Here is a 57,671-nt window from a genome sequence, read left to right as displayed (position 1 = left end):
ATATTCGCGTGCGTGAGCCCACCGAGCGCCTGCTTGAGCTCGCGCTTGTTCATGGTGCAGACGCTGTCGATGGCGAATGCGCGTCCGGGGAATCCGGTCTGAGGTTCGGCCGCGACGAAGAGATGGCTGTTCGGTGCGATCTGGCATACGTCGAATCGCATCGACAGCTGCGCGAAACAGCCCGCCTTCATAATCGAGGCGTTCGGCTCGTACAGATACCGCCACGAAGCGGGATCCGTGAGGTCGGGAAGCTCACGTTCGTGTGATGCGAAGCGTTGCCGCGCGCCGGCATCCTCAACGCTCGGCAGGTCGGATATGGGCGGCAGAGGTTCGAACACCTCGTCATCGTTGACGCAGACCATACGTGGAGTGGCGTGGCGCTCGCGCGAAAGCACCAGCAACAGTTCCTTGCATTCGTTGGCGGTGGAAACGATATGCGTTTCGGCCACAAGTCCCTCGAAATCCTCGACCGTTTTATGCCAATCCAACATGGGGGAGAGTTTGACCATCACATGCGGCGCCTTGCCGAGCAGAGCGTCGCATAGGCCGAGCACGTCCGGCGTGCAATCCTGGATCGCATAGGTGCGCGCGCCATGCGCGTCGCGGCGTGCGGGGTCAAGGAAGATGAAATCGACCTGCGGCATCTCGCGCAGGAAATCCTCGGCATCGGCGTTGACGACGCGCACATGGTCCAAGCCGAGCGCGGCCATATTGTGTTCGGCCAACGCGCACAGATTCGCCTGGCGTTCGACATACACGGCATCGTCGAATTCGCGCGCCAGATACGAGCCGTCCACGCCGAAACCGCCGGTCAGATCCACCATGGAAGTGCGATGCGACCCGTCGACGGCGACAAGCCGGCGCGCCACCCGCCGCTTGTATTCGGCGGTGGCCTGCGACGAGCATTGCTCCATCGACAGATGCGGCGGATACAGCACCCCATCGCATGCCGCCCATGCGGGAAGCTTGGCGCGCGCGGTCTGCCATCCGGCGATCTGGTCGAGCGCGAACGGCAGGTCGAGCCGGTCGTCGCGTTTGGCCCGCAACGCCAGATCACGCACGTTCTCGGTGCGGTATTGGCGGATGAACGTCAACGTCTCGTCGGAAATATTCACCCCATCATTGTAGGGGAGTCGGCATACGCGGCGGACGGGCCGACTGCGCGACGGGCACGGGTGTGGGATGCGGATGAGGGCCGTGTGCGGGACGTGGATGTGGGGCGTGAGCGTGAGTATTGGGCGGCGACAGGAGGGAACGCCCATCGCCGAGGTGATATTCCGTTCGCGTTACAGTGGAAGGCATGGGCACCATACTTGACTACGCGCGCGTGGAATTCCGCACTTTCGCCGAACTGCCGTTCAGCGCTGTGGATTCGCTGATTCTGTCCGAACTCGCCTACATCCGCATGCCCCATGTGGTGCCGAGGTTCGCCGTGCAAGCCCCGCAGACGCCCGTCGCGTCGAACGTGCCGGTCACGGCGCTGCTGCGCGCCGAAGACTATCCGGACATGTTCGTGACCGGTTCCAAAGACGTGAACGACTATCGCCGCCAACTGCTGGTCGCGGTGGCGGAAAGCCCGCGATGGCGGGACCTGCGTGTAGGCGGCTACGTCGAACGCACGGACGCGGACAGTGAGACCCAGTTCGCGGCCATGACCTTCGACCTGTCCGCATGTGTGGGATTTCGCGACTCGGACGCTCCTATGTTGTACGTCGCCTTCCGTGGCACCGACGGCACGCTGGTCGGCTGGAAAGAGGACTTCAATATGGCCGTGCGCTGCCCGGTGCCTTCGCAGATCGCGGCGGCGGACTACCTCGCCGCGCTCGCAGGTGGAGCGGATGCGAGATCACGACTGATGGTCGGAGGCCATTCCAAAGGCGGCAATCTGGCCGTCTACTCCGCGCTGATGCTGGCGCACGACTCGCCGGACGCCTTCGGCCGCATCGAACGTGTGTTCACCCATGACGGGCCGGGCCTGCCCGCACAACTCATGCAAGACGAGACCTTCGCCGCGGTGAGGCGGCTGATCGACAGCACCGTGCCCGAATCCTCGGTGATCGGCATGCTGCTCGAAACCACGGACGACTACACGGTGGTCGCGGCCGACGCCGTAGGCATCATGCAGCACATGGGACGCAGCTGGAGAGTCGCGGATGACGGCGGATTCGACACCGTGCCCGAACTCAACGCGAGCGCGCGCTTCCTCGACCAGACCATCGACACCTGGCTGGACCGCTTCAGCAAAGAGCAGCGCGAGCGCGCCATCGACCAGATCTACGGCATCTTCGCCGCCGCGGGCTATGAGACCTTCGCGGAACTCGCCGCGCATTGGAGCGAATCCCTGCCGAAAATCGCGAGAGCCGCCAAACGCACCGACCCATCCACGCGCGCCCTGCTCGCCGACGTCGTCAAAGCGTTCCCCGCCACCGCGGTGCGTTCGCTGGGCGAGCGGGTCGGCGACAATGTGAAGCCGCAGCGATCCGACGGGCCTTTGGTGAACGGAAACTGAATTTCCGCGTGGGGCGGCGGCAAAGTCGGCACGCAGGGGCTATTCTTAAGGATGGCCTATGCGACAAGACGGCGCGGCCGCGGCGGGACAGGCCGCAAGGCGGACGCCGCCAGCAAAGGCGGCATCGAAGAGACTTTAAGGAACGGTACGCGTATCGGAAGGCGGTGAGAGACGATGTTGAGGATGTTCAGCACCATGAATGGCCAGGTGGAACAGATCGAGAAACCGGAGAATGGTGCCTGGTTATGTTTGAGCGACCCCACCGACGTGGAGCTCGCCACCGTCGCCTCCCAGACCGGTATCGACCTGGCCGACCTGCGCGCCCCCCTGGATGACGAGGAACGCTCGCGCGTCGACGTGGAGGACGACTACACGATGATCATCGTGGACATCCCCACCGTCGAGGAGCGCAACGGACGCGACTGGTACGAGACCATCCCGTTGTCGATCATCATCACGCAAAAGCTCATCATCACCGTCTGCATGCAGGACACCCCGGTGCTGCACCCCTTTATGGAAGGCACGATCCGCGGCTTCAACACGTATATGCGCTCGCGGTTCATCCTGCAGATCCTCTACCGCAACGCGACCATGTACCTGCGCTATCTGCGCATCATCGACCGCGAAAGCGACAAGCTGGAACTGAAGCTGCGCCATTCGATGCAGAACCGTGAGATCCTCATGCTGCTCGAACTGAGCAAAACCTTGGTCTACTTCACCACCTCGCTCAAATCGAACGAAATCGTGATGGAGAAGCTGACCACGCTTTCGCGCATCAAGCAGTATCCGGAGGACGAGGACCTACTCGAGGATGTCATCACCGAAAACAAGCAGGCCATCGAGATGGCGAACATCTACAGCGGCGTTCTTGCGAACATGACCGACGCGTTCGCCTCCGTGGTGTCGAACAATCTGAACAACGTGATGCGCATCTTCACCATCATCTCGATCACCCTGTCGATTCCGACCCTGATCTTCTCGATGTACGGCATGAATTTCGACGGCAATATGATGGGCATGCCCTTCACCGACAAGCCGTGGGGATTCGCGCTCGTCATCGTGCTGTCGATGGCGATCTCCGCCGTGGTGACGTGGTTCCTCACCCGTTCGCGCCTGTTTAAGTGACCGCCTCGGGCCGATTCGTCTCGGATGACGGTTGGCCGGGCGTCGCGTGTCCAGTTGCGCGGCTAGTTTGCTGAGTTATGAGTGAGAACGCAACCGACGAACCGATGTACCGTTACAACGCGCGTCTGGCGCAGGACATCGAGACCAAATGGCAGAAGATCTGGGATGACGAGGGCACCTTCTGGGCCGCGAATGTGAGCGGCGACCTGAAGGACGGCAAGGGCCGCAACGCCGAGGGCCGTCCCTCGTATTTCGCGATGGACATGTTCCCGTACCCCTCCGGCAAGGGCCTGCACGTCGGCCATCCGCTGGGCTATCTGGCCTCCGATGTGGTGAGCCGCTATCACCGTATGAAGGGCGAGAACGTGCTGCACGCCATGGGCTACGACGCCTTTGGCCTGCCTGCTGAACAGTACGCCGTGCAGACCGGCCAGCATCCGCGCGTGACCACCGAGGCGAACATCGCCAATATGAGCCGTCAGCTGCACCGTATGGGCCTGAGCTTCGACAACCGCCGCAGCTTCGCCACCATCGACCCCGGTTATGTGCGTTGGACGCAGTGGATCTTCTCGCGCATCTACGATTCCTGGTACGACGAGACCGCCGACAACCGCGACGGCGGCAAGGGTGCGGCACGCCCGATCGCCGAACTCGTCGAGCAGTTCGAGAACGGTTCGCGTGCGATCCCCGGTTTCGAGGGCAAGGCGTGGGGTGATTTGAGCCAAGCCGAACAGGCCGATGTGCTCAACGACTTCCGCATCGCCTATATCTCCAAGTCGCCGGTCAACTGGTGCCCGGGCCTGGGCACCGTGCTCGCCAACGAGGAGGTCACCGCCGAAGGTAAGTCCGAACGCGGCAACTTCCCCGTGTTCCAGCGCGAGCTGCGCCAGTGGTCCATGCGCATCACCGCCTACGGCCACCGCCTGATCGCCGACCTCGACGGCATCGACTGGCCAGAGAAAGTCAAGCTCATGCAGCGCAACTGGATCGGCGAATCCCACGGCGCCTCCGTGCATTTCGACGTGGCCACCCCGGCCGGCGTCAAGGACATGGAGATCTACACCACCCGTCCCGACACCCTGTTCGGCACCACCTTCGCCGTCGTCTCCCCGGAGCATCGTCTGCTGGCCGACGTGCCCGCCGAATGGCCGGCCGAAACGCCCGAGATGTGGAAGGGCGGCTATGCCACGCCGGTTGAGGCCGTCGCCGCCTACCGCAAGGCCGCCGAAGCGAAAACCGCGAAGGACCGCGTGGACGCGGCCGGCGAGAAGACGGGCCTGTTCACCGGCCTGTACGCCGTCAATCCCATCACCGGCGCGCAACTGCCGCTGTTCACCGCCGACTACGTGCTTATGGATTACGGCACCGGCGCGATCATGGCCGTGCCGGGCGGCGACCAGCGCGACTACGATTTCGCCGTCAAGTTCGGCCTGCCGGTGATCTACACCGTCCAGCCGCTGCCCGAATCCGGCGACGATCTGGCCAACTATGAGGGCAAGGCCCCGTTCGTGAGCCACGACGGCATCGTGATCGACTCAGCCGTCGAAGCCACCAAGGCCAACGGCGAGCCGCTGAGCATCAACGGACTGCGCGTCGACGACGCCATCGACAAGGTGAACGCGTGGCTGGAGTCCGCGGGCGTCGGCAAGGGCACCGTGTCCTACCGTCTGCGCGACTGGCTGTTCTCCCGCCAGCGCTACTGGGGCGAGCCCTTCCCGATCGTCTACGGCGAGGACGGCACCCCGCATCTGCTGCCCGACGACCAGCTGCCCATCAACCTGCCGGACGTGCCGGACTATTCGCCGCGCACCTTCGATCCGATGGACGCCGAATCCAATCCCGAAGCGCCGCTGAGCCGCAACGAGGACTGGGTGAAGGTCGAACTCGATCTGGGCGACGGCGTGAAGACCTACTACCGCGACACCAACACCATGCCGAACTGGGCCGGCTCTTGCTGGTACTACATGCGCTACATCGACCCGACCGATGCCGAGCATATGGTGGAAGGCGCGGAATACGACTACTGGATGGGCGCGAACCACAACCGGTATTCGGGTGCCGAAGGCGGCGTGGACCTGTATATCGGCGGCGTCGAGCACGCCGTGCTCCACCTGCTGTACTCGCGCTTCTGGCACAAGGTGCTCTACGATCTGGGCTATGTGAATTCGGCCGAACCGTTCCACAAGCTGTTCAACCAGGGCATGATCCAGGCCTACGCCTACACCGATGACCGCGGACAGTACGTGCCCGCCGCCGAAGTGGTGGAGGGGCCGGCCGACGAGAACGGCGAGCCGACGTTCACTTGGAACGGCGAGCGTGCGAACCGCGAATTCGGCAAGATGGGCAAGAGCCTGAAGAACATCATCACGCCGGACGACATGTACGACAACTACGGCGCCGACACCTTCCGTCTGTACGAGATGAGCATGGGTCCGCTCGACGAGTCCCGCCCGTGGAACACGCGCAACGTGGTCGGCGGCATGCGTTTCCTGCAGCGTCTGTGGCGCAACGTGATCGACGAGACCACCGGCGAGGTGCGCGTGAGCGACGGCGAGCCGGACATGAAGACGCTTAAGCTGCTCAACAACACGATCGCCGACGTGACCGTGGAGATGGAGGCCATGCGTCCGAACACGGCCATCGCCAAGCTCATCGTGCTCAACAACCATCTGACCTCACTGGATGCCGTGCCTCGCGCCGCCGTCGAGCCGCTGATCCTCATGCTCGCGCCGATCGCGCCGCATATCTGCGAGGAGATGTGGAACAAGCTCGGCCACGCGGAATCCCTGTCCGCCGAGCCGTGGCCCGTCGCCGACGAGCGCTACGTGGGCCAGGACACCGTCACCGCGGTGGTGCAGATCAAGGGCAAGGTGCGCGCCAAGCTCGAGGTCGCGCCCGACATCGACCCGGCCGAACTGGAACGACTCGCGCTTGAGGCCGTCGCCGACCGTCTGGGAGGCAAGGCTCCGCGCAAGGTGATCGTCAAGGCACCGAAGATCGTTTCGATCGTGCCCGCCGAATAAGCCGGTGCTCCTGCGATTCGCAGTGGTGAACATGCTGATGTGGATAACCGCATAGGCTGGAACCACATCACCCTGTTCGACTGGACAACGCGCCCATGACTCCCTCACAGTGGGGAGCATGGGCGCTTCGCATATCCAACGGGACGCGCATACGCGGCTGCGCGACCTGACGCAACAGCGGAGAGGCGGTGACGTTCCCCCTCCGCCGCCTCCGCCTGCCTCGGCGAAACGATCCGACGGCCGTGCCCGTCTGGATGAACTGGTCGGCGTGCGGCCGGACGAGGGGCATGAGGAACGCTCGCGCCGCATACGCACCCAGCCGCGGACGCGCTTCACGTTGCGTCACATGCTGACGGCCATCCTCATACTGATGGCCGCGCTATGCGCCAGCCTGACGCTGCTCGTCCTGCAGGGCGTGAACATGGCCGCCCTGCAGGACTCCATGACCGCGGATTCGCCATCGCAATCCGCAGATGCCTCCGCAGAGCCGGAAGGGAACCGTACGGGCGGTTCCTCCAACGGCGATGAGACCGAACCGTCCGATTCCACCGCTGGTGACGACGATTCGGCCCAGAGCAGCGAGAGTGAGACAACGGACGGTGCCGAACCATCGACCACCGTCGTGCCGGACGATGGCCTGATCGACCTCAACACCGCCGACGCGCAGGAACTGGACACCCTGCCCGGCGTGGGGCCGGCGATCGCGCAGCGCATCCTCGACCACCGCGCCAGCATCGGGCGGTTCACCAGCGTGGACCAGCTGCTCGACGTCAAAGGCATCGGCATGAAAACACTGGACAAGATGCGGGCGCAGGTGACGGTGCGATGAACAGGGCAACACGCGTGAGACAAGACGAAACGGCAGCGTTCCGGAAAGAACAAGGCAGCCGTGATTGGCGGATGCTGCCTGTCGCCGCCGTCGTGTGGGCGGCAAGCCTCGGCGCACACTCGGCGTTCGAATGGGCCGTCACACAACCGACGATTGCGGCCGGTATTGCGGGCTTCGTATTGGCGGGTATCGTGGCGGGAACGGCAGCGAGTCTTGCTATTCCACGGAAACCCCATCTGCGTGCGCTGACGACGATGCTGATATGCGCCGCGATAGCCGCATGCGTCGCCACACTCGCCTTCGACCTGCGTGCATGGCATGACCCGGTCTCCATCCAAGCGCGTGAAACCCCGACAACCGTCACGCTGCAGGCCCATATCAGCGAACCCGTCACCGCTTCCAACCGCCGCGACTACGACTGCCAAGCCACGGCCCAAACCCGCATCCTCGACGACGGCATCGTGCGCCGAGCGACCGCCGCAACGGTACGCATATACGCCAGCGGCCAAGACTGCGTGAGTCTGACCCGCGGCGCCGACATCGCATTCACCGGCATCATCACCCCAGCCGACTGGGGAGCCGTGAACCTCTGGTTCGATGTGCAAGGAGAAGACCCCGTACACCATATCCGAGATCCAAGCATGCCCGATACACTGGTCACCGCCATGCAGGAGGCCTTTTTCACCGTCACCGAACGACTGGACGACCAAGGACGCGTGCTCGTGCCCGGCCTGACCATGGGGATGCTCGGCCAGGACCACATCAACGACGGCACAGGACCCGCCATCGACGGCACCTACGCCGCCACACTGGAGGACCAGTTCCGCCGCGCCGGCATCATGCACCTCATGGCCGTATCCGGCGGACATTTCGCCCTCATCGCCGAACTCGTACGCCGACTGGGCTCATGGCTGCTGCTCGACCGCCGCATACGGGCGATGCTGCTCGCCGCCACCTATATCGCGCTCGCCGCCCTGGTGTTCCCTTCGGCCTCGGTCACACGCGCCCTCATCATGGGATTGATCGCCTCAGCCGGTGTGGCGTTGGGCAGGCGCTCGCAATCCATCAGCGCATTGAGTTGGACGGTGATCATCGTATTGGCGGCAGACCCCGCCATGTCCCGCAGCTACGGATTCGCGCTATCCAGCGCGGCCGTGCTGGGTATCGTCGTCTGCTCGCCGATGCTGATGAAAGCTCTGCGCAAGGCCATGCCGGAACCTCTTGCATTGATGGTCGCGACAACCGTCTGCGCCCAAGCCTTCACCATGCCGATTCAAATCCTTATGGAACCCGAACTGCCCATACTGTCGGTGGCGGCGAACCTGTTGGTCGCACCCGTCGTGGGATGGTCGACCATCACGGGATTGGCCGCCCTGCTGACGGCATGGGCGAGTCCGGAACTCGCCTACGGATGCGCATGGCTGTCCTCATGCGGCACCTTGGTGATGGAACGCGCAGCGGTCTGGCTCGGCGGCACCGACACGGCGACGCTGCCATGGAGCTCCGGCATCGCCGGCGCAATCTCCATGATCATCGTGGAAACCGCGGCCGCATCGGGCATGGTCGTCTGCGCCCGTTGGTGGAAACACCGGCGGATCGCGCAGCCCGGATTGCCCGGCGAACGCATCGGCTCCACATGGCGCAATCGGCTGGCGATCTGGTTCGATGAGACGGAGCGCGTGCTTGTCCAGCGATACGGCGAGATTGGAGACTATGGCCAAAACAGCAGCGGCGAACGCCCCGGTGCGCATCGTATCGGGAGGCGACGCCTATCTCAACGAGCAGACCGTGCGGGACCTGTGCCAACGGGCTCTGAACGCGCGTCCAGACAGCGAACTCATCGAACTGGACGCCACGCACGCCGACCGGTACGCCTTCGACGAGGCGGTAAGCCCTTCGCTGCTGTCCGACGTGGCCGTGGTGAAACTGCTCAACGTGCAGAACGCCGATGAGAAGCTCGCCGACGCGCTGGTCGACTACTGCAAGCAGGCCTGCGCCGATCCGGCCGGGTCCAGCGTGGTCATCTGCCAGCATGAGGGCGGGGTCAAAGGCAAACGTCTGCTCGACCAACTGGTGAGGGCCGGTGCCGGCAAAGAGGATGTTCCCGACCTCAAACGTGCCGACGCGCAGCTGAACTTCGTGCTGCAGCGATTCGAACGCAACGGCCGGCGCGTCGACCCGATGGCCGCCCAACAGCTGGTTTCCGTGCTGGCGGGCAAAACCGGCGAACTGGCCGCCATGTGCGACCAATTGTGCTTCGACTTCGACGACAATCCGATGGGATTGAACCGCGTCAACCAGTATCTGACCGCCAATCCGCAGGTCACCGGTTTCAACGTGGCCGATAAGGCCATGGAAGGGCGCACCGCGGACGCGATCGTGATGATGCGTTCGGCGGTGGAGCAGGGCGTGGATCCCATCGCGTTGATCGGCGCGCTGGCCATGAAACTGCGCACTGTGGCCAAAGCCTCGGCCGTGAAGGCGGGCACGATCTCGCAGGCGGAAGCCAAAACGAATCCATGGGTGTTGAAAAACACGATGCGTCAGCTGTCCGGATGGACCTCTGAAGGGCTCGGCCGCTGCATCCAGTCGTTGGCGTGGGCCGACGAGCAGAGCAAAACCAACGGCGGCGATCCTGTCTACGCTCTGGAACAGTCCATCATGCTGATCGCCAGAAAAGGACGGGCGGCCTGATGAGCGAATTCTCCCACCCCATTCCCACCGACGAGGAGATGCGCGGATTCGGCGCACGGATTGCGCGGATGGTGCGTGGCGGCGACGTGCTGCTGCTATCCGGCCCTCTGGGCGCGGGCAAAACCACCTTCGCGCAAGGATTCGGCGCGGGATTAGGCATCGACGGGCCTATCGTGTCGCCGACCTTCACCATTGCCCGCGAACTGGACGGCCGTTTCGCGGACGGCTCCGCCGCCCATCTGGTGCATGTGGACGCGTACCGTCTCGGCGGCAACGCCTACGCGCCCGGGCAGAACAGCGCCGAGCGTCTGCTCGACGAACTCGAATCTCTAGGTCTCGACGAAGAGCTTGAGGACCCCAGCGACGACACTGTGGTGTTGATGGAATGGGGTGAGCAGATGGCCGCGGCCCTAGCGCCTGAACGTCTTGAAATCCACATTGAACGTCCGTTGGATATGGCGCAGGCGGCGGGCGACGCGCCGACCAGCGAGGGTACTAGAATCGTGACGTTGGTTCCGGTCGGCAGCGACTGGCAATCGCGTATCGCATCATTCGACGACATCGGCAAGGAGCGGCAATGACCGAACGGGGAGAGCAGGCCAATACCAATACGTTGGTCATCGACACCTCCTATGGCTCCACCGTCGGCATCGTGGGGCGCGAACCGATTACGGAAACCGATTCGCGCACGCATGTGGAACGACTGCAGGCCAATATCGCCCGAGTCGTTGCCGAAGCGGGGCTGAAACCCTCCGACCTGGACGAGATCATCGTGGGCACCGGTCCCGCGCCGTTCACCGGATTGCGGGCGGGTATCGTGGCGGCCAAGGCGCTGGCTTTCGCCACGGGCGCGAAACTGATCGGCCATGATGTACTCTCGGCCCAAGCGCAATGGAACCTGATTCGCCGCTCCAAAGCCGGCACGTTGGGCGACGCCGTTGACGGCGGCCGTTATGTGCTGACTTTGGCCGTGAACGATGCGCGGCGCAAACAACTGTATTTCCAATTGGAACAGGCTTCGCTGACTTCGAAGCAGCCCGTCCGGGCGCTGATCGCCATGGATATCGACTATCCGGAGAACATCGTGGAACGGGTGAACGTCGCCGTGCGAGCGTTCGCCAAGGAACATCCCGGCGCGCAGGTCGTAGTGGATGTGATCGGACATGGCGCGGCGAAATACGCCTCCGTGTTCGAGAGGATGGAGCATCTAGGCGATATCAGCGACGAATCCGTGCTCGATCAGGGCGCTCAGGGACTGTCGATCTTCTGGCAGGATGCCGTGCTCTCGCATGATCTCCAGCCCGACGCCCCTGTCGAACCGCTGTATCTGCGTCGGCCGGACGCGGAGGTGCCGAATCCGCTCAAGCATGTGCTTGGCCATGCCGGCGCGAACAAGGGCTGATGGGATTTATATGATTGTCGACTTGGAAACGATCGACCGCGATACGGCGGTGTGCGCCATCGCCGCAATGGAGGCCGAACTGTTCGGGCGCGGCGCGTGGGGCGAACGCATGGTGCGTGAGGAACTGGATGCGCCAGCCCGTACCTATGTCGTGGATATCGAGCCCGATAGTCCGGTTGAATCGACTGGGGTCATCAGAGGCTACGCCGGATTCTGGTACGACGGTGAGGACGCCGAACTCATGACCATCGGCGTCGGCAAGGCCCACCAGCGTCAGGGTATCGCCGCCGCGTTGCTGCGATGCTTGCTGGATGAGGCCGCGCAACAGGGGGCGCGGCGCATGCTGCTTGAGGTACGCGTGGACAACGAGCCCGCTCTGGCTCTGTACAGCCGATTCGGATTCGAACGCATGGGCGTGCGCAAGCGCTACTACCAGCCCGAAGGCATCGACGCGTACACCATGAGTCTGGACTTGGGCGAACGTGTGGTGGGATTCTCGCGCAAGCAGCGCGATAACGAAGGAGAGGCATGATGAACGAACCGGTGGTGTTGGGCATCGAATCGACTTGCGACGAAACGGCGGCGGCAGTCGTGCGTGGGCGCGAGCTCGTCTCGAACGTTGTGGCCTCATCCATGGAGGAACACGCGCGTTACGGCGGAGTGATCCCCGAAATCGCCTCGCGCGCGCATGCCGAAGCCTTCGTTCCCTGCGTGTCCCAAGCGTTGACCGACGCGAACATGACCTTGGCCGACGTGGATGCGATCGCGGTCTCCGCAGGGCCGGGGTTGGCCGGATGCCTCGCCGTGGGAGTCTCCGGCGCGAAGGCGCTGGCATGGGCGGCGAACAAACCGTTGTACGGCGTGAACCACGTCATCGGGCATATCGCCGTCACCCAGTTGCAGTTCGGCGCGTTCCCACCCGACACGATGGCGCTGATCGTCTCCGGCGGGCACACCTCCTTGCTGCATGTGGAGGACGTCGCGCGCAAAGTCGACGTGGTCGGCACCACCTTGGACGACGCGGCGGGGGAGTGCTTCGACAAAGTGGCGCGCCTGCTCGGCTTCCCCTATCCGGGAGGCCCGCATATCGACCGCCATGCGCAGGCCGGCGACCCGCACGCCATCCGTGTGCCGCAGGGCCTGACGCAAGGCAAGGCGGGCGCGGCGCACCCGTATGATTTCAGCTTCTCCGGTGTGAAAACCGCGGTGGCGCGTTGGATCGAGGAACAGCAGGCCGCGGGGCACGAGATTCCCGTGGATGACGTATGCGCCTCGCTGGCCAATTCCGTGGCCGAAGTGCTGGCGAAAAAAGCCATGCGCGGATGCGAACAGTACGGGTCGAACACGTTGGTGGTCGGCGGCGGATTCTCCGCCAACTCGCAGCTGCGCGCCAAACTGTTGGAATATGGCGAGAAGCATGGCGTCGAAGTGCGGATTCCGCAACTCAAACTCTGCACCGACAACGGCGCGATGGTTGCCATGCTCGGCGTGAACCTAGTGGAGGCGGGCATCGCCCCCAGCGGACCGGATTTCTCCATCGACTCATCCATGCCGCTGACCACGGTTTCGCTGTAGCGATGCGATCCGAACAGTGAACCGTCCGATTCACAGTTCGGATTCGATGACGATCCGACCGTCGATTCCTTCTACGGTCGCATCTTCTTTCTCATGATTTTCAGGTAATTCGTCTTGAATGATCGCCAGTCGCCAAACATCTTCCGATCGGTGTTTGTCTGCTCGTTGGCTTTGTACTTCAACGCTGTCAGTTCGATGGTGCACAACAAATCGGCCACCTGTTCCAAGCGGTAGTTACGGGGCGAGGCGTCACGATAGATGACCGCCTCCTTGGACAGCGCGTATCCGATGGCACCGTGCAAGGCGTCCGCCACCACCTGCTGACCGTTGTCGTAATAGACCTTTACCGCGTCATAACGCTGAAACTCTTCCAAGTGGGACAGCAGATAATCGACAAGATCACGTTTGAGGCGAGCTTCGAAACGAACCTTATCGCCGCTGAACTCACTTTTGCGATGGCTGAAGGTCACATAGGTGAATGGCAGGTTTCTCGCCAGAGTGAAGAATGAGAGGAACATTCTTTTACGCTCGGACATCGGCAGTCCCTCGTAATCGTTATGACCGTTCATCAGTGGACCTGCGTGGAACGTGACATCAGGTATGCCCGAGGTCTTCAGATGGTTCTCATAGCGTGCGATATGCTCATGCACCGGCTTGGACTGATCATGGAATACCAGCGTGATGAGGTAATACTCGGAAAGTTTGCCCCATTCGCCTGATTCATCGACCATGATGCTCAGCTCGGGCATGTCCGTCTCCCCATGCGGAAAAAGAAGTGCCGGGGGAATACCCCCGGCGTCTTGGAGCCTTCCTTGTCACCAAGAGAAAGCCTTATCATTATCGCTCGAGAACCGGCAGGAGTCAATCCCGGTAGATACGTCACCAACAAGCGTTGACAAGTAGACTATGCAAGACGTAGACTGGGGTTGCCAAATATACTTGTCGCATCCAACGGAGGATGTCATGAATAAGCAACAACTCCACCATCATGACGCAGACAGACTCGGACGAAACGAGATTCTCGCACGCAGCCGCCGCGAAACAACCGATGAAGGCGAGGTCCACATCGCTAACCGCAGCAACTACTACGGCGTCTTGTTCGTGGCGGTTGAAACTCTCGTGGTCACACTGTTCCTCGTAATCCGATACTGCCTTGGCTCCCATGACTATATTGACTTTCTCGCAACTATGTCGCCATTTGTCGCATTGCTGCTGGCCGTAATCTCCGGGCGAAGCTGGGCAATGTATCAAGAGCACGGCAGGCAAAGCACGTGGCTGGTCCGCGCAGTAGGAGCATTGTTGGTTTCCGTCGCAGGCCTCGTTTTCTTCATGATTCACATGGTGATCGGATGAGACCAAGTGGAGAGGACGAACTCGTCCTGCACAACAACCTCAAACAGCTTCGGACAGAACGAGGCCTGTCCCAAGCTGCACTGGCGGAGCTAATAGGTGTCTCCCGTAACACAATCAGCTCGATCGAAACAGGCCAATACACGCCCACGGCAAAATTGGCGCTTGTTCTGTGTACGGCGCTCGATCAACGCTTCGAAGATGTGTTCTACTTCTAGACTGAAGCTCGCCCCAATCGCATCCAGCTCTAAACACTAAAAGGCTTCCGCCGAAACGAAAGCCTTCCGGCAGGCTTCTGCGACTGGGATTGAACCAGTGACCGTACGATAGATGGTTCGCGACGTCGAGGAGTGAATGGGGGTTCTGATGATGCGACATGCCGAGGCGTGTTGATTTGCATTTGAGAGCAAATCATGTAAGCTATGTGACTTGTGCGCGAGAGAAATCAACCGCACGGGAACATATTCCTGCGTAGCTCAGTTGGCAGAGCATCCGACTGTTAATCGGACGGTCACTGGTTCAAGCCCAGTCGCAGGAGCTCGAGATCGGAGATTTCGATTTTCGGTCGAGAAAATTGAATATTCCTGCGTAGCTCAGTTGGCAGAGCATCCGACTGTTAATCGGACGGTCACTGGTTCAAGCCCAGTCGCAGGAGCTTATAAACCCCTGAATTTCAGGGGTTTTCTTGTTTTTAGGCCAATGTTGGTCGGTGGGGATGCGGCATGCGCGGCGCGACTGTGAAGCGGCATTGTGGATAACTCGGAAGGCTGGAACCACATAACCCGTTTCGAGTGGACAACGGAGTATCGCATTGCTCACAGTGGAACCACGACATCACGACGAACGCGTGAGTCCACTGCGAGATTCCAAGGAGCGATGATGATGAACCGATATATCGGGCGCTGCGACCAAAGCCGCGTCAGAAAGACACGATTCGAATACGAACGCCGGCGAGCCCAAGAGGAGCGACGCCGCGCCTTGACGTCGGCCATGGCGATATTCGCCGCGATGGTGCTGCTGTTGGCCTGCATGCTCGCCGCCGGCACGGGGCAAGGGCGGCATGTGCTCGCCGAAGAACGGAACGATTGCGTTGCGGCGACCCCCATCGCCTTCACGGCATCGGTGGTCGATGCGAAGGCCTTCGCTTCCTCCGACGAGTCGCGCTGCCAAGCCATGTTTGATTGGCCGGTGGACCAAGTCAGCCTCGAACAGGAATTCCGCAGACCCCTCACGACATGGTCCGCGGGCCATCGTGGCGTGGACCTGCTCGCCGAAGAGGGAACGACGCTGCTCGCTCCGGCGGATGGCATAGTGAGTTTCGCCGGCGTGGTGGCGGGCAAGGACGTGGTCAGCGTGCGCCACGGCACGATTATCTCGAGCTTCGAGCCAGCCACCACCGACCTGCAGGTCGGCGCGAGCGTGCGTCGAGGCGAGGATTTCGCCGTCGTCGGAGGAGGGTCCGATCATTGCGGGAACCGATGCGTGCATTGGGGCCTGCGACGCGGCGGGGACGACTATCTGGATCCAAACACGTATACGGCACGCACCATCATCGCCCTCAAGCCCACCGCCTGACGGTGATTCCGCCGTCTTCAGCAGCGGGTCGGTATACAATGCGAAGCGGAACGCAATGTAAGAGAACAGGAGCAGCATGCTCAAGGAATACACACGCCCGTTGGCGGCCCCCATCGACTACGACCAGAACATCTTCTCGGTGCTGGAACACCGCGTGGAACGCACGCCCGAGGATTCGCTGGTGGAATACAAGGGCGCGAACGGCGACTGGATGTCGTTCTCCGCCGTGGAATTCCGCGACAAGGTGATCGCCATCGCCAAGGGACTGATCGCCCGCGGCATCATGCCCGGAGACGCCGTGTCCGTGATTTCCAAGACGCGCTGGGAATGGACTGCGCTCGATATGGCGATCATGTCGATCGGCGCGCTCACCGTGCCCGTGTACGAGACGAATTCGGCCGCGCAGGTCGCCATGATCTTCAACGACTCCCGCGTCAAAATGGCATTCGCCGAGAACGACGCGCAGCGCGACAAAATCGAATCCGTGCGCGGCGAGTGCCCAAGCCTCGATGATGTGTATGTGATCGACTACGGCGCAATCGACACCATTGAGGAATACGGTCGCAGTGTGACCACCGAGGAGTTCTACGAGCGCGAGCGCGCGGTCCAGGGAAGCGATTTGGCGACCATCGTGTACACCTCCGGTTCCACGGGCACGCCGAAGGGCATCGAGTTGAGCCATGGCAGCTTCGTGTTCATCACCTACTCCGGCATCAACTCCATGCCCGACATCGCGATGAAACCGAATCGCCGACTGCTGCTGTTCCTGCCGCTCGCGCATGTGTTCGCACGCTACATGCAGTTCTTCTGCTTCGCCGGCAACGTCTCGCTCGGCCTGTCCAGCAATCTGAAAACCATCCTGGCCGACTTCGCCAGCTTCCAGCCCACCTTCATTCTCGCCGTGCCGCGTATCTTCGAGAAGATCTACAACGCGGCCTCCCAGAAGGCCGGTTCGGGTCTTAAGGGACGCATCTTCGCGAACGCCACCGTCGTGGCCAAGGAATGGTCCGCGGTACAGCAGTCCGGCGAGAAGATGCCGCTGCTGCTGAACCTGCAGCACGCGGTGTACGACAAGCTGGTCTATTCCACCATCATGAGCGTGTTCGGCGGCCATGTGGAATACGCCGTGTCCGGCGGCGCTCCGCTCGACTCGTCCATCGCGCATTTCTTCAACGGCGTGGGACTGCCGTTGCTGGAAGGCTATGGCATGACCGAAACCTGCGCGCCGACCAGCGTGAATCCCACCGAAGGCTACAAGATCGGCACCATCGGCCTGCCTTTGCAAGGCGTGACCGTGGGCATCGCCGAGGACGGCGAACTGTGCATCAAGAGCCCGCAGGTGTGCGCCGGCTACCACAATCAGCCCGAGGTCACCGCGCAGCAGATCGTCGACGGATGGCTGCATACCGGCGATCTGGGTGAGCTGGACGATGAGGGCTTCGTGACGGTCACCGGCCGTAAGAAAGATCTGATCATCACCGCCGGCGGCAAAAACGTCTCACCCGGTATGCTGGAGGCTTCCGTGATGACCTCGCCGGTGGTGAACCAGTGCGTGGTGATCGGTGACCGCAAGCCGTTCATCGCCGCGATCGTGGCTTTGGATCTGGCGGAAACCAACACGTGGCTCAAGGCGCAGGGCGCCGCCGAAGTGGCGGATCTGGCACAGGCGGCGAAGAACCCGATCGTCTACGCCGAGGTGGAACGCGCCGTGAACGCCGCCAACGAACTGGTTTCCCGGGCCGAATCCATCCGCAAGTTCGAGCTCGTGCCCGATGAGTTCACCGAAGACAACGGCATGGTGACGCCGAGCCTGAAGGCCCGCCGCGCCGCGATCACCGAACACTACCGCGAGCTCATCGACACGGTGATCTACGCGGGTAAGAAGTAGGTTACAGGCCGGCTTCGGCCATGGTGATATAGCCGGGCGTGATGAGCTCGGCTTTGAGATTGGATGCGCTGACCGCCAGCAGGGTTTCGCTGATGGTCGGCGTTTCCTTATCCGCGATGGTCGTGGTGCTCACCGATTCCATCTCGTCCAAGGTTTTTCCGGTGTTCAGCAGCACGCAGGCCTGTGCGGTGTCTTCGGCCAACGCCTTGCGGTTCTCCAGACCGGTCATCCACTGCTTGCCGCTGACCAGATCGGGCATGCTGTCCACATACGCGCCATATCCGGTGACCAGCGGCCACTGCGCGTCGCGTTCCGACTCATCCTGCGCGTCGGCGTCGGAGTCATCTGCGTCGGGGGCTTTGATGGGGTCGGGCACGGCGCTGCGGGAAAGATCCTTTTTGCCGGTGATGTTGTCAACGATGCCGGAGATGGTGATCGACGGATTGATGTCGGCGGCGGAGCCGGTGTACCCCAGCGTTTCCAGCTCGTCGATCACGTCGGAGGCCACATAGTCGTTCATGGCGATCACGCCGTCGATGCGGGTGTATCCGGAATCGCTGTGCTCCACATCCAAACGGTTGGCGAGCTCATCGCCGGTCGCGTTGTCTTCGGAAGCGTCGTAGGAGACCAGACGCCAGTCGTCGGCGGTGGTCGAGGCGGTGAGAATCCCCGACGGGCTGCGCAACACGCCGGACTCGAAATAGGGCCCCAAAACGCTCCAGATGCCGGCGAAGGCCTCCTGGGCGAAGGTAGCGGATGATTCGGTACCGGACTCGTTGTCTTCGGACGAAGAGTCCGGCGGATCGTAGGGGAGCATCACTTCGACGTATTTGGGATTGTCTTTGCTGACCTTGTCGAGTTCGAGTTTGGCCGCAAGCTTTTGCGCTTGCAGCTGCCCGATGGACCGCGCGTCGCTGAACGAGACGAAAGCGTCGGGGGAGTAGCCCTCGATGGTATTGGCCATCAGCACCACATGCATGCCCGACTCCTGTGCGAGCCGCAATGCGGACACCAATCGGTCGGCGGCCTGACGGTTCTCCTCGGCGATGCGCTCGGCTTCGGATTCCTCGCTGTTCTCGTCGGAATCCGCGTCGTCGGTTTCGAGAGTTTCATCGGATGTGTCGGAGTCTCCCGACGAATCGGCGTCAGTTCCATCGGCTGTGCCATCGGCGTCTTCGCTGCCGTGTTCCAGTTCCTGGCGGATGTAGTCGCCGTATTGCCTAGTGGAATCGTCGGTCTGCACCACGGGTGCCACCAACAGTGTGGTGTGCTGCGCCTCGACATCGTCGTCCTCATCCGCGGAGAGATGATCGACCACGTAATCCTGCACGGCTCGGCTTTGCCTGCCCAACGAATCGGAGGTGAAGGTTTCGATATGGTCTCCGCTCATGCCCTCGGATTCCAAGGCTTCGGTGATCTCCGGCACGAGTTTCGCCCACTTGTTCAGCGGGGTATGTTGGGAGATGGTGATGCCATCCGAGGGAGTGAAGATGGCGACGGCGCCGTCTTCGGCTCCGGTGGAGACCGTGGCGTTCGAAGGATCAGATGCCTCGGATTGTCCGTCGTCCGTCGACGAGCACGCCCCCAATCCGATAAGCAGGCCGGCCGCCGCCATAAGCGCGGTAAGACGTGCTGCGAACGAGAAGTGGCGCGTGGTCATGCGAGGAAGGTCCTTTCCGAAGCGGCTTGTCGGCTTGTTGCTCTGCTGTTTGCCGATTGTAGTCGCTGGAGTATGCAAAAGGCCTGAATATCCGGGTGTCCTTACGGGGATATTCAGGCCTGAATACGGGGCGCCTCAGGGAGTGACCGCGCGGAAGGCTACTCGGCGAGCGCCTTCGCCAGCTCTTCGTCCAGCGCGTTCATGAATCCGTCGGTGTCGAGCCATGCCTGGTCGGGGCCGATCAGCGTGGCCAGATCCTTGGTCATGCGGCCGGATTCGACGGTGCTGACGATCACCTTCTCCAAGGTGTCGGCGAAATGCGCGACTTCGGGGGTGCCGTCGAGCTTGGCGCGGTGGCGCAGTCCGCCGGTCCAAGCGAAAATCGAGGCGATCGGGTTGGTGGAGGTCTTCTCTCCGGCCTGCCACCGGCGGTAATGGCGGGTCACGGTGCCGTGCGCGGCCTCGGCCTCGACGGTCTGTCCGTCCGGGGTCATGAGCACGGAGGTCATCAGGCCGAGCGAACCGAAGCCTTGGGCCACCGTGTCGGACTGCACGTCGCCGTCGTAGTTCTTGCAGGCCCACACGTAGCCGCCGCTCCACTTGAGCGAGCTGGCGACCATGTCGTCGATGAGGCGGTGCTCGTAGGTCAGGCCTTCGGCGGCGAAACGCTCCTGGTATTCGGTTTCGAACACTTCAGCGAAGATGTCCTTGAACTGGCCGTCGTAGGCCTTGAGGATCGTGTTCTTCGTGGAGAGATACACCGGGTAGTGACGCAGTAGGCCGTAGTTGAAGCAGGCGCGGGCGAATCCGCGGATGGATTCGTTCACGTTATACTGCACCTGGGCCACGCCGCCTTCGGCCGGATAGTCGTAGACCACATGCTCGATCGGCTCGGAGCCGTCCTCGGGGGTGAAGGTGACGGTGAGACGTCCGGCGCCCGGCACCTTGAAATCGGTGGCCTTGTACTGGTCGCCGAAGGCGTGGCGGGCCACGACGATCGGCTTGGTCCAACCCGGCACCAGACGCGGCACGTTGCTCATCACGATCGGCTCGCGGAAGATCGTGCCGCCGAGGATGTTTCGGATGGTGCCGTTGGGGGACTTCCACATCTTCTTGAGACCGAATTCCTGGACGCGAGCCTCGTCGGGTGTGATGGTGGCGCATTTGACGCCCACATGATGCTTCTTGATGGCCTCGGCCGAATCGATCGTCACCTGGTCGTCGGTGGCGTCGCGGTTCTCGATGCCCAGATCGTAGTATTCCAGATCCACATCGAGATAGGGCAGGATCAGACGATCCTTGATGTCCTTCCAGATGACGCGGGTCATTTCGTCGCCGTCGAGTTCGACGACCGTGCCTTCGACCTTGATTTTGGCCATGCTTCCTCCTCTATGGGTGCGTGGGGTCTTAGGGCTATTCATAGCGCATGTTTGTAAACGGAACGTACCCGCGTTCGGCTATGTGGACACCTTGGGCGCGGGGCCCGTTCCCGTCTGCGCCGCGCATTAGCCTAGAAGCCATGTCTCAGGAAATTGAAATCGGTTTGGGCAAAAAAGCCCGTCTCGCGTATTCGTTGGACGATGTGGCCATCGTTCCCTCCCGTCGCACGCGCGACAGTGAGGATGTGTCGACCTCTTGGCAGATCGACGCCTATGAGTTCGACGTGCCGGTGATCGGCGCGCCTATGGATTCGGTGACGAGTCCCGCGACCGCCATCGCCATGGGCCGGCTCGGCGCGCTCGGCGTGCTCGACCTCGAAGGCCTGTGGACCCGCTACGACGATCCGACCCCGCTGCTGGACGAGATCGCGAATCTGCCGGCGGAACGCGCCACCGCGCGCATCCAGGAGATCTACGCGGAGCCGATCAAGGCGGAGCTCATCACCCGGCGTCTGCATGAGATCCGCGACGCCGGCGTCACGGTGGCCGGTGCGCTCTCCCCGCAGCGCACCCAGCAGTTCTATTCGACCGTCGTCGAGGCGGGCGTCGACCTGTTCGTGATCCGCGGCACCGTGGTGTCCGCCGAACACGTGTCGGTCGGCCATGAGCCGCTCAACCTGAAGAAGTTCATCTACGATCTCGACGTGCCGGTGATTGTGGGCGGCGCCGCCAACTACACCGCCGCGCTGCATCTGATGCGCACCGGCGCGGCCGGCGTGCTCGTCGGATTCGGCGGCGGCGCCGTGTCGGCCACCCGCCAGACCATCGGCGTGCAGGCGCCGATGGCCACCGCGATCGCCGACGTCGCCGAGGCCCGACGCGACTATATGGACGAGTCCGGCGGCCGTTACGTGCAGGTCATCGCTGACGGCGGCATGGGAGACTCCGGCAGCTTCGTCAAGGCGCTGGCACTGGGCGCGGACGCCGTGATGCTGGGCGCGCCGCTCGCCCGCGCGGCCGAAGCGCCTGGCCAAGGCACGCATTGGGGTGCGGAGGCCCGTCATCAGACCCTGCCGCGCGGTTACCGCACCACGGTGGGCACGGTTGGTTCGCTGGAGCAGATCCTGTTCGGTCCCAGCCATGTGGCGGACGGCACCACCAACTTCGTCGGCGCGCTGCGTCGCGCGATGGCTTCGACTGGATACGTCGACGTGAAGAACTTCCAGCGTTGCGGCATGGTGGTGAACCCCAACTCCATTCGCTGAGGTTGTCCACAGTTATCCACTTATGCACAGGAGCGTCCGGTCGGCTTGACTGGACGCTCCTGTTGTGTTGTGCTGATGCATAGCCGCCGACGGTGACGGCGTTGAGTAGAGAAGGGAAAGAACCCGTGCATCAGTACAACTATGACTCCAGCCAGAACGATAACGACATCAGCGCGATCCTGCCCGCTCGCGAACGCCGTCCCATCCCTGCAAGCGACGGATTCATCGTCACCGAACTTTGCGAACGACCGGTGAAGTACCATATCGCCCGCACCTTCCACGGAGGGCCGAACGATGCCGAATGCCATTCGCTGGCGATGTCGTCGTGCCGTGTCGCCTGCTATGCGACGGACGCGGTGCGCGGCAAAATCGACGTCGAGCATCTGCACCGGGCCATGACGACGCAATGCATGGACCGTCTGCAGACCATGGCGTATCTGGTCGACACCCATATGCTCACCCATCCCGAATTGAAGGCGCGTTTCTGCTATCTTCCCGCCATTCCGCACTGGATCACCGGCATGCTGATCAGCGACGACACCCTGGAGACGGCCGTGCAGCTGACCATAGGCCGCGACTCGTATCTGGCGAACATGAAATTCAAGATAATCGGCTCGCGGTGGATGTGCACCTACGCCGACATCGGCTGAGACGGGTCGCCCGCCTCAAGCACGGACGTACGGTCGGCGGCGCGGCAGCGTGCCGCCGACCCCGATACGGCCTATAGTGGTGCGTATGTTGCGTGAATATATCTCTGATCCCCGGTACGTCACCACCGAGGAAGACACGATTTTCGCTTTGCTGGCCAATCGGGCCGAAGCGAATCCGAGCGACCTCATCGCCCAATGGCAGGATGACGAGACCCGCCAGTGGCGGGACGTGACCGCGGGACAGATGCTCGAGCGTGTGCGCGCCGTCGCCAAAGGCCTGATGGGACTGGGTGCCAAGCCCGGCAGCATGGTGGCCATCTATTCGGCCACCTGCTATGAGTGGGGTGTGGTCGACTTCGCATGCGCTGCCATCGGCGCGGTGAGCGTGCCGATCTACGAGACCGATTCCGCGAAGCAGGCGGCCTCCATCATCGACGATGTCGAGCCGCTGATCGCTTTCGCCGGCGATTCCGAGCATGCCCAGACCCTCGAACAGATCCGGGCCGACCGCGAGCATCTCACATATGTGTTCAATTTCAAAGCGGACGGACTCGACGCGGTGGCCGACTTCGGCGAACGGGTGGACGACGGCGAACTCGACCGCGCCATCGCGCGCGTCAAAGCGGACGACATGTCCACCATCGTCTACACCTCCGGATCCACGGGCAAACCGAAGGGCGCGATGCTCTCGCACCGCAACTTCACCCACATCGTCCACAACGGCTATGAGATCCTCAACGGCGTGCTCTACCAGCCGAACCGTCTGCTGCTGTTCCTGCCGCTGGCGCACTGCTTCGCGCGCTATATCCAATATGTGGCCATCGGCGGGCACGGTGTGGTGGGCTACGTGCCCAGCGCCAAGCATCTGCTCGCCGACCTGCGCTCGTTCAAGCCGACCTATCTGCTCGGCGTGCCGCGCGTGTTCGAGAAGGTCTACAACGCCGCCTCCCAGAAGGCGGGTGCCGGCATCAGGGGCCGCATCTTTGCCCAGGCGTTCGCGCATTTCGTCCAATGGTCGAAGGACGAGCAGGCAGGCAGGGGGCATTCCCCCATCGCGGGCCTCAAGCACATGTTCTACATGCAGACCGTCGGCACGTCGGTGCGCTCCGCACTGGGGCCGAACCTCAAGTACCTGGCCTGCGGCGGCGCCCCGCTCAACGCCGACCTGGCACATTTCTTCAACGGCATGGACGACATCACGTTCATCCAGGGCTATGGCATGACCGAAACGGCCGCTCCGATGCTCGTCAACTGGGAGGACGACAACGTGGTCGGTTCCGTCGGCAAGCCGGGACCAGGCATGGGCGTGCGTCTCGGCGAGGACGACGAACTACTGCTCACCGGCCCCAACGTGTTCCTCGGCTACTACAAGCAGCCCGAGCTTACCGCCGCCGCCATGACCGAGGACGGATGGATCCGCTCCGGCGATCTGGGTGCCATCGACGAGAACGGTTTCGTGACCATCACCGGACGCAAGAAGGACATCATCATCACCGCGGGAGGCAAGAACGTCAGCCCCGCGCCCATGGAGGACGTGATCAACACCTGCCCGATCGTCTCCCATACGGTCGTCGTGGGCGACGGCAAGCCGTTCATCGCGGCGCTGGTCGAACTCGACGACGAGATGACGCGCTCGTGGCTGGGCTCGCAAGGGCTCAACGCGGATATGTCGATGGCCGAGATCACGCAAAGCGACGCGGTGCGCGCGTTCATCCAGCAGTACATCGACCAGGCGAACGCGAACGTGTCGCGCGCCGAGTCGGTGCGCAAATTCGTCATCCTCGACGAGGAATTCACCCAAGAGGCCGGCACGCTCACGCCGAGCATGAAGATGGTTCGTCCGAAGGTGCTCTCGCGCTACGCAGACCTGATCGAAAGCGAGCTGTACGCTCCGAAGGCCTCCTCAAGGCCGGTGCCCGCCACCGCCCGGATCATCGACCGCACCACGGAGACGGTGCAGCAGATGAGCGAATCGGTCAAGCAGGCCTCGGAGACCATGAGCCCGAAGATGCGGCAGGCATACGAGCGCACGCGCGCCAGCGTGTCGGATTCGCTTGCTACCGTGTCCGAGAAGATCAAGAAGCAGCAGCCGGATGGCTTCGAGGTGGACGATGACGCCTTGGCCGCCGGTGGAGCTGAAGACATGCCCGCCGCCGACGACGCGGCCGGCGCGACCAATGAGGAGCAGTGAGTTTTGGCAATCCGTGAGATTCGCGTCGTACCCGATCCGGTGCTGCGCACGCCCTGCGATGAGATCAAAGAGATCACCCCGGCCGTGCGTCGACTGGTCGACGACCTTATCGAAACCGTGAACGATCCCGGACGGGCCGGCCTGTCCGCCAACCAGATCGGCGTGAACCTGCGCGCCTTCTCCTACAACATCGAAGGCAAGGTGGGCTATGTGCTCAACCCGGTGCTCGAGGAGACCAGCGGCGAGCAGTACGGCGACGAGGGGTGCCTGTCCGTGCCCGGCCTGTGGTACAAAACCCGCCGCGCCGACTACGCGCGCGTGCGCGGCATCGACCTCGACGGCAACCAAGTGGTGCTTGAGGGGCATGGGCTGATGGGGCGCATGCTCCAGCATGAATGCGACCATCTCGACGGCCATGTCTACCTCGACCGTCTGGAGAAGGAGGAGCGCCGCGCCGCGCTCAAATACATGCGCGAACACGCCAAGTGATTCTCCGCCAAGACCCCGCCCAAACGGCGGGGTCTTGTGCTATTCTAAGAGTTTGTGTGTGCCACCCCGGTTTCCGGGCGCGGTCGCAGGCGTTCGGGGCCACCCAACTGATCCCTACCGGCACGCACGCATATCGCGCCATGTCCGCGACGGCCTGTGTCGGTCGGCTGACTTCCCAAGCAAGGGAACGACGCTGCACGCAGGTGCGCATGGCCAGGCAAGAACCGACAATGAAAGGTAGCATTACCATGGCTCAGATCGCTATGAGCGACATGCTGAAGGCAGGCCTGCACTTCGGCCATCAGACCCGCCGCTGGAACCCGAAGATGAAGCAGTTCATCCTCACCCAGCGCAACGGCATCCACATCATCAACCTGTTCAAGTCGCTCGACATGATCGACAATGCGTACGACTTCATCAAGACCACCGTGGCCCACAACGGCACCGTGCTCTTCGTCGGCACCAAGAAGCAGGCTCAGGAGGCCGTCTCCAACCAGGCCGTCCGCGTGAACATGCCCTACGTCTCCGAGCGTTGGCTCGGCGGCATGCTGACCAACTTCCAGACCGTGTCCAAGCGCGTCAACCGCCTCAAGGAACTTGAGGAGATGGACTTCTCCGACGTGCGCGGCTCCGGCCTGACCAAGAAGGAACTGCTGCTGCTCGAGCGCGAGAAGGACAAGCTCAACAAGCAGCTGGGCGGTATCCGCAACATGACCCGCACGCCGTCCGCGATGTTCGTCGTCGACATCAACAAGGAAGCCCTGGCCGTCGAGGAAGCCCACAAGCTGGGCATCCCGGTCATCGCCATCGTCGACACCAACACCGATCCGGAAGCCGTCGAGTACCCGATTCCGGCGAACGATGACGCCATCCGCGGCATCGAACTGCTGACCAGCCTCATGGCTGACGCGGTCGCCGAGGGCCTCATCGAGCGTTCCGGCAAGGCCACCAAGGCCGAAGGCGAGACCGCCGAGCAGCCGATGGCCGCTTGGGAGAAGGAGCTCCTGGAGAACCAGGCCGCTCCCGCCGAGGCCGCCGCCGAAGCTGAGGCCACCGAGGCCGAAGCCGAGAAGGCCGAGTGAATCCAACCGTGAATGGGGAGGCGTGACAAGCGCCTCCCGGTTTACGGGATAATCACACTTTCAACATAGGGAGACAAACACATGGCAGCAATTACCGCCGCTCTGATCAAGCAGGTGCGTGAAGACACCGGCGCCGGCATGATGGACGTCAAGAAGGCCCTCACCGAGGCCGAAGGCGACGTCGCTCGCGCCAAGGAAATCATCCGCGCCAAGGGCATCGCCGCCGCCGGCAAGCGCGAAGGCCGCAAGGCCCAGGAAGGCACCATCGGCTCCAAGATCGTCGAGACCGCCGAAGGCCAGACCGGTTACGCCGTCGAGCTGAACTCCGAAACCGACTTCGTGGCCAAGACCCCGAAGTTCGTTGAGTTCACCGACGAGGTGCTCGGCTACGCCGTCGAGGCGAACGCCGACTCCGCAGACGAGCTGCTGGCCGCCAAGGCCGGCGACTCCACCGTGAAGGAGGCCGTCGAGGAGGCCGCCGCTCTGTTCGGCGAGCACGTCAAGGTCGGCCAGTTCGCGAAGATCTCCGGCGAGCACGTCGAGGTCTACGCCCACAAGAAGTCCGCCGAGATGCCGCCGAGCATCGTCGCGATGATCGCCACCGACAAGGCCGGTGCCGCCGTCGCGCACGAGGCCGCGCTGCAGATCTCCGCGATGGGCGCCCAGTGGCTGACCCGCGAGGACGTTCCGGCCGAAGTGGTCGAGTCCGAGCGTCGCGTGGCCACCGAGAAGTCCCTCGCCGAGGGCAAGCCGGAGCAGATCGTTCCCAAGATCGTCGAAGGCCGTCTCAACGCCTTCTACAAGGAGAGCGTGCTGCTCGAGCAGGCCTACGTCAAGGATCCGTCCAAGACCGTCGGCGACCTGTTCAAGGAAGTGGGCGGCAAGGCCGTGGCCTTCGCCCGCGTCGAGGTCGGCAAGGGCGAAGAGGAGTGAGTCTGACTCGCTGATCTTCGGTCGTGACTGACTGAATCACGCATATGGCCGCGCATCCCGATTCGGGTGCGCGGCCTTTGCTATATCTGACGGACTGCATGGTGAAATCCGTTTGGCATCATCCCGCCGCTCTATGCCTACAATGCACATGGACAACCGTAGGAGCGACCGGCGAAAGGACGGGTGAGATGACGATGGCGCGAACGATTCGCACAATAGGCAATCTGGGAACCGGCACCATGGGGCGTGGCACCGCGCTGCAGTTCGCAATGGCGGGCTACGACGTCCATCTCATCGGCCGCAGCCAAGACAGTCTGGACTCCGCCATGGCGAGGATCCGCGACGATGCGAGCGAACTGGCCGCCAACGGGCTGATGCGTGAAGGCGATACCGTCGACGCGGTGCTCTCGCGCATCACCGCGTTCAGCGATACCGCGGCGGGCGTGGCCGATGTGGACTTCATCATCGAATCCATCGTCGAGGATCTGGACGTCAAACGCACGGTATGGCGTGAGGTGGAACGGCACACGCCCAAGGATGCGATCCTCGCGACCAACACGTCGGGACTGAGCCCCAGCGCCATCCAGTCGGCGTTGGAGTGGCCGGAACGGTTCGTGGTCGCGCATTTCTGGAATCCCGTGCACCTGATGCCGCTGGTCGAAGTGGTGCCGGGGGAGAGCACCGCGCCCGAAACGGTCGAAACCACCTTCGAACTGATGGAGGCCATCGGCAAGAAAGCCGTGAAACTCAAGCGCGAATCCTTGGGTTTCGTGGGCAACCGCATGCAGCTCGCCCTGCTGCGCGAAGCCCTGTCCATCGTGCGCGAGGGCATCGCGGACCCGGAGGCGATCGACATCGTGGTCAAATACAGTCTCGGACGCAGGTGGAGCATCCTCGGCCCCATCGCCAGCATCGACCTGGGCGGACTCGACACCTTCCGCAACGTCAGCGAATACCTGTATGCGGATCTCGACGCCGGCCAAGGCCCAGACCCCTTGCTCGCTGAAAAAGTCGCCGCCGGCGACCTTGGCGCCAAAACCGGTCAGGGATTCTACCCGTGGACCGGCGAGGAAGGCCGCCAAACCATCGCCTACCGCGATCAAGCCCTCATGCAGGCCCTCAAAGAAGACCGCGCCGAATCCTGAGTCGACGCGGCATGATAACTTGCTGATGTGAGCTGTTTCTGACGCTGAAAAGGGGTCTGTCATGTCGTGGGAGGAGTCCCGTATCGAGACCGTGACCACGGGAGCGCGGCTTCGTGAGGCGTTGGCGGCGGTGGGGTTGGAGCGCGCGGACTCGTGCTTCGTGCACACCAAACTCAGTGCATTCGGATTCATACCGGGCGGCGAGCAGACCGTGGTCGACGTGCTCAAGGATGCGCTGTGCGAAGGCGATATCATGATGTCGGCGCAGAGCATGGACCTGTCCGATCCGCAATACTGGGGATATCCGCCTGTGGACGCGGCGTTGGTCGACGATGTGCGTAGTGCCTTGCCCGCATTCGATGCCGCAACCACACCCGTGCATGGATTGGGTCGCACTCCGGAATATTTCCGCGCACTGCCCGGCACCCGCCGCAGCGATCATCCGTTGTATTCGATGAGCGCATGGGGCGCGCATGCCGACTGGCTGTGTGGGATTGCGGCAGGGCAAGACGCCTCCGGCGATGACGTATACGATATGCCGTTCGGTGAGAACAGTCCCATCGCCAGACTGTGCGAACTGGACGGCAAAGTGGTGTTCCTCGGAACCGACTTCGAATCTTGCACGGCCATCCACCACGCCGAATCGCTGATCGGGCGTCCGCACATCCAAGAGACCGCGCCGGTCGCACGGATTGTTGCCGGCACCGGCGAACGCACGGTCGAATGGATCACCTTCGATACCGTGGAACTCGACCGTTACGAAGACTTCGCCCGATTCGGCGAGCACTTCCTCGCCAAGCACGGCGATGCGGTCCGCCGAACAAACGTTAGTGGAGCGCAGATTCTCGCGTTCCCCATCCGAACGCTGATCAACGCCGCCCGCGCCTACTATCGCGCCCGCGATCATGCGCTTATTTAATCGGCGTGCTTGCCGACGCTCATCAGCACTGCGGCGAAGATCAGCGCGAAGCCGACGATGGAATTCCATCCGATGGCCTCACCCCAGAACAGCGCGGAGAACCCTACGGCGAACAGGCTTTCCGTGCACATGATGATGGAGGCGCTGGCCGCGGGCACGTGTGCCAGACCGATGTTCTGCATGATCTGGGCCAGCGTCGTCGCGCCCAGGAACAGGTAGAGGAAACTGGCGAGGATGTCGGGGGAGAGCCATGCCGCGCTCGGTCCGGGCTCCGTGAACACGGCCATGACGAGGAACATGACGCCCGCCACGGCGAACTGCACGAATGTCACCGCGATCGGATGGAACCGCTTGGAGAAGATGCCCAGCAGGGTGAGATTGAACGAGAATATCAGCGCGCACGCCAACGTCAGCAGATCACCGACGTTCAATGCCAATGATCCCGATCCCGGCTTCAACGCGACGAATCCCACACCGGCCAGGCAAACCACCGCCGCCAAGAGATTGACCAGTCGTGGACGGTGTCTGGTGAGGGCCCATGTCGCGAACGGGGTGAGCACGCAGTACGCCGCGGTCAGGAACGCGCTGCGACCGGGATCAATGGTAGTCAGGCCCACGGTCTGTGTGGCCATCGTGCCCCAATACGTCACGCCAACCAGCAAGGCCGGCACGACGATACGCGCGTTAAGGCACGGCAGGATACTGCGATGGAACAACGCCATCATCACCATACATGAGCCGAGGGTGCGCAACCCCATCAGCCACATGGGCGGAATCTCATCCATGGCGATCTTCGCCACGAGATAGCTGCCGCCCCACAACGCGGCGCAGCACAACAGCATCACGCGGGCCAGATTCGGCGGAAACGAACGCGACGCCTCACTGCGCAACTGACGGAACGAGCGCAAACGCATCACACCACCATCCTGGACAACCGAACCTCTACTCTCGACCGGAACCTCTGCGGTCCCGAGCTTCGCCAAGCACACTCTAGTGCGTCGCATGCAGCCATGGTGACAGCGTGTCGCGTGGGCCGGGCCAGCATGGATAGAATCAATCAGACGAATCAGTCATGGTGGTGGCATGTCACATGGACTGGGACGGTTGCGAATCTGCGGATTGGGAGAATCAAAAGTGCACTCTTGCGCATGGAATAAGACCGATACGATTGGTATGCACAAGAGCTGTTCACCCTCGTATAAGGTACCGTGCGTTGCTCGGAGACACGGAAGGCATACGTTTTAACGGATGCCGAAAACACGTCAACGAGCGTCGAGAGTTTCGCGATGCATGTCGACATTCGTGTACCGCACTGTGCCATAACGTGCCTTGACCGGGATTGTCATGCTGTAATGGCAACGCATCTTCACTTCAGAGGCATTAACGGGAGACAAACCATCATGACGACGAACGCACAATCCGGCCACACTGGTGGCATGCGCCTGATGACGCTGCTGTTTGGCAAGGAGATGCCGAAGCCGAGGGCGTATGATCTGCTCACCGACGACCACCCCTATCGCCTGTATTGGGGCAATGAACCGTCGCGCTTCAAAGCGGTGTTGCGTGGCGCGGTGTTCGTCGCGGTGTGTTTTGGCATCATGGTCGTCGGATCGGCCATCGTGATGGTTCCCACGATTCTGTCTGCGCTCGTCTCGTCCACCGATGGAGCCGCAGCGGCGAGCGTCGATGCCGATGCGTTGGTCGATGACATGACCATGGACATGCGATCTCCCGCCATGATTGCCGCATCCGCGATGCAGTTGGTTGGAGCCATCATCGCCTACGTGATCATCGTGTGGGGTATGGAGAGAAGAAAGGCCCCTATTGAATTGCGTTGGCGACGGTTGGGGTCAGATTTGCTGCGCGGCATGGCGTTCGGATTCGTGGCAATCAGTGCGTCCCTGATAGTAATCGCGGTGTTCGGCGGTTATCGGATCATCGGATTCGACGGTGGGTACGACCCGTGGGCGGATCTGTTCCTCATGGGCCTGGTCGCCGGTGTTTCCGAGGAGATCATGATGCGTGGCGTGCTGTTCCGCCTGGCAGAGGAGTGGACGGGCACGTGGGGAGCTTTGGGCGTATCGGCCTTCGTGTTCGGCATCATGCATTGGGGCAACGCCGACGGTACGCTGTGGGGCGGCATCGCCATCGCCATCGAGGCTGGACTCCTGCTCGCCGCCGTGTACGTCGTCACACGTTCGCTGTGGTGGTGCATGGGTCTGCACTTCATGTGGAATGTGACGGAAGGGCCGATTTTCGGCTCAATCGTGTCAGGCAATGGCGACCAGCGTTCTTGGTTCGTCGCGCAATGGGCTGGACCGGACTGGCTGACCGGAGGAAGGTTCGGATTCGAAGCCAGCGTCGTGCCCGTCATCCTGCTCGGCGCGGTGTCGGTGCTGCTGATGTTGTACGCGCGTCGAAACGGCATGATCGTCGCCCCGATCTGGACACGCAAACGCACACTCACCGCGCAAGCCGAGGAATCTCGTCGTCGGCAGATGGCCGGCTGACTTTCGACAGACTCGACAGATGATATTTGAGGATGGTGTCATTAATGGCGATGCGGCAATGACGTTTTTGATCGAGGTATGGTGAGTCGCATGGAATCGCCGCTGTTTGTACGTCGGGTGCGTATCGATTGGAACGCGCTGCCTGATGAGTCGTATGTGCGAGGCATCGCGGCATTGCGAGACGTTGATGAGGTGGAATTCGACGCGCCGGTGACGTTTTTCGTGGGGGAGAATGGATCCGGCAAATCCACGCTGTTGGAAGCCATCGCGCTCGCCTGCGGATTCAACGCGGAAGGCGGCACGCGCAACTACCGCTTCTCCACCTATGACGACGTGTCCGAACTGGCCGATGCGGTACTCGTGGAGCGGCAGCGGTCGTTGACGCAGTCCAGCTACTTCCTACGTGCGGAAAGCTTCTTCACCATGGCCACCAAGGCGCGTGAATACGCCGGCGGCCGGTCCGATGCGCGCGCGAGACTGCACGAGCAATCCCATGGCGAAAGCTTTATGAGTTGGATACAGTCGTTCAGCGGTCCGGGTCTCTGTGTGATGGATGAGCCCGAGGCTGCGCTTTCCCCACAGCGCCAGCTTTCGTTGTTGGCGTTGCTGTCCGAACTTGCGCAAGCCGGTTCGCAGTTCATCATCGCCACCCATTCGCCGGTGTTGCTCGCCCTGCCAAACGCCACGATTCTCTCGTTCGATGATGGACAGGTGCATCCCATTTTCTATGAAGACACCGAGTCATACCGCATCACCGACATGATCATCAACCGCCGCGAGCCGCTGCTCCGTCACCTTATCGACGAGATATAGCGCACCGTTTGTCACGCAGACGAAGTCCGCACGATTCATGCCCGACGAATTGGGCGCCCGAAATCGACAAAACTGGTGCGGGTGGAAGACGCGGTGGAACAGCGCCGTCGCCGTCGGGTCGCGCGTCGTGCGGGCGGCCGTCGCGAATAGCCGATATGCTTGGAAATCGGTAATTCTTGAGCCTCAAGAGAAAGGCAATGTATGACTGGCGAAGACGCAGGCGATAAGCCCCGCAGGGTGTTGCTCAAGCTGTCCGGCGAAGCGTTCGGCGGCGGCAAGGTCGGCATCGACACGCATGTGATCCGTCGTATTGCGGGGGAGATCGTTCCCGCGGTGAAGCAGGGCGTTGAGGTCGCGATCGTGGTCGGCGGCGGCAACTTCTTCCGCGGCGCGGAACTCCAGCAGGCCGGCATCGACCGCTCCCGCGGCGACTACATGGGCATGCTCGGCACGGTGATGAACTGCCTCGCGCTGCAGGATTTCCTGGAGCAGGAAGGTCAGGCCACCCGCGTGCAGACCGCCATCACCATGGGTCAGGTCGCCGAGCCGTACATTCCGCTTAAAGCCATCCGTCATCTTGAGAAGGGCCGTGTGGTGATCTTCGGCGCCGGCGCCGGCATGCCGTACTTCTCCACCGACACCGTCTCCATCCAGCGTTCGCTTGAAATCCACTGCGACGAAGTGCTGATGGGCAAGAACGGCGTCGACGGCGTCTACACCGCCGACCCGCGCAAGGACGAGAACGCCAAGCGTTTCGCGACCCTGAGCTACAACCGCGCTCTCGTCGACAACCTCGCCGTCATGGACGCCTCCGCCCTGTCGATGGCCCGCGACAACAAGCAGCGCATCCGCGTCTTCGGACTCGAAGGCGAAGGCAACGTGACTCGCGCCCTCATCGGCGAGGAGATCGGCACCATCGTCTCCACCGCGGAATCACGCGTGGCCGAATAATCCAGACAACCAACCATCGCAACGCAAACGCACATCCATAAAAGGAGCAACAATGGCAACCCTCATCGATCAGGCCAAGGACCAGATGGCCAAGACCATCGAAAACACCAAGGACAACTTCGCCGGCATCCGCACCGGCCGCGCCAACCCGGCGCTGCTCAACGGCATCATGGTGGACTATTACGGTTCCCCCACGCCGATCAAGGCCGTCGCCTCCATCGGCGTGCCCGAACCGCGCACCCTCGCCGTCACCCCGTTCGACGCCTCCCAGGCCGCGGCCGTCGAGAAGGCGCTCCGCAACTCCGACCTCGGCGTGAGCCCGAACCGCGACGGCAACGTGATCCGCTTGACCATGCCGGAACTCACCGAGGAGCGCCGCAAGGAATACGTCAAGCTCGCCAAGACCAAGGCCGAGGACGGCAAGGTTGCCGTGCGCAACATCCGCCGCAAGGCCAAGGAATCCATCGACAAGTCCGTCAAGGACGGCGACATGGGCGAGGATGAGGGCGACCGTCTGCTCAAGGATCTCGACAAGGTCACCAAGCAGATCACCGACGAGATCGACGCGCTGCTGGAAGCCAAGCAGAAGGAGATCATGGAGGTCTGACGCAGGCCTTCCTTTCCCGAAGCCGGATGATGACGGATCATCCGCCGGCTTCGGGCTTGGAATCTTTCGAATCGATGTGAGGCTGGGCGCGCGACAGGACGATGATCCTGCTAACGCCCAGCCTCACGCTATAGTGGTCACAGATTGACGACGCTGGAGGACCTGATGGAACGCAACGAACAGTTGGAGAAGAACGCCGAGGAGACGCTCGACAGCATCAACAAGAAAACCGGGCGCAACATGCCGCAGGCGATCGCCACGGGCGCGGCCCTCGTCATCCTGATTCTCGCGTGCCTGCTGATCAACATCGACCTGTTCGTGGCGCTGATTGTCGTGTTCATGATCCTCGCATTGTGGGAGCTGCGCGTCGACTTCGCCACCGTCGGCCTGCACATCCCCGTGGTCATGCTGTGGGTATGCTCGTCGATCACTCTGTTCGCCACCTACTATTCGCCCTACCATCTTGAGGCCGCGGCGTTCTGCATTCTGGTGTCGCTGATGCTGGTCTCGCTGGCCGCCACCGCCAAACTCAGCTTCGGCAACCGCTTGTCGCTTGCGGTGGCCGGAAAACTCTCCCAGACCGAGGCCGGCGCGCGTTTGGAATCCTCCTTCAACCACGACGGGGGAGAGCAGCAGCACAGCCGGCTGTCGCATGTGGCGGTTTCCATCCTCTCCGTGCTGTATGTTCCGCTGCTCGCCTCCTGCATTGTGATCGCGCTGCCGGGGGAACATCCCATCGCCCATGCGATCATGCTGGTGTTCCTGCCCGCGCTCTCTGACACCGGCGGCCTGTTCGCCGGCGCATGGCTGGGCAAACACAAGCTTTCGCCGCGCATTTCCCCCAAGAAGTCCTGGGAAGGCTTGGCTGGATCGATGCTGTTCGCCATGGTGGGCGCGTTCGCCGTGTTCTTCTGCACCTATGACGCGGCCGTGTGGGCCACCCGCTGGTGGGTTCCGATCGTCGCCGGCGTGCTGGTCGGCGCGGTGGGCACCTTCGGCGACCTGTGCGCCTCCATGATCAAGCGAGATCTGGGACTCAAAGACATGGGCCACCTGCTCAAAGGACATGGCGGCGTGATGGACCGCGTCGACTCCATCCTGATGAGCGCGCCGTTCGTATGCGCGCTACTGTGGGTGACCAGCCTGTAGGCAAAACCCGTCATCCCGAGCGTAGTCGGGGGATCCCAACCATCGTCAAGAGGCACCATGAACGCAACCACCTCCAGCAACACCGAACAGCCTGAAACCGGCATCACCCCAGGCGGCACCTCCGGCGCGTTCCGCGATGTGCTCTCCAAAGACCACGCACGCCGCGGCAAACCGCCTGTGCATTTCGTCGATATGACCGAAGACGAGCGTGTCGAGACGGCGAAAAAACTCGGACTGCCGAAATTCCGCGTCAAACAGCTCGCGAACCACTATTACGGCCATTTCGACGTGAACGCCGCCGAATTCACCGACTTTCCCGCGGCCAAACGCGAGGAGGCGGCCGCCGCGTTCTTCCCGGAGCTCATCACCGAAGTCACCCGTCAGGTGGCCGACGAAGGCACCACCATCAAAACCCTGTGGAAGCTGTTCGACGGCTCTCTGATCGAATCCGTGCTCATGCGCTACCCGACCCGCACCACGCTGTGCATCTCATCGCAGGTCGGCTGCGGCATGGGATGCCCGTTCTGCGCCACGGGACAGTTGGGCCTCACCCGCAACATGTCCGCCGGCGAGATCGTTGAACAGGTGCGTGTCGCCGCCAAAATGATGCGCGACGGCGAAGTGGCCGGCGGCCCCGGCCGACTGAGCAATATCGTGTTCATGGGTATGGGCGAGCCGATGGGCAACTACAAATCCGTGCTGTCCGCCGTGCGTCAGATCTCCGCCATGCCGCCGGAAGGCTTCGGCATCTCCGCGCGCAACATCACCGTCTCCACCGTGGGCGTGGTCCCCGGCATCAAAAAACTCACCGCCGAAGGTATTCCGGTGCGTCTGGCTGTCTCGCTGCACGCGCCGAGCGACGAGCTGCGCGACGAACTCGTGCCGATGAACAAGCGATTCGATACCACGCAGGTGCTTGACGCCGCGCACGACTATTGGCTGGTCTCCAAGCGCCGCGTGAGCATCGAATACGCGCTGATGCGCGGCATCAACGATCAAGCCGAACATGCGCGCCTACTGGCCAAGCGTCTCAACCATTACGGCGATAACTGGGCGCACGTCAACCCGATTCCACTCAACCCGATCGAAGGGTCGAAGTGGACCGCCTCCAAACCCGAGGATGAGAAGCGTTTCCTGGCGATCCTGCACTCCGCCGGCATCACCGCCACCCTGCGCGACACCCGCGGGCAGGATATCGACGGCGCCTGCGGCCAGCTGGCGGCGAAGGAACGGTGACGCCGTCGTGCGGAGCGTTCTTGACGGCGTCTCGCCATGCGACCGGGCGTGTCACGCGGTGCGTCGCCTGCCCCGAGGTTGCACGGCGTTCCCGACGGCGTCACGTATGTGACTGGGGGAGAAGTTCGCACGGAGCGCTCCCGACGTCCGGGCAGTGCGACCCTAATCACGCCTGATCGGCGGACTCGGGGCGTCTTTCGGGGTGTTTCGCGCGTGTCGCAGCCGCAAAAGGGTCACACGGACGCAATCGGGGAATCCTCCCGTGCGACCCCGGCCGGCAGCGACACCATGAACGTGGTGGTGCCGTCGACGCTGGACGCTCCGATTGCGCCGCCGTGCAGCTCCACGATCTGTTTGGCGATGGCCAGCCCCAGTCCCGATCCGCCGGACGCGCTGCCACGCGAGTCGTCAAGCCGGTAGAACTTGTCGAAGAGGCGCGTCAGTTTGTTCTGTGAAATCGTCTGCCCGACGCTCGCCACCGACACGCAGGCCGCACCATGGTCGTGGTCGGTCCACGCGCGGATGGTGATGTCGGTGCCCCGTATGCCGTAGGAGATCGCGTTGCGCAGCAGGTTGTTGAAGACGCGCGCCAGCTTCTGTGCGTCGGCGTCGATTTCGAGTCGTTGCGGCAGATCCAGACGCACCGTATTGCCGTGCTCCCGCAGCTGCGGATGGAACTCCTCACTCAGCTGCATAAGCAGTGTCGTCAGGTCGATCCGCTGCCGGTCCAACGCGATGGTCTGCATGTTGTATCGCGTGATGTCGAAGAATTCGTCGGTGAGCGTATCCAATCGTTGCGCTTTACGTAAGGCGATGCCGATGTACTTGCGACGCTGCCCGTCGGGCATGTCCGGCACCTCGTCGAGCAGACTCAGATAGCCGATCACCGAAGTCAACGGCGTGCGGATGTCATGCGCGAGATACATGACCAGGTCGTTCTTGCGTTGCTCGGCAAGCCGCGCCTCCATGTCGCGCCGTTCCAACTCGTGCTTGACCTGATTGAGTTTGGATTCGGTCTGCGCCATCGTCGCGGGCAGTGCGATGTCGGTCCGGCCGATTTCGGTCAGCGCGTCGATGCCTCGGGACAGCTCGCTGAAATACCGTACGCAATACGGTTTGAGCGACGCGTGGTAGCCGACGAACAGCACCACGGCGGCTGCGACGATCAGCAAGAGCAGCGAATTGTTACGCATCAGATCAACCAATCCCAGCGCCTGCTCGTCGGACATGCCCATCGACAGGACCAGAACATCGTACAACCCGTTCGAATCCCATGTAAGCACGAAGAATCCGACGACGACCACCGCCACGGCGAGCATGACGGCGACGCGCAGCAGCACACCCTGCGCCAGACGGGTGCCCTCCTGATATCCGGGACGATCGGCCTGTTCCGCGCGCGCAGGCCGCGTGGCTATGCCGTCCGGGGCGGACGGGTAGGGGAGAGTCCCATACCCGACGGGCATCTCACCCGATTTTGTATCCGATGCCCCATACGGTGCGGATGTAGGTCGGCTTGTCAACGTTGTCTCCTAACTTCTCGCGCAAATGACGCACATGCACGCTGATCGTATTGCTGGTTTTGATATAGGTCTCGTCGCCCCACAACTCGTGGAACATCTCCTCCGAACTCACCGGCTGGCCGAGGTGTTCCAGCAGCACGCGCGCGATCGCGAACTCGGTGGGCGTCAGTTGCACCGGATCGCCGTCCACCGTGCATTCGTGCGTGAGCGTGTTGAGTTCAAGCCCCCGATACGACAGCACACCGGAAGTGGCGGACGCTCCCGCACGGACGAACGTCGCGGAGGCGTTGGCTGTCATGGGATGCGGCTGCGAACCGGCGTTGTACTGCCGGTATCGACGCAGCTGCGCCTTGACCCGGGCGACCAATTCCAACGGACGGAACGGTTTGGTGAGATAATCGTCCGCGCCGAACGTCAATCCGGCGATTTTATCGACCTCGGCGTCCTTGGCGGTGAGCATGATCACCGGATACGTGTGCCGCTTGCGGATCTCACGGCATAGTTGAAAGCCGTTGACACCCGGCAGCATCACATCAAGCACCGCCAAATCGAACGGCCGCTCGTTGATGGCTGCCAACGCCGTCTCGGCATCGTAACACACATGAGGCGCGAACCCCTCGGCCTCCAGATACAGCGTGACCAGATCGGCGATCTCCCGCTCGTCATCCACAACCAGTATGGTCGCGCGCATACCGTCGAATCCACCGAACTGGAGTCCCATCGTCGTTCCTTTCCCAACATCCGCCTTTCACGCTAACCGATGCGGCCGCCTTTGCGAGCGCGACACAGGCGGCGAATGATGAAGAATCCATGAACGTTGCCGGCGGCTACCGTGCATACTCCTCCAGGCACTGGCCGCTGCCGTGCATGGCGTACGCGGCGTCGATCCCCACATACCGGTAATGCCATGGCTCGTACATATTGCCGGTGACGTCGGTCTTATCGTCCGGATATCGCAGAATGAACCCGTATTCCCAAGCGTTGGCCGCCAGCCAGTCGTACACGTCCTGACTGTCGGCGGCACCGGTGGAATCGCGCGTGTTGATATCGACCGCCAAACCGATTTCATGCTCGCTGGTGCCGGGAATCGCCACCCACTGCTCGGCCTGCTCCTTCGCCTCCCCTGAGGACAATCCTTGCCTACGGTATTCGGCGATTTTCTCATCCATGAGTTGCTGCTGAACCTTGCGTGTGCGAAGCCCTGCGGTGACCTCCGGGTCGAGCCCATCCTCCCGCATCGCATCGAACATGCGTTGCAGATCGTCGTAGATGCGTGAGTCGACGCGCTCGCCGTTGTCGAGTTCGGTGAGCGTCGGGGTGGGATAGTCTTCGGGGATGGCGTTCCATCGGTTCACGACGATGAGATTCCACTGCTGGTTGGAATACGAGGCCTGCGGAATCGCCGGATCTGCTTGGGCGACGAACCATGCGCCGGTGAATACCGCGATCAGCGATACCGCGATCGCAAGGCATGTCTTCAAATGGTTGCGTTGTCTCATACCCGCCACCATATGAGGCCGCGGCTCGGCGCTGTATGAGACCTTATAAAGGATTCATGAAGAAGCGATGAAGGGTGTGGGCGCCCACGTCACATCACACCCTCATGTTGGGGAAATGACGACGCATGAACGCGTCGTTGAACACGGTGTTGATCGCATCGGAAAACCAGCCGCCGCCCGAGAATCCGTCGGCGCGCTGCGCGTACATGAAGATGGCCGGCAGCGTCACGCAGTAATCCACGACGATCCATACCAGCAGGACGAGCGCGATCTTTTTGCGAAGCTCATCGTCGATCGCATGCACCACATGAAGCATCAGCGGCAGAATCCACCGCACGATGACGAAACACAGCAACCCCCAGAACAACATGAAGGGCACGGTGGTGCGTCCGCCGATATTCAACGGCAGCTGCGAATAATCCCAGGATCGGCTGCCCAGCAGATACTGTTGGATCACACTCATCGAATATTCGAGCACTCCGCCGAGCAGAGCCCCCACGGCGAACACCTGATGCCCTTTGCGAAAGCCGCGCAGAACGAAGAAAATCGCAAGCGCGCCGAGCCCGTACACGTAGTTGAATGGGGAGAGGATCGACCCGCTGCGGTCCTCGAACACGCCCTTGGTCAACAGCGTCCAACAGGTTTCGTGCAAGGTGCCGACGAATCCGCTGATCGCGTAGATGAACACCACATCCATCCAATCGCGCAGTCGCAGCGGTTCGACTTCGTTGACGGCGGTGAGGGTTTCGCGTCCGCGACGCAGCGTGCGCTCGATCACTGGTTCCATAGTTGCTTCCAACCTTCCTGCCCTCCATCATGGCACCACCCCGGGGAAAACCGGCCCACCATGCGGGAAGTGGAGGATTCGGCGGCATGATAAGCCGCGTCACCCTCGGCAACGGCCCTCCATGCAGGAAAGGGCGGATTGTTATCGGAGAGGGGTGTCATGGGATTGTTCGACAGGCTGGCCCACCATGCGGGAAAGGGCGGATTGTTGTAACGTCGGGCCGGTAACCTAAAGGTCGTTACCAAGCTGAAAGCAAGTCAACCTAAGGGGAGAGCAGTATGTCGCTGGCGGTTCGAGTGATTCCGTGCCTGGACGTCGACGCGGGGCGTGTGGTCAAGGGAGTGCATTTCGAGAACCTGCGTGACGCGGGTGATCCGGTCGAATTGGCCGGCGAATACTACCGTCAGGGCGCGGACGAGATCACCTTCCTCGACGTGACCGCCTCCAGCTCGCATCGCAGCACCATGATCGACGTGGTGAGCCGCACCGCCGAGCAGGTGTTCATCCCCATGACCGTCGGCGGCGGCGTGCGCAGCCCGGAGGATGTGGATTCGCTGCTGCGCTGCGGCGCGGACAAGGTCGGCGTCAACACGGCCGCAATCAACGATCCGACGCTGATCAGCCGGGTGGCCGAACGCTTCGGCAACCAGGTGCTGGTGCTGTCCGTGGACGCCCGTCGCGAAAAGGGCGAACAGCATACGCAGTCCGGATTCGAGGTCACCACGATGGGTGGCCGCAAATCCACCGGCATCGACGCGATCTGGTGGGTCAAGCGTGCCGAGGAGCTGGGCGCGGGCGAGATTCTGCTCAACTCGATGGACGCCGACGGCACGCAGCAGGGCTTCGATCTGGAGATGATCCGCGCCGTGCGCAGCCAGGTCAAGATTCCGATCATCGCCTCCGGCGGCGCGGGCAAGGCCGCCGATTTTCCGCCCGCCATCGAGGCCGGTGCCGACGCGGTGCTCGCCGCGTCGATTTTCCACTACGGCAAGGTGTCGATCCGCGAGGTCAAGGACGCCATCAAATCCGCCGGATATACGGTCCGCTGAACCGCACCTACGGAAGGCAAGGAATGCAATACGATAACAGCGAGACGTTGGATCCGCGCATCGCCGCGCGTCTCAAACGCGACGACAAAGGACTGGTCGCGGCCGTCGTGCAGCAGTATGACACCCGCGAAGTGCTGATGGTCGGCTATATGAACGACGAGGCGCTGCGCCGCACGCTCACCGAAGGCCGTGTGACCTTCTGGTCGCGCTCCCGTCAGGAATACTGGCGTAAAGGCGACACCTCCGGGCACGCGCAGTACGTCAAGGCCGTCTCGCTCGACTGCGACGGCGACGCGCTGCTCGTCGAGGTGGACCAGGTGGGTGCCGCCTGCCATACCGGCAAACGCACCTGCTTCCTCGAAGGTGGCCCGTTTCCGGTGGCCGTCGGCAACCGGACCGCAGAACAGGAGGGACAACGATGAGCGAATGCAGCGTCGAACATCTGCAGTGGGGCGAGACCTGGCCCGACCGCGCGCAGTTCCATGAGCTCGCCGACCAAGGCTACCGCGTGGTGCCCATCGTGCGTCGACTGCTCGCCGACTCGCTCACTCCGGTGGGCTTCTACGAACGCCTCGCCGGTGGCCGTTCCGGCACGTTCATCCTCGAATCGGCGGAATATGGAGGCTCGTGGAGCCGTTACAGCTTCATCGGCGTCAACTCGATCGCCCAACTGCGCTCCAACCACGGCCAAGCCGACTGGCTGGGGAAGGTGCCGGCCGGCGTGCCGAGGGAAGGCGACGTGATCGAAGTCGCCCACGCCGCGCTCAAAACCCTGAAGGCCCCGCGCGTGAACGGTCTGCCGAACCTGACCAGCGGCTTGGTTGGTTCGGTCGGATGGGATGCGATCCGCCATTGGGAGCCGACCCTGCGCGCCGAAGCGCCCGACGAGACCGGCCAGCCCGAACTGGTGCTCGCCCTCGCCACCGACATCGCCGTGGTCGACCACGTCTCCGGTTCGGTGTGGCTGATCGCCAACGCGGTCAATATCGACGACAAGCCCACGCGCGCCGACATCGCCTACGACGAAGCCGTCGCCCGTCTCGACGCCATGCAGCGCAACGCGGCCACGCCCACGCCCGGCGAGGCCCGCGTCAGCGTGCTCGACCCGACCGTGGCCCAGCCCGAACTTCGCTTCCGCACGCCGAAAGGCGACTACGAGCGGGCCGTGGACGTCGCCAAGCGGCATATCATCGACGGCGACGTGTTCCAGGTGGTCATCTCCCAGCGCGTCGACATTGATTCTCCGGCCGACCCGTTCGACGTGTACCGTGTGCTGCGCACCCTCAACCCCAGCCCCTACATGTATTTCATGGCGCTCACCGATGCCGAGGGACGCGACTTCAACGTGATCGGCTCCAGTCCGGAAACCCTCATCAAGGTGGACAACGGACATGCCATGACCTTCCCGATCGCAGGCTCCCGCCCGCGCGGCGCCACCGTGGAGGAGGATGAGGCCCTCGCCAAGGAACTGCTCGCCGATCCGAAGGAACGCAGCGAGCACATCATGCTGGTCGATCTGGCCCGCAACGACTTGAGCCGCGTGTGCGCGCCGGAATCCGTCGAGGTGGTCAGCCTGATGGACATCAAGCGTTTCAGCCATATCATGCATATCTGCTCCACGGTCACCGGCCGCGTGAATCCCGAGATGACCGCCTTCGACGTGTTCACCTCCGCCTTCCCGGCGGGCACGCTGTCCGGCGCGCCCAAGCCGCGCGCCATCGAGATCATCGATGCGCTGGAGCTCGCCGACCGTGGCATCTACGGCGGCACCGTCGGCTACTTCGACTTCTCCGGCAATATGGATATGGCCATCGCCATCCGCACCGCGTTCCTGCGCGACCATGAGGCGAGCGTGCAGGCCGGCGCGGGCATCGTGCTCGACTCCGTGCCCGCCACTGAATGGCAGGAGACCCGCAACAAAGCCGGTGCCAGCGTCGAAGCCGTGCAGGTCGCCGCCCAGCTGCGCTCCGCGTGACGCCCGTCATCGTCGGATAGCCGGCCTTCCATAGATCCCTCGACTCCGCTCGGGATGACGTTTTTGTCTTCGTCATCCTGAGCGGAGGCGTAGCCGAAGTCGAAGGATCTCAGGCTTTGGTGCGGATCCAATGCTGGCCGGAATGGAACCAGCGCATCATCTCGTCGCGCTTTGCCGCCTCCATCGCCTCCAGTTCCTCGACGGAGACGAAGCGCAGATCCTTGGGGCAGTGGTCGCTGCTGTTGCATCCGTTGCAGATCATGCGGCTCGCGCAGAACAGGCAACGCGAGTTGTTATATCGCGGATGGTGCAACTCATCGTCGTCCAGCTCCCGGTGATAGACCGGATCGAACAGGCGGAAGCAGATGTCATGATGCTTGCGGTTGGTGCCGGAGAGGAACGCGAAGCGCGACTGTTCGGTTTTCCACGGCAGATTCCGTAACGGCCGCCCATGCCAGCGCAGGTCGGTGCCGGACTCGTACCAGCAGAAGTTGGTCGTATTTTTAAGGCATTGCGCGGCGATGTCGTACACCCACGCCACATCGCACGGGCGTGGGTTCGCGTAGTTCTCGCCGCCGCACTCGACCTGCTCGATCTGGCCCGACTCCAACGCCGGACCCAAGTCGATCGGCCCCAACAGCGGCGCCAGCGTCAGTCCCTTGCGCTTGGCGGGAATCGCCTCGAAAATCGGCCAGCGACGGTTGAACATGTTCTGGTTTTCGGTGGTGACGTGCAGGATCACATTCTCGTACCCCTCGCCCCAATCCGCCGGCAAATGCTCGGCGATGCGTTCGGGGCGTTTGGTCAGGATATAGAACACCACGTCGCAGCGCCGCCTGATGATATCCCACATCTCGTCGCGCCACTCGTCGGCCTCCTCGATGAAGGTGTCCGAGGTCATGTTCACGCGGATCCTCTCGCCCGCCTTGATTTTGAAATCGCCGTGCCGGTCCTTTCTCAGCGGCTTGTCGAACTCCTGCGTTCGATGCACCACCGTGGGCGGCGTCGTGACGCCGCGCTGCGCATCGAGTTGGAACATGTAGCAGTTGCGGCATCCCGCCGACACCTTATGGCATCCGTGCCAAGGATTCCAGATATCGTGCGTGGACATGTCCGCTCTCCTATCCAAACGGTCGTTCGCAGCTCAACTATAGGCAGCGGAGCGGAACGTGGGATGTTCAGTCGGCAGATATGCGAGCATCGAACGTGCGCTCAAGTGACTACTTGGCGAGGTCTTATAACCAAGTAAGCTCCGACTGCGCCTCTGCCTGTGCGTGTGTGATGACTGCATGGAACGGTGTCCACGTATCATCGTGCATCGGTCATTTGTGGGCGCTGCACCCATACGACGCTTAGGCGCAACTTAACGGCGTGGTTATACGCTAATATTCCGACTGCATGAGTTGTCTTATCGTAAGATAAAAAAGGATTTATCAAATCGACGGGGATATTCGGATGTGAGGCGTAATGACAACTTCTACGAATATGCATGAAAGCAATCAGCTGAGCGCCGGACAAAGGGTTATCGTCAGAGGGCTGGAGTGGCTGGTCACCAAGGTCACACGCAATGCGATGGGGAATCTGACGGTTTTCTGCACTGGCATCTCTCCGTTGGTGCGCGACTATGAAGCTGTGTTCCTCGATGATTTGGACTTGATTGAACCAGTGGATCCTATCAATACTCAGTTCAAACCGGATGTTTCTCCTAAAGCCGCCGACTCCCACTTGTTTGTTGAAAGCCTTATCCGATCAACGGCTCCGACCGCCACGGATGGCCGACTGCATCTCGACTGGCATCATGCGAATATGGATCTGCTGCCGTACCAGCTGGTTCCCGCCGAACGCGCCTTGGCTCGGGTGCGCCAGCGCATTCTCATCGCCGATGCCGTAGGTTTGGGCAAGACCCTTGAAGCCGGCATCCTCATGTCCGAACTCATCAGACGAGGCAGAGGTCGACGCATTCTGGTGGTTACTACGAAAAGTATGATGGCCCAGTTCCAGCAGGAGATGTGGGAGCGTTTCACCATACCGCTTATTAGTCTGGATTCCTCACGCATACAGACGATACGGCAGGAGATTCCTGCGAATGCGAATCCGTTCTCTTATTACGACAAGGTGATCGTATCTATTGACACGTTGAAACGTGACATCGAATACGGCGCGGCATTGGATTCCTCTTGGTGGGACATCATCGTCATCGACGAAGCGCAGAACGTGGCCGACCGCGGCACGGGCACGGTCAAGGCCCAGCGTGCCAGACTCGCCCAGCGTCTCGCGTCCCGGTCGGATACGCTCATCATGCTGTCGGCCACGCCGCATGATGGCAGGGCCAGAAGCTTCGCCTCATTGATGAACATGCTCGATCCCACCACGCTGCCCGACCCTGAGAGCTACGACAAGGAGGACGTTCGAAACTTGTATGTGCGACGGTTCAAAAAAGACATCCGTCGTGATGTGTCTGGCAATTTCCCTGAGCGTAAAGTCACCAAGGTGCCACGTCGGGCGAGTGCAGCCGAAGAACATGCTTTCGATATGCTGACCTCTATGCATCTGGCCATGGATTCCGGTAAACGTCAGCGCACCAATGCAGGACTATTCACCACATTGCTGGAGAAGAGCCTCTTCTCATCGCCTGCGGCCTGCCTGAAAACCATCGAGGAACGTCTCAAAAAACTCAATCGACGAGATCAGGGAGACAATACGGGAGATGCGGACAAGCTGCTTGCCCTTGCCGATGCGGTCAAATCGATCGAGGTTCGGCAGTGTTCGCGGTATATGAGCTTGCTTGATGTGCTTGCAGATGACGCTTATGGATGGAATCCTGACGACACCAATGATCGAGTGGTGATATTCACCGAACGAATCGAGACGAAGAAATTCCTGGAAACCCAGCTGCGCAAGGATCTCAAGAGTCGCGGTCTTGCCAAGGAGAGCATCGTCTCCATGGACGGAAGCATGAGCGACATCGATCAGCAGGACATGGTACGCCAGTTCAATGATCCTGCTTCGCCGATTCGTGTGCTCATCGCATCCGATGTGGCCTCCGAAGGATTGAATCTGCATCATCTTTGCCATCGCCTGATTCATTTCGACACGCCCTGGTCATTGATGGTGTTCCAGCAACGCAATGGGCGTGTGGACCGATATGGGCAGCGCAAGCAGCCGGACATTCGTTTCCTCACCGTCGAATCATTCAACGAGAAGATCAAAGGCGACGCGCGAATTCTGGAAATCCTCATCGACAAGGAGCAACAGGCGTACAAGAACATCGGCGACCCGGCACTGCTGATGGGCAAGTTCTCCGTGGACGAAGAGGAGACATATGTGCGTCGTGCAATGGAAGGTGATATGGGTGTCGATGAGTTCGCTGAAAGCCTGACTCCGACCCATAAGGATATCGACGACACCGATGATGGTGATGCTGAAGCGGCTGGACCTGAGACCGACAACGATGATCTGTTTTCATATCTCTTCGATGACCATGCGTCTTCGAATGATGATGCGCAGTCTCGAACGGAGATACCGGCTACCTCATCTGAAGGCAATCCATTGGACAAACTTGCCAATGATCGCACCCTGATGTCCGATTACGATTATGTGCATCAGGGATTGGAACGATTCGCACAGGTCGGAGGCTATGACGTTCCGCAGTCGTTACGGAACAATGTCGGGATGAGTGTGCGGTTCCATAACGACAGCTCGTTGCGGGCGTGGCTGCGCAATCGTGTTCCGGATAATTCCATCGTGCGCGATGAAGCCATATGGAGCCCGGACAAGGAATATATGCAGTATAGCGCCACGAATCTCCGCCAGCGGTTGAGCGATAATCCATGGAACCCGGTGCAGTATCTTTGGGAATTGAATCCGGTGACGGATTGGGTGTCGATGAAAGCGACCTCGTTGCTGTATTCGCGCAATGAGGCACCAATCATCGCTGCGAACGGTGACCGGCTGGACTCCCATGATGTCATTGTGTTGCTTGCGGGCACGATGATGAACCGCAAAGCTGCTCCACTGGTGAGCGCGTGGCGCGCCATGCGCTATCGCGACGGTGAATTCGTTGCATACCTTGAGACGGATGAGTTGTGGAAAATCACCGGGTATCGCGGCAGCCTCAACCCGGCAAACGGGAACCGTGAATACGCCAACCGACATGGCGGCCGTATTACTGCCGCACAATCACAGGAAGCACACCGTCTGCTGCCGGATGCGGTCCGACGTATGCGGGATTTGCTTGATGATGAGCAGGAACGCTACCAACGGCATGCGGACATGGAAGTGATCGAACAGTTACAGCGTATGGATGCTTGGAAACAGCAGCGAAGTCTGTTGCTCGCCTCGCGTGGCGGGGACGACGACGCAGAGCATCGAAACACCGAGAAAATCTACGCTGACTACAAGCAATGGGTGGAGGATTCCCTGAATCCCAGCGGCAGCAATGTGGTGAACGTGGTGGCCGCATTCGTGGGAACCGAGGAGTGATTATGACGGAACAGCTGAACGAACAATATCCTGGCATTGAGATGGTCAACGGGTTCTACACCCCGTTCTACATGCAGGAGTTCTTTCCCGGCAATGTCGCGGACGCTGCCTTCCGTTGGAAGGGGCTGCCCGCTGCGGAGCAGCCCGCCTCGCGCATCCGTGACCTGCAGCAGCGGTATGTGCAGATCATCAACGGCGATAGCGACTTGTTCACCGGAGCGGAATTCGTGGACGTGATGCTTGACTCGCTAGGATATGACGGCCTGCGGCCGATGATGCTGCATGATGACATGCGTAATAAGGACATTCCTCTGCGGGGACAGCTGAACAATGAGCAGGATGAACCCGTGGTGCAGGTGCTGGTATCGCTGAATGATGATTCCGATATCGGCATTCTCGAAAGCCCCGTCTCCAATATCGGCGAGGGCGATGCGAATACCGTGACGGACGGTGAGAACGATGCCCCGACTTGTGAGGAATGCGTGCGCATGCTTCTCGCAGACTTCGACAGGGCTCCGCGCTGGATTCTCGTGCTCGGCCTACGCCAGGCGGCGCTCGTCGACCGCCGCAAGTGGGCGAACAAGCAGTGTGTGCTCTTCGACTTCGACGCCATCTATTCACGCCGACAGCGCCATGTGTTCGCCGCCATGGCCGTGCTCTTGCACGCTACGAGCCTGAACCCCACAGACGGTGAGAGCGTGCTCGACACCTTCGACGAGCATTCCGCCAAACAGTCGGTGGCCGTGTCGGAGAACCTCAAATCCGCGCTGCGTGAATGTGTGGAACTGCTGGGCAATGAAACCATCCACTACTGGACCGCCGCCGCACCGGAAGACGAGCGCAAGAACATCGATGACATCAACGCGGACGATCTGACGGTGCAAGCGTTGCGATACATGTACCGACTGCTGTTTCTGTTGTTCATGGAGGCAAAACCCGAATTGGGATATGCTCCGATGAAGTCGTCCGCCTACCGCACCGCCTATTCGCTGGACGGGTTGCGCGACATCGCCGAAGCGGTACGCGGGCATATCGATGAAGTTGGCGACAGTACCTACGTGGCCGACACCCTGAATCAGCTCGACGATATGATCTACAACGGGTATCCGAGTGAGGCCAATCGGCAGAAGCATTTCGCGAACGCCGAACAGCTTGACAACGCGTTTGTGATTCCGCCGCTGAAGGCGCATATCTTTGACCCCGAACGCACGTCTATGATCACCGGCGCGAAACTACGCGACACGGTGATGCTGAAGATCGTCGACCTTATGAGCGTCACCAAAGCCGGCGGCAGCGGCAAGAAAGGACGCCGGGAACGCATCTCCTACGCCGCGTTGGGCATCAATCAGATGGGTGCCGTCTACGAGGCGCTGCTGTCGTACCGCGGCTTCATTGCCAAAGAACTGCTCTACGAGGTCAAACGCGCCAGAGACAGATTCGACCCGCTGAACGTGGGCTATTTCGTGCCGGGGCGTGAACTCGACAAATACCGGGAAGACGAGCGTGTGCGCTACGAGTCCGGCGAACACAAGGGCGATCTGCGCACCTACGAGCCAGGCACGTTCATCTACCGCCTAGCCGGCCGTGAACGAGAAACCTCCGCCTCCTTCTACACGCCCGACAGCCTCGCCCGATGCTTGGTGAAATACGCGCTCAAGGAGATCGAGCCCAACATCCACGAGGCGAGAGACATCCTTAAGCTCACCATCTGCGAGCCGGCCATGGGGTCGGCAACGTTCCTTAACGAAACCATCAGCCAACTCGCCGAATGGTATCTGAACCTGCGCGAGAAGGAACTCGTGGCCAGCGAAGGCATCGGTGCGGCGATTCCTGCGGAACGTCGACAAGCTGAATTGCAGCGTGTGAAGATGCTTATCGCGGACCGCAACATCCACGCGTGGACCTGAACCCTGTGGCCGTGGAACTGGCTGAGGTGTCCCTATGGCTTAACACCATCTGCGAAGGTGCGTTCGTACCATGGTTCGGCACGCAGCTCATCAACGGCAATTCGCTGATCGGTGCCCGCCGCGCGGGGTACACCGACGCCGAACTACTGAACGAGACCAAAGGCGTTCGTTGGTATGATCATGCTCCCAAGCGCATCGGCTTCGGCAAAGGGGAAAGCAGCTCCCGAGCTAAGCGCAGCTACCAGTTCCTGACCGGGGATCCTGGCATGTGCAACTACGATGACAAGATCGTCCAGGGCGTGGCCGGCGATCTCATCGCACAGATCAAGGCATGGCGTAAAGGCTTCACCGCCGTGTACGCCAAAGCTGAGGTCGCTGAGATGCGCCGCCTGTCGGTGGTGGTCGACCAGTTGTGGAGGCAAGCCATAGCCGACCACAATTGGCTGGAACGTCAGACGGAAGACACGCTGAACGTTTACGGCTACACGGACGAATCCAATCAGGTGGAACCGGCCCGCGAGGGGGAGGAGCACCAGGCGGTGCTTGAAACGTTCGAACGTGAGGTGCGCACCACCGTGCGTGAGAAGGATGACCTGCTGAATCGGTCGTATCATTCCGAGCAGGCCATGAACGCCGGTGCCTACGCACGACTCAAACTCGCCATGGACTATTGGTGCTCGCTATGGTTTTGGCCCATCGAGAAAGCCGAACTGCTGCCAGATCGGAAACAGTTCCTTGCTGATATGTCGTTGATTCTGACCGGTGAGGCCCGTGAAATCAAAGGACTTGTCTCACAGGACGTGCTTGACGTCGATGGGGCAGGAGTGACCGAAGACACATGGTATACCGACGATCATCGTGTGAATCTTGCCGAGCTCGAAGCCTCCAATCAGCGCGTGGCTCTGGTTCGCGGCATCGCCGAGGAACGACATTTCTTCCACTGGGAGTTGGAATTCGCCGACGTGTTCGTCAATGGTGGTTTCGACCTGATGATCGGTAATCCGCCATGGGTGAAACTGCAATGGACCGCCGCCGACGCTATCGCCGACGTAAACCCGGAATTCGCCATTCACGAGCCTAGTGCTTCTGATCTCAACAAACAGTTGTCGCAACTGCTCACTGACACTCATACGCTCGACGTTTTTCTCCGTGAATATGTAGGTCTTACTGGGCAATCCACGTTCTACAACTCGGCCATGAACTATCCGCTGTTGCAAGGGCAGCAGACCAACCTATTCCGCAATTTCCTACCCAATGCTTGGGACTTTACCAAAGGCACGACCGGAGTGAGTGCATTTGTCCATCCCGACGCAATTCTCGGCGATACCAAGGCAGGCGAGCTGCGGCGACATCTTTACTTGCGTCTGCGGAAGCATTTCCATTTCTACAACGAGCGCAAGCTCTTCGCTGGAGTGGACCATCACACCGAGTTCAGCCTCAATGTGTACCGCAATCCTGCACTAGAGCAGAGCGATACCGTGCAATTCGACTCCATCTGGAACCTGTACGATCCGCGTACCATCGACGCCTGCTACGCCTCCGACGGCAGCGGCGACGTGCCAGAAATCAAGGATGAGAACGGCTCGTGGAATACGGCTGGACACAGGGAACGCATCGTGCATGTGGACCGTGAAGTGCTCGAGACCTTCTCGCAGCTCGTCGGCGATGGCACTAAGGAATCATGGAACACGACACCGGTCGTGGCTGTTTATGCCAATGAATTGGTATCCGCTTTGGAAGCCATGGCTTCATGCTCGCAAACCCTGCGAGACTTTGGCGATGAAGTGACCTATTCAGGCATGTGGCATGAAACCAACTCCCGCAAGGACGGCACCATACGGGATGACGTGCACTTCCCGACCGATGCATACGACGTGATTTACTCTTCGCCGTTCGTCGGAGTCGGCAATCCGCTGTTGCAATCCACACGCCGTTTCTATCGCGTCAACAGCGACTACGATCCTATTGACCTCACTGCCATCGGTGAGGATTATTTCCCGCGCACCAAATACACACAGGCATGCTCGGACAGCGAATACCGCACTCGCATACAAAAAATGAGCGATGGTAGCCGCTTTGATGCTGTATATCGCGTTGCTCTTCGTCGTATGGTGGGAACTGCTAGTGAAAGGACGCTGCAAGCGTCCTGTGTTCACCCAGGCGGAGCCTGGGTGCACACCATAACAGGTTATGGTGTGCACCCAGAGCGCTACGCGTTGCTCGCGCTCATGCTGGGACTGAACGCTGCGATTCCCTATGATTTCTTAGTGCGTTCCATTGGGAAGATGGACATCCATCGCGCGACTGTGGAACTGTTCCCCGTCCCCGACGCCGTCCTCGCCGACGAGATCTGTCTGCGCGGCCTGTTGCTCAACTGCTTGACCAAGCCCTACGTCGATCTCTGGCAAGACTGCTGGGATGACTCGTTCACCGACATGCGCTGGTCGAAACAAGATGCTCGACTGGACAACAACCGCTTCACTTCACTTACCGGCGAATGGGATTGGCATACGCCGCTGCGCACCGACTACGAACGTCGACAGGCGTTGGTGGAGTTGGACGTGCTGGCTTCCATGGCATTGGGCATCACCTTGGATGAGCTCATTGACATCTACCGGCTTACCTTCACCGTATTGCGTAGCTATGAGGATGACACTTGGTATGACGCCAACGGTCGTATCGCTTTCTCCAAGAAGAACTACGGCAACCTGACCTACAAGCGCGGCGACTTCAACCGGATCCGCGATGCGCAGGCGGGGAAGACCTTCACCCGCACCATCAGCGATGACACGCAGCCGGGCGGTCCCGTGGAACGTACGATCACCTATGTGGCGCCGTTCGATACCTGCGACCGCATCCAAGACTATCGCACCGCGTGGGAGTTCTTCGAGAACAAATACGGCGAACAACTGCGCGAGGAGCAGCGCCGTCGAGCCGAAGTTTCGGTACAAGACGACGTCGCGGCCGCCGATACGGATAAGGAGCAGCAGGGATGAATCCCATGGTGTTGTCGCGGCATGTGCGCGACGGGTTGACCGATTACATCGACACCACCTTCCCCATGGTGAACCGGCCGTTCCGAGGCTCTATGCGGCGGTTGGTCGAAGGCGAAAGCGCGTTCTTCCACGAGCCGTATATGTCGATGAAACTGCCATTCCGCGCCGCCGCCTCCATGGAGGAGTTCCCCTTCGGCGAATGCCTGCACCCGCTGTACAAACCGTACGTGCACCAGATGCGGGCTTTCGAACGTCTTGCCGCCGGCAAATCCACACTCGTGGCCACCGGCACCGGTTCAGGCAAAACCGAATGCTTCCTCTACCCGATTCTGGATTACTGTTACCGGCATCGTGGCGAACCCGGTATCAAGGCGGTGCTCGTCTATCCGATGAACGCGTTGGCCTCCGACCAGGCCAAGCGATTGGCCGAGCTCATCTACAACAGCCCCGAACTGCGCGGCAACGTGACCGCAGGCATGTACGTCGGTCTGCGCAACACGGGTGACACCGTCAAAACGATGGACGAGCATGATGTGGTCAACCATCACGACACTCTGCTCAAAACCCCGCCGGACATCCTGCTCACCAACTACAAGATGCTCGACTATCTGCTCGTACGCCCCGAGGACTCGCAGCTGTGGCGAGAGAACAAACCCGATACGCTGCGCTACTTCGTGGTGGACGAACTGCATACCTTCGACGGGGCGCAAGGTACCGACCTGGCTTGTTTGCTGCGTCGACTGACTGACCACCTACATACCGAGCCGAACAGCCTATGCTGCGTAGGCACCTCCGCCACCATGGGCTCCGCCGAGGAATCCGCCGCCGTACGCGACTACGCCGGGCAGATCTTTCACACCAGCTTCGATGACCAATCCGTCATCGGCGAGGATCGCCTCGACGCGGACGAGTTCTTCGACGTCGACAACACCGACTACCGCGTTCCAGACATCACAGCGATACGGCGACTGTATCGATTGGAATCCGAAACCGACGCAGACACATTCCTGCGCGAAGCGGCACGGGCATGGCTGGACTTCGCATTCGACAGTACGAACGATATGCGCGTGCAACTCGGCAACCGGCTACGCGGACTCGACATGCTGCATCGTCTCGCGCTCGCCTTGCACGGCAGATCCACCGCCGTGGGTAAGGCGCTCGCTGACGAACTCAGTATGAGCAATAAGGAGTTCGCCTCGTTGGAACGCATAACGAGCAACGAGGACGACGGTGTGATCTTTGACGGACGTGTGGCCGCGTTGGACGCGCTGATCTCACTGGTTTCCGCCGCTCGTGTACGCACACCCTCCGGTGCGTTGCGGCCGTTTCTAGACGTGCAGGTGCAGCTGTGGGCCAAGGAACTACGCCAGTTGGTCGCCACCGTGGTGGGGCAGAACGACGCCATACGATACGACAATGCGGTGAACCTCGACGCCGTGACCGGCAAGCATTACCTGCCGGTGATCAACTGCCGTGACTGCGGCGGCACCGGATGGATCGGCAACATCAACAAAGCCAATCAAGTCGAAGTGCATGACCTGTCGGCCTTCTACAGTGCCTACTTCGACGGCAAAGCCACAAATGACATGGTAGTGATGGACGCGGTTGGTCCGAGCTATGTCCCCGCCAACGGAGAGCAGACGGCCTGCGCATGGTTCTGCTCCGAATGCATGCAAGTCGGAGGCTACTGCGCCACATTCAACACCGACGAGCAGCCATGCCCATCCTGCGACACGCCACGGCTGCCGATGCGGTTGCACGTGCTCGACACCGCCCGCAACCGCAGACACTACCTGTGCCCGTTCTGCGGCAGCGCCAATGGTCTGGCCCTTGTGGGCATGAGGGCCACCAGCACCATCAGCGTGGCGTTGAGCCAACTATCCGCAGACGCTTTCAACGACGACCATAAGGCCATCGTATTCTCCGACAGCGTGCAGGACGCCTCCTACCGCGCCGGGTTCCTCAACGCCAGAACTTGGCGATTTGCGTTGCGCACCTCCATCATGGACTACTTCCGACAGCAGAATCTCGAAGGATGTTCGCTGGCGGACTTCCTTGACAAGGAAACCGCCTATCTGCGCAATGCGCAACGTGACGATGACGCGTATATCCTGCGGTTCACCGCGCCGAACATGACATGGATGAGCGAATATGAAAACGCCGCCAACCATCGTCCCGCCGGGCCATTACGCAGGCGTATGCTCGATTTCATCGCCAAACGCATCCGTTTAGAAACCGTCATGGAACTCGGCTTGAGATCCCGCATCGGGCGTACTCTGGAGAAATCCGGCTGCCTGACTATCGGCTTCAGCCAGGAGAGAGTCAAAGCGCTGTCTCGCGCCATCCGCGAACGTGCGATAAATGAACTCGGCAGCGATGCGGCTGCAATCGAATCTGATGACTGGTTGCGCCTGACCGCCGCCTTCCTCGATCAGCTGCGCGTCGACGGCGCATTCATGGAACAGCTCTACGACGCGTACCTGCAATCGGGTGGCATCGGATACCTGCTGACCAACAGCCACGCCAAGTGGATGCCCTCCGACCGCGATCCCGCGTTCCTCGCCGGCACCAAGCCCCCATCCAAAAGCGGATTCGTTACGCTGGATGCGCCACGATATCTGCAACTGGTGAATCGCTATTGCGGATCCAGCCTTATCTCGGAGACAATGCCGGGGGAACTGCTACACATTCTGCGCGAGGAAAGCGTCAACGCCGGGCTCGTTAATCCCTTGGAATGCAAGGGGCGCATCATACCGTTCACCGTATACGGATTGAACGAACGGGCCTGCAAGGTGACCGGGCGGGTGACGCAATTGGTCTGCGACCAATGTGGCAGGCGATACTCCTGCGCCACCGACAACCTGCAGGCGTGGCGGGGCGCACGCTGTGCAACTGTGAAATGCGCAGGGCATCTGGACGTGTCGACGTATGATACCGGACTCGACTATTACGGTAGTCTCTACCGACGCGCGTCCGCGCCGCGCGTCCGCGCCGCCGAACACACCGGGTTGCTGGACGGCGACGACCGTACCCGGTTGGAACAGGTGTTCAAGCGATCGCAATCTGAACAGCGGCCGGGCGACGTCAATGTGCTCACCTGTACGCCTACCTTGGAGATGGGCATCGACATCGGCGATTTGTCCACGGTGATCCTATCGTCCATGCCGCCGGGGCAGGCGCAATACCAGCAGCGTGTGGGTCGTGCCGGACGTCGGGATGGCAACGCGTTCGTGCTCACCATCGCCAACGCCCGCAACCATGACTTGTACTTCTATCAGCGCCCGGATGACATGATCAACGGGCAGGTGCAGCCGCCTCGCATCTTCATGAGCGCCGCCGCGGTGCTGGAACGCCAGCTCACTGCCTACGCCATGAGCCATTGGATCACGTATGAGCTAAAACACGACGTGACTCCCAAAGACATCATGCCGGGCCGTCTGGGCGATGCGCTCGACAATGTGCGCGATGCTCGTCTCCAGGGATTCCCTGCATCGTTCTTCGACTACACTCGCAACAACGCCTCGCTGTTGATGGCCCGGTTCGCCCGACTGTTCGACTTCGACGACGACACACGGGCCCATTTGGAAGCCTTCATCCAAGGCGGTGACGGCCAAGGTGAAGAGGGACAGTCAGAATCGCTGAACGTGCGCGTCATGCAGCGTTTCCGCCGTACGATCGACTCCTGCAAGGCATTGGAACGGCAGCAGGACGATCTGCGTGCCATGATTGCCGATTTGTCCGTCAAGCCGGACGATCCGACGTTCGTTGAGCGCAAGGAGGAATGCGAGTCGGAGATCAAGTCCATCGACCGCACGCTGCGCTCCATCGACAGGACGAACATCTTCAACTACCTATCCGATGAAGGCGTGCTGCCGAATTATGCCTTCCCCGAAACCGGCGTCACTCTGCACACGATCCTGAAACGCCGGAGTAACGACGGGATGGATGACGGTGATTCCGCGGGCAACGTCAAACCGTCCCAGGCGGCACGGCGTTCCGAACCGATCACATCCGACTACGTTCGTCCCTCGTCGGCGGCCATCGGAGAGCTGGCACCGGGCAATGTGTTCTATGCGGGCGGACATCAATACCGCATCAACCGCGTGCTGCTGGCGCAAGGGCCGTACGATGAGAGCGTGGAGCAATGGCGACTGTGCCCAAACTGCTCGCATGCCGAACCTGCCTCGGAAACAAAGAACGTGGCCAGTTGTCCCTCCTGTGGGTCCACCCAGTGGAGTGACGCCGGGCAGAAGCGCCCCATGCTGCGCATCTCCACCGTCGTATCCGAACAGGATTACGCGGATGGCGGCGTGGACGACTCGGCCGAGGGACGCAGCAGCGTGTTCTTTGTGCGCAACACCTTTGTGGACATCGATGAGACGTCTATCGAAAGTGCCTACACACTGAATGGCGCAGACGTCGATTTCGGTTTCGAATATGTGCCGCGCGGTGTGATCCGTGAAATCAACTTCGGCGAGGCAGGTAATGATGGTCCCGAATTGGAAGT

Annotated in this window: 45 protein-coding genes, 2 tRNA genes and 1 pseudogene (2 of these 48 cut by a window edge); 38 read left to right on the top strand and 10 right to left on the bottom strand. The window is 61.4% G+C overall.

Annotated elements, in window-relative coordinates; translation table 11 throughout:
* Nucleotides 1–1,115 carry the 5' portion of a THUMP-like domain-containing protein gene (locus AC1AV0_RS00535; RefSeq protein ID WP_476570583.1) on the bottom strand. The gene continues 139 nt to the left of window position 1, outside the view, so the window shows 1,115 of its 1,254 coding nt (coding positions 1–1,115); it begins with the start codon at nucleotides 1,113–1,115; its stop codon lies off the left edge, out of view.
* Nucleotides 1,116–1,300: 185 nt separating this feature from the next.
* Here AC1AV0_RS00535 and AC1AV0_RS00530 point away from each other — a divergent pair, with 185 nt between their 5' ends.
* From AC1AV0_RS00530 to tsaD, 10 genes and pseudogenes are all read left to right on the top strand, one after another.
* Nucleotides 1,301–2,509 (top strand): Mbeg1-like protein, encoded by a 1,209-nt coding sequence (locus tag AC1AV0_RS00530; protein ID WP_476570582.1) that lies wholly within the window; start codon nucleotides 1,301–1,303, stop codon nucleotides 2,507–2,509.
* 174 nt (nucleotides 2,510–2,683) lie between these two features.
* A complete protein-coding gene (locus AC1AV0_RS00525; protein ID WP_476570581.1) occupies nucleotides 2,684–3,634 on the top strand; it encodes a magnesium transporter CorA family protein in 951 nt (316 codons plus the stop codon).
* A gap of 77 nt (nucleotides 3,635–3,711) precedes the next feature.
* Nucleotides 3,712–6,657: a leucine--tRNA ligase gene (gene leuS, locus AC1AV0_RS00520; RefSeq protein WP_476570580.1), complete on the top strand. Its 2,946-nt coding sequence runs from the start codon at nucleotides 3,712–3,714 to the stop codon at nucleotides 6,655–6,657.
* Between the two features lie 118 nt (nucleotides 6,658–6,775).
* Nucleotides 6,776–7,486, top strand: a complete 711-nt coding sequence (locus tag AC1AV0_RS00515; RefSeq protein WP_476570579.1) for a ComEA family DNA-binding protein — start codon at nucleotides 6,776–6,778, stop codon at nucleotides 7,484–7,486.
* A pseudogene (locus AC1AV0_RS00510) lies at nucleotides 7,483–9,003 on the top strand (ComEC/Rec2 family competence protein); the annotation flags it as partial. The gene AC1AV0_RS00515 and the pseudogene AC1AV0_RS00510, both read left to right, overlap by 4 nt.
* A 196-nt stretch (nucleotides 9,004–9,199) precedes the next feature.
* On the top strand, nucleotides 9,200–10,180 hold the full coding sequence (holA, locus tag AC1AV0_RS00505) for a DNA polymerase III subunit delta (protein ID WP_476570578.1): 981 nt from the start codon (nucleotides 9,200–9,202) through the stop codon (nucleotides 10,178–10,180).
* Complete coding sequence (gene tsaE, locus AC1AV0_RS00500; protein WP_476570577.1) at nucleotides 10,180–10,761, top strand: tRNA (adenosine(37)-N6)-threonylcarbamoyltransferase complex ATPase subunit type 1 TsaE; 582 nt, start codon at nucleotides 10,180–10,182, stop codon at nucleotides 10,759–10,761. The genes holA and tsaE overlap by 1 nt, the downstream gene beginning before the upstream one ends.
* Nucleotides 10,758–11,582: a tRNA (adenosine(37)-N6)-threonylcarbamoyltransferase complex dimerization subunit type 1 TsaB gene (tsaB, locus tag AC1AV0_RS00495; protein ID WP_476570576.1), complete on the top strand. Its 825-nt coding sequence runs from the start codon at nucleotides 10,758–10,760 to the stop codon at nucleotides 11,580–11,582. Before tsaE ends, tsaB begins: the two co-directional genes overlap by 4 nt.
* Nucleotides 11,583–11,592: 10 nt before the next feature.
* Complete coding sequence (gene rimI / locus AC1AV0_RS00490) at nucleotides 11,593–12,114, top strand: ribosomal protein S18-alanine N-acetyltransferase (RefSeq protein ID WP_476570575.1); 522 nt, start codon at nucleotides 11,593–11,595, stop codon at nucleotides 12,112–12,114.
* Nucleotides 12,114–13,157 carry a tRNA (adenosine(37)-N6)-threonylcarbamoyltransferase complex transferase subunit TsaD gene (gene tsaD / locus AC1AV0_RS00485; RefSeq protein WP_476570907.1) on the top strand — a complete coding sequence of 348 codons (1,044 nt, stop codon included), beginning with the start codon at nucleotides 12,114–12,116 and terminating at the stop codon, nucleotides 13,155–13,157. The genes rimI and tsaD overlap by 1 nt, the downstream gene beginning before the upstream one ends.
* Before the next feature lie 71 nt (nucleotides 13,158–13,228).
* On the opposite strand, the gene AC1AV0_RS00480 is transcribed toward tsaD, so the two are convergent.
* Nucleotides 13,229–13,906: a DUF3800 domain-containing protein gene (locus tag AC1AV0_RS00480; RefSeq protein WP_476570574.1), complete on the bottom strand. Its 678-nt coding sequence runs from the start codon at nucleotides 13,904–13,906 to the stop codon at nucleotides 13,229–13,231.
* A gap of 214 nt (nucleotides 13,907–14,120) precedes the next feature.
* Between AC1AV0_RS00480 and AC1AV0_RS00475 the strand changes: the two genes are divergently transcribed.
* The 6 genes from AC1AV0_RS00475 to AC1AV0_RS00450 all read left to right on the top strand — a co-directional run bounded on the left by AC1AV0_RS00475 (nucleotide 14,121) and on the right by AC1AV0_RS00450 (nucleotide 17,970).
* Nucleotides 14,121–14,510 (top strand): DUF6442 family protein, encoded by a 390-nt coding sequence (locus AC1AV0_RS00475; RefSeq protein ID WP_476570573.1) that lies wholly within the window; start codon nucleotides 14,121–14,123, stop codon nucleotides 14,508–14,510.
* Nucleotides 14,507–14,725, top strand: a complete 219-nt coding sequence (locus AC1AV0_RS00470) for a helix-turn-helix transcriptional regulator (protein ID WP_476570572.1) — start codon at nucleotides 14,507–14,509, stop codon at nucleotides 14,723–14,725. The genes AC1AV0_RS00475 and AC1AV0_RS00470 overlap by 4 nt, the downstream gene beginning before the upstream one ends.
* Before the next feature lie 247 nt (nucleotides 14,726–14,972).
* Nucleotides 14,973–15,045 (top strand) — tRNA-Asn (locus AC1AV0_RS00465).
* A 44-nt stretch (nucleotides 15,046–15,089) separates the two neighbouring features.
* A tRNA-Asn gene (locus tag AC1AV0_RS00460) sits at nucleotides 15,090–15,162 on the top strand.
* Between the two features lie 224 nt (nucleotides 15,163–15,386).
* Nucleotides 15,387–16,082, top strand: a complete 696-nt coding sequence (locus AC1AV0_RS00455; protein ID WP_476570571.1) for a M23 family metallopeptidase — start codon at nucleotides 15,387–15,389, stop codon at nucleotides 16,080–16,082.
* Nucleotides 16,083–16,158: 76 nt separating this feature from the next.
* The gene (locus AC1AV0_RS00450; protein ID WP_476570570.1) at nucleotides 16,159–17,970 is read left to right on the top strand and encodes an AMP-dependent synthetase/ligase; all 1,812 of its coding nucleotides are present in this window, start codon (nucleotides 16,159–16,161) and stop codon (nucleotides 17,968–17,970) included.
* Between the two features lies 1 nt (nucleotide 17,971).
* Here the strand turns inward: AC1AV0_RS00450 and AC1AV0_RS00445 are convergent, their stop codons facing one another.
* A complete protein-coding gene (locus AC1AV0_RS00445) occupies nucleotides 17,972–19,630 on the bottom strand; it encodes a substrate-binding domain-containing protein (RefSeq protein WP_476570569.1) in 1,659 nt (552 codons plus the stop codon).
* A 158-nt stretch (nucleotides 19,631–19,788) separates the two neighbouring features.
* Nucleotides 19,789–21,009 (bottom strand): NADP-dependent isocitrate dehydrogenase, encoded by a 1,221-nt coding sequence (locus tag AC1AV0_RS00440; protein WP_476570568.1) that lies wholly within the window; start codon nucleotides 21,007–21,009, stop codon nucleotides 19,789–19,791.
* Nucleotides 21,010–21,149: 140 nt separating this feature from the next.
* Here AC1AV0_RS00440 and AC1AV0_RS00435 point away from each other — a divergent pair, with 140 nt between their 5' ends.
* The 8 genes from AC1AV0_RS00435 (at nucleotide 21,150) to AC1AV0_RS00400 (ending at nucleotide 29,683) form a co-directional block, all read left to right on the top strand.
* Nucleotides 21,150–22,274, top strand: a complete 1,125-nt coding sequence (locus AC1AV0_RS00435) for a GuaB3 family IMP dehydrogenase-related protein (RefSeq protein ID WP_476570566.1) — start codon at nucleotides 21,150–21,152, stop codon at nucleotides 22,272–22,274.
* A gap of 125 nt (nucleotides 22,275–22,399) precedes the next feature.
* Nucleotides 22,400–22,924 (top strand): hypothetical protein, encoded by a 525-nt coding sequence (locus AC1AV0_RS00430; protein ID WP_476570565.1) that lies wholly within the window; start codon nucleotides 22,400–22,402, stop codon nucleotides 22,922–22,924.
* Nucleotides 22,925–23,009: 85 nt separating this feature from the next.
* Nucleotides 23,010–25,115, top strand: coding sequence for an AMP-dependent synthetase/ligase (locus AC1AV0_RS00425; RefSeq protein WP_476570563.1), 2,106 nt, complete (start codon nucleotides 23,010–23,012; stop codon nucleotides 25,113–25,115).
* A gap of 3 nt (nucleotides 25,116–25,118) precedes the next feature.
* On the top strand, nucleotides 25,119–25,604 hold the full coding sequence (gene def / locus AC1AV0_RS00420) for a peptide deformylase (protein WP_476570561.1): 486 nt from the start codon (nucleotides 25,119–25,121) through the stop codon (nucleotides 25,602–25,604).
* A 248-nt stretch (nucleotides 25,605–25,852) separates the two neighbouring features.
* A complete protein-coding gene (rpsB, locus tag AC1AV0_RS00415; RefSeq protein ID WP_476570559.1) occupies nucleotides 25,853–26,686 on the top strand; it encodes a 30S ribosomal protein S2 in 834 nt (277 codons plus the stop codon).
* An 81-nt stretch (nucleotides 26,687–26,767) separates the two neighbouring features.
* Nucleotides 26,768–27,619, top strand: coding sequence for a translation elongation factor Ts (gene tsf / locus AC1AV0_RS00410; protein ID WP_476570558.1), 852 nt, complete (start codon nucleotides 26,768–26,770; stop codon nucleotides 27,617–27,619).
* Between the two features lie 188 nt (nucleotides 27,620–27,807).
* Entirely contained in the window at nucleotides 27,808–28,764 is a 957-nt protein-coding gene (locus AC1AV0_RS00405) for a 3-hydroxyacyl-CoA dehydrogenase family protein (RefSeq protein ID WP_476570556.1), read from the top strand.
* A 61-nt stretch (nucleotides 28,765–28,825) separates the two neighbouring features.
* A complete protein-coding gene (locus tag AC1AV0_RS00400) occupies nucleotides 28,826–29,683 on the top strand; it encodes an AAC(3) family N-acetyltransferase (RefSeq protein WP_476570555.1) in 858 nt (285 codons plus the stop codon).
* Here the strand turns inward: AC1AV0_RS00400 and AC1AV0_RS00395 are convergent.
* Entirely contained in the window at nucleotides 29,680–30,597 is a 918-nt protein-coding gene (locus AC1AV0_RS00395) for a DMT family transporter (protein WP_476570554.1), read from the bottom strand. The two genes, AC1AV0_RS00400 and AC1AV0_RS00395, sit on opposite strands and share 4 nt — an antisense overlap.
* A gap of 158 nt (nucleotides 30,598–30,755) precedes the next feature.
* Here AC1AV0_RS00395 and AC1AV0_RS00390 point away from each other — a divergent pair, with 158 nt between their 5' ends.
* The 7 genes from AC1AV0_RS00390 (at nucleotide 30,756) to rlmN (ending at nucleotide 36,949) form a co-directional block, all read left to right on the top strand.
* A complete protein-coding gene (locus AC1AV0_RS00390) occupies nucleotides 30,756–31,016 on the top strand; it encodes a hydrogenase iron-sulfur subunit (protein WP_476570553.1) in 261 nt (86 codons plus the stop codon).
* 67 nt (nucleotides 31,017–31,083) lie between these two features.
* Complete coding sequence (locus tag AC1AV0_RS00385) at nucleotides 31,084–32,193, top strand: lysostaphin resistance A-like protein (RefSeq protein ID WP_476570552.1); 1,110 nt, start codon at nucleotides 31,084–31,086, stop codon at nucleotides 32,191–32,193.
* A gap of 90 nt (nucleotides 32,194–32,283) precedes the next feature.
* Complete coding sequence (locus AC1AV0_RS00380) at nucleotides 32,284–33,006, top strand: AAA family ATPase (protein ID WP_476570551.1); 723 nt, start codon at nucleotides 32,284–32,286, stop codon at nucleotides 33,004–33,006.
* A gap of 201 nt (nucleotides 33,007–33,207) precedes the next feature.
* Complete coding sequence (gene pyrH, locus AC1AV0_RS00375; RefSeq protein ID WP_476570549.1) at nucleotides 33,208–33,957, top strand: UMP kinase; 750 nt, start codon at nucleotides 33,208–33,210, stop codon at nucleotides 33,955–33,957.
* A 52-nt stretch (nucleotides 33,958–34,009) separates the two neighbouring features.
* On the top strand, nucleotides 34,010–34,564 hold the full coding sequence (gene frr, locus AC1AV0_RS00370; protein ID WP_476570547.1) for a ribosome recycling factor: 555 nt from the start codon (nucleotides 34,010–34,012) through the stop codon (nucleotides 34,562–34,564).
* Between the two features lie 165 nt (nucleotides 34,565–34,729).
* A complete protein-coding gene (locus AC1AV0_RS00365) occupies nucleotides 34,730–35,713 on the top strand; it encodes a phosphatidate cytidylyltransferase (RefSeq protein ID WP_476570546.1) in 984 nt (327 codons plus the stop codon).
* 57 nt (nucleotides 35,714–35,770) lie between these two features.
* Nucleotides 35,771–36,949 carry a dual-specificity RNA methyltransferase RlmN gene (gene rlmN, locus AC1AV0_RS00360; RefSeq protein ID WP_476570544.1) on the top strand — a complete coding sequence of 393 codons (1,179 nt, stop codon included), beginning with the start codon at nucleotides 35,771–35,773 and terminating at the stop codon, nucleotides 36,947–36,949.
* 233 nt (nucleotides 36,950–37,182) lie between these two features.
* Here the strand turns inward: rlmN and AC1AV0_RS00355 are convergent, their stop codons facing one another.
* From AC1AV0_RS00355 to AC1AV0_RS00340, 4 genes are all read right to left on the bottom strand, one after another.
* The gene (locus tag AC1AV0_RS00355) at nucleotides 37,183–38,412 is read right to left on the bottom strand and encodes a sensor histidine kinase (RefSeq protein ID WP_476570543.1); all 1,230 of its coding nucleotides are present in this window, start codon (nucleotides 38,410–38,412) and stop codon (nucleotides 37,183–37,185) included.
* Nucleotide 38,413: 1 nt separating this feature from the next.
* Complete coding sequence (locus AC1AV0_RS00350; RefSeq protein ID WP_476570905.1) at nucleotides 38,414–39,160, bottom strand: response regulator transcription factor; 747 nt, start codon at nucleotides 39,158–39,160, stop codon at nucleotides 38,414–38,416.
* A gap of 136 nt (nucleotides 39,161–39,296) precedes the next feature.
* Nucleotides 39,297–39,968, bottom strand: a complete 672-nt coding sequence (locus AC1AV0_RS00345; RefSeq protein WP_476570542.1) for a M15 family metallopeptidase — start codon at nucleotides 39,966–39,968, stop codon at nucleotides 39,297–39,299.
* Between the two features lie 94 nt (nucleotides 39,969–40,062).
* On the bottom strand, nucleotides 40,063–40,755 hold the full coding sequence (locus AC1AV0_RS00340; protein WP_476570540.1) for a putative ABC transporter permease: 693 nt from the start codon (nucleotides 40,753–40,755) through the stop codon (nucleotides 40,063–40,065).
* A 278-nt stretch (nucleotides 40,756–41,033) separates the two neighbouring features.
* On the opposite strand from AC1AV0_RS00340, the gene hisF reads away from it, so the two are divergent.
* From hisF to trpE, 3 genes are read left to right on the top strand one after another with little or no spacing between them, the layout of a single operon-like run.
* Entirely contained in the window at nucleotides 41,034–41,804 is a 771-nt protein-coding gene (hisF, locus tag AC1AV0_RS00335) for an imidazole glycerol phosphate synthase subunit HisF (RefSeq protein WP_476570538.1), read from the top strand.
* Nucleotides 41,805–41,827: 23 nt separating this feature from the next.
* Complete coding sequence (gene hisI, locus AC1AV0_RS00330; RefSeq protein WP_476570536.1) at nucleotides 41,828–42,226, top strand: phosphoribosyl-AMP cyclohydrolase; 399 nt, start codon at nucleotides 41,828–41,830, stop codon at nucleotides 42,224–42,226.
* Nucleotides 42,223–43,779 (top strand): anthranilate synthase component I, encoded by a 1,557-nt coding sequence (trpE, locus tag AC1AV0_RS00325; protein ID WP_476570534.1) that lies wholly within the window; start codon nucleotides 42,223–42,225, stop codon nucleotides 43,777–43,779. Before hisI ends, trpE begins: the two co-directional genes overlap by 4 nt.
* 109 nt (nucleotides 43,780–43,888) lie before the next feature.
* On the opposite strand, the gene AC1AV0_RS00320 is transcribed toward trpE, so the two are convergent.
* On the bottom strand, nucleotides 43,889–44,890 hold the full coding sequence (locus AC1AV0_RS00320; RefSeq protein WP_476570532.1) for a DUF5131 family protein: 1,002 nt from the start codon (nucleotides 44,888–44,890) through the stop codon (nucleotides 43,889–43,891).
* A gap of 374 nt (nucleotides 44,891–45,264) precedes the next feature.
* On the opposite strand from AC1AV0_RS00320, the gene AC1AV0_RS00315 reads away from it, so the two are divergent.
* The 4 genes in view from AC1AV0_RS00315 to AC1AV0_RS00300 are tightly spaced (at most 5 nt apart) and all read left to right on the top strand, a layout consistent with a single transcriptional unit that may run on beyond the window.
* On the top strand, nucleotides 45,265–48,261 hold the full coding sequence (locus AC1AV0_RS00315) for a DEAD/DEAH box helicase (protein WP_476570530.1): 2,997 nt from the start codon (nucleotides 45,265–45,267) through the stop codon (nucleotides 48,259–48,261).
* Nucleotides 48,262–48,263: 2 nt separating this feature from the next.
* Entirely contained in the window at nucleotides 48,264–50,168 is a 1,905-nt protein-coding gene (locus AC1AV0_RS00310) for a hypothetical protein (protein ID WP_476570528.1), read from the top strand.
* A 5-nt stretch (nucleotides 50,169–50,173) separates the two neighbouring features.
* Nucleotides 50,174–53,164: an Eco57I restriction-modification methylase domain-containing protein gene (locus AC1AV0_RS00305; protein ID WP_476570526.1), complete on the top strand. Its 2,991-nt coding sequence runs from the start codon at nucleotides 50,174–50,176 to the stop codon at nucleotides 53,162–53,164.
* Nucleotides 53,161–57,671: the 5' portion of a DEAD/DEAH box helicase gene (locus tag AC1AV0_RS00300; RefSeq protein WP_476570524.1), read on the top strand. Its footprint extends 2,065 nt past the window's final position; the window shows 4,511 of its 6,576 coding nt (coding positions 1–4,511); it begins with the start codon at nucleotides 53,161–53,163; its stop codon lies beyond the right edge, outside the window. Before AC1AV0_RS00305 ends, AC1AV0_RS00300 begins: the two co-directional genes overlap by 4 nt.

The organism is Bifidobacterium sp. LH_558 (genome assembly GCF_056356295.1).
The sequence above is the reverse complement of the archived record's forward strand: the minus strand, read 5'-3'. Positions and strand labels throughout refer to the sequence as shown.

What these genes read in the sequence shown, in the direction of transcription:
- AC1AV0_RS00530 (WP_476570582.1), top strand. Translation starts at nt 1,301, where the DNA reads ATGGGCACCATACTTGACTACGCGCGCGTGGAATTCCGCACTTTCGCC.
- AC1AV0_RS00525 (WP_476570581.1), top strand. Translation starts at nt 2,684, where the DNA reads ATGTTGAGGATGTTCAGCACCATGAATGGCCAGGTGGAACAGATCGAG.
- leuS (WP_476570580.1), top strand. Translation starts at nt 3,712, where the DNA reads ATGAGTGAGAACGCAACCGACGAACCGATGTACCGTTACAACGCGCGT.
- AC1AV0_RS00515 (WP_476570579.1), top strand. Translation starts at nt 6,776, where the DNA reads ATGGGCGCTTCGCATATCCAACGGGACGCGCATACGCGGCTGCGCGAC.
- holA (WP_476570578.1), top strand. Translation starts at nt 9,200, where the DNA reads ATGGCCAAAACAGCAGCGGCGAACGCCCCGGTGCGCATCGTATCGGGA.
- tsaE (WP_476570577.1), top strand. Translation starts at nt 10,180, where the DNA reads ATGAGCGAATTCTCCCACCCCATTCCCACCGACGAGGAGATGCGCGGA.
- tsaB (WP_476570576.1), top strand. Translation starts at nt 10,758, where the DNA reads ATGACCGAACGGGGAGAGCAGGCCAATACCAATACGTTGGTCATCGAC.
- rimI (WP_476570575.1), top strand. Translation starts at nt 11,593, where the DNA reads ATGATTGTCGACTTGGAAACGATCGACCGCGATACGGCGGTGTGCGCC.
- tsaD (WP_476570907.1), top strand. Translation starts at nt 12,114, where the DNA reads ATGAACGAACCGGTGGTGTTGGGCATCGAATCGACTTGCGACGAAACG.
- AC1AV0_RS00480 (WP_476570574.1), bottom strand. Translation starts at nt 13,906, where the DNA reads ATGCCCGAGCTGAGCATCATGGTCGATGAATCAGGCGAATGGGGCAAA.
- AC1AV0_RS00475 (WP_476570573.1), top strand. Translation starts at nt 14,121, where the DNA reads ATGAATAAGCAACAACTCCACCATCATGACGCAGACAGACTCGGACGA.
- AC1AV0_RS00470 (WP_476570572.1), top strand. Translation starts at nt 14,507, where the DNA reads ATGAGACCAAGTGGAGAGGACGAACTCGTCCTGCACAACAACCTCAAA.
- AC1AV0_RS00455 (WP_476570571.1), top strand. Translation starts at nt 15,387, where the DNA reads ATGATGAACCGATATATCGGGCGCTGCGACCAAAGCCGCGTCAGAAAG.
- AC1AV0_RS00450 (WP_476570570.1), top strand. Translation starts at nt 16,159, where the DNA reads ATGCTCAAGGAATACACACGCCCGTTGGCGGCCCCCATCGACTACGAC.
- AC1AV0_RS00445 (WP_476570569.1), bottom strand. Translation starts at nt 19,630, where the DNA reads ATGACCACGCGCCACTTCTCGTTCGCAGCACGTCTTACCGCGCTTATG.
- AC1AV0_RS00440 (WP_476570568.1), bottom strand. Translation starts at nt 21,009, where the DNA reads ATGGCCAAAATCAAGGTCGAAGGCACGGTCGTCGAACTCGACGGCGAC.
- AC1AV0_RS00435 (WP_476570566.1), top strand. Translation starts at nt 21,150, where the DNA reads ATGTCTCAGGAAATTGAAATCGGTTTGGGCAAAAAAGCCCGTCTCGCG.
- AC1AV0_RS00425 (WP_476570563.1), top strand. Translation starts at nt 23,010, where the DNA reads ATGTTGCGTGAATATATCTCTGATCCCCGGTACGTCACCACCGAGGAA.
- rpsB (WP_476570559.1), top strand. Translation starts at nt 25,853, where the DNA reads ATGGCTCAGATCGCTATGAGCGACATGCTGAAGGCAGGCCTGCACTTC.
- tsf (WP_476570558.1), top strand. Translation starts at nt 26,768, where the DNA reads ATGGCAGCAATTACCGCCGCTCTGATCAAGCAGGTGCGTGAAGACACC.
- AC1AV0_RS00405 (WP_476570556.1), top strand. Translation starts at nt 27,808, where the DNA reads ATGACGATGGCGCGAACGATTCGCACAATAGGCAATCTGGGAACCGGC.
- AC1AV0_RS00400 (WP_476570555.1), top strand. Translation starts at nt 28,826, where the DNA reads ATGTCGTGGGAGGAGTCCCGTATCGAGACCGTGACCACGGGAGCGCGG.
- AC1AV0_RS00395 (WP_476570554.1), bottom strand. Translation starts at nt 30,597, where the DNA reads ATGCGTTTGCGCTCGTTCCGTCAGTTGCGCAGTGAGGCGTCGCGTTCG.
- AC1AV0_RS00390 (WP_476570553.1), top strand. Translation starts at nt 30,756, where the DNA reads ATGGTGGTGGCATGTCACATGGACTGGGACGGTTGCGAATCTGCGGAT.
- AC1AV0_RS00385 (WP_476570552.1), top strand. Translation starts at nt 31,084, where the DNA reads ATGACGACGAACGCACAATCCGGCCACACTGGTGGCATGCGCCTGATG.
- AC1AV0_RS00380 (WP_476570551.1), top strand. Translation starts at nt 32,284, where the DNA reads ATGGAATCGCCGCTGTTTGTACGTCGGGTGCGTATCGATTGGAACGCG.
- pyrH (WP_476570549.1), top strand. Translation starts at nt 33,208, where the DNA reads ATGACTGGCGAAGACGCAGGCGATAAGCCCCGCAGGGTGTTGCTCAAG.
- frr (WP_476570547.1), top strand. Translation starts at nt 34,010, where the DNA reads ATGGCAACCCTCATCGATCAGGCCAAGGACCAGATGGCCAAGACCATC.
- AC1AV0_RS00365 (WP_476570546.1), top strand. Translation starts at nt 34,730, where the DNA reads ATGGAACGCAACGAACAGTTGGAGAAGAACGCCGAGGAGACGCTCGAC.
- rlmN (WP_476570544.1), top strand. Translation starts at nt 35,771, where the DNA reads ATGAACGCAACCACCTCCAGCAACACCGAACAGCCTGAAACCGGCATC.
- AC1AV0_RS00355 (WP_476570543.1), bottom strand. Translation starts at nt 38,412, where the DNA reads ATGCCCGTCGGGTATGGGACTCTCCCCTACCCGTCCGCCCCGGACGGC.
- AC1AV0_RS00350 (WP_476570905.1), bottom strand. Translation starts at nt 39,160, where the DNA reads ATGCGCGCGACCATACTGGTTGTGGATGACGAGCGGGAGATCGCCGAT.
- AC1AV0_RS00345 (WP_476570542.1), bottom strand. Translation starts at nt 39,968, where the DNA reads ATGAGACAACGCAACCATTTGAAGACATGCCTTGCGATCGCGGTATCG.
- AC1AV0_RS00340 (WP_476570540.1), bottom strand. Translation starts at nt 40,755, where the DNA reads ATGGAACCAGTGATCGAGCGCACGCTGCGTCGCGGACGCGAAACCCTC.
- hisF (WP_476570538.1), top strand. Translation starts at nt 41,034, where the DNA reads ATGTCGCTGGCGGTTCGAGTGATTCCGTGCCTGGACGTCGACGCGGGG.
- hisI (WP_476570536.1), top strand. Translation starts at nt 41,828, where the DNA reads ATGCAATACGATAACAGCGAGACGTTGGATCCGCGCATCGCCGCGCGT.
- trpE (WP_476570534.1), top strand. Translation starts at nt 42,223, where the DNA reads ATGAGCGAATGCAGCGTCGAACATCTGCAGTGGGGCGAGACCTGGCCC.
- AC1AV0_RS00320 (WP_476570532.1), bottom strand. Translation starts at nt 44,890, where the DNA reads ATGTCCACGCACGATATCTGGAATCCTTGGCACGGATGCCATAAGGTG.
- AC1AV0_RS00315 (WP_476570530.1), top strand. Translation starts at nt 45,265, where the DNA reads ATGCATGAAAGCAATCAGCTGAGCGCCGGACAAAGGGTTATCGTCAGA.
- AC1AV0_RS00310 (WP_476570528.1), top strand. Translation starts at nt 48,264, where the DNA reads ATGACGGAACAGCTGAACGAACAATATCCTGGCATTGAGATGGTCAAC.